The sequence below is a fragment of the Marinilactibacillus sp. GCM10026970 genome (genome assembly GCF_042660675.1).
Classification (GTDB): domain Bacteria; phylum Bacillota; class Bacilli; order Lactobacillales; family Carnobacteriaceae_A; genus Marinilactibacillus.
This window is the reverse complement of sequence record NZ_JBHSUL010000033.1, coordinates 57,672-98,343: the sequence shown is the minus strand read 5'-3', so window position 1 is coordinate 98,343 and position 40,672 is coordinate 57,672. Positions and strand designations below refer to the sequence as shown.

The window sequence follows — 40,672 nt, the reverse complement described above, 5'->3', positions numbered from 1 at the left end:
CACTTCAATTTAAAACCAATCAGAAACAAACTCAAAATGATCGAAAAAGAAAGAGAACACATAGCAGCATAAGCTAACTATCTGTTCTCTTCCAAGTACGATTACTTTCTAGCTTTATTCTTCACCAACGCTAATTGACATAGAACCTTTTTTATGGCTTATTAATGAATATTCTAACTGAACTAAGGTCGAACGAGTGCTATACTGTAATCAGTATTTTTATAAGGGAGAGAATAGTATGAAAACAATCGGATTTATCGGTACTGGCGTAATGGGTGCTTCAATTGTCGGACATTTAATGGATGCGGGCTATCATGTAAATGTGTACAATCGTACAAAAAGCAAAGCAGAAGAGCTGATTAATAAGGGTGCGGAATGGAAAGAAACGCCAAAAGAGATTGCTAAATCTAGTGAGCTGGTTTTTACGATGGTAGGATTCCCTGAAGATGTAGAAGAAGTTTACTATGGAGAAAACGGGATTTTTGAAGGGGTCAACGAAGGGGCTGTTCTAGTAGATCTAACAACCAGTAAACCATCTCTTGCTCAGAAAATATATGATACGGCAAAAGAGAAAAACGTATACTCGTTGGATGCTCCAGTTTCCGGAGGCGATCTAGGGGCTAAAAATGGGACAGTAACGACTATGGTAGGTGGAGATGAATCGGTCTTCAAGCAAGTTGAGCCAATTTTTATGACGTTTTCTGGAACGCTTGAGTTACAAGGATCAGCAGGAAGTGGTCAACACACTAAAATGGCCAATCAAATTATGATAGCCGGAACGATGACTGGACTATCTGAATTACTTGTCTATGCTAAAGCAGCTGGATTGAATCTGGAGAAAGTACTGAAAACAGTTGGTGGAGGAAGTGCTGCTAACTGGTCATTGCAGAATTACGGTCCGCGTATTCTTAAAAAAGACTACTCAGCAGGATTTTTTGTTAAACATTTCATTAAAGATCTTGGTATCGCTTTGGATGAAGCTGACAAAATGGGACTAGATTTACCCTCTACAAAAAATGCTAAAGTACTCTATGATCAACTAAAAGAAGCTGGGCATGCAGACGAAGGCACACAAGCTTTAATTCAGTTATGGTGGAAAGATTAATATATAGAGAAAAAAGCCAATCAGCGATGATTGGCTTTTTTCTAGTTTACTGAGTGTTGTTCCATATATTTTGTCAATCGGTGCATAGCTTCTTCAATTTCAGCCATACTGGAAGCATAACTTAATCGAACAAAACCTTCTCCTGCTTTGCCGAAAGCAACACCAGGAATAAATCCAACTTTAGCTTTTTGAGCTAAATCATAGCAAAAATCAAAGCTATTTTGTATATGACCTTCAGGAATTTTTGCGAATATATAAAAAGCTCCGTTTGGTTTAGCAATTTCAAATCCTAACCTATGCATGATTTCATAAATATAATCTCTTCTTTTCTTGTATTCTTCTCGCATGGGAAGAGCATCATCCATGCCGTTTTCCAGCGCTTCAATTCCAGCGTATTGAGTGATACTGGAAGCACTCGTTACAAGATACTGGTGAACTTTAATAATTTGTTGTGTAATTGCTTTTGGAGCTAAAGTGAATCCGAGTCTCCAGCCGGTCATAGCATGCGATTTTGAAAGGCCATTGATAACAATCGTCTGATCAAAAAGGTATTCTCCAAGAGAAATATGATTACCTTCATAAACCAGTTCGCTATAAATTTCATCACTGATTGCAAAAACATCAGGATATTGTTTCAATGTATTGGCGATTGCGATGACTTCTTCGCGATTCCAAGTTACCCCTGTAGGATTCGTTGGGTAATTCAAGATAATAGCTTTCACTTTATCTCCGTGTATAGACATCGCTTCTTGAATCATTTCTGGCGAAAGAATAAAGTCGTTTCCAGTGGTATCAATATAAATGGGTTCAGCCTTCCCTAAAATAACGAGTGGCTCGTATAGAGAAAAAAACGGAGAAGGAATCAATACTTTATCTCCAGGGTTTAAAATTGCGAGCAAGGATGCTGCCAAAGCTTCAGTTGCCCCGACAGTTGAAAGGATCTCTGATTGAGGATCATAGGAAATGTTGTACTTCACTTTCATAAAATTGGCCACCGCTTCTCTTAAGCGTAATTCTCCAGCCATGCCTGTGTAAAAAGATAGATTATTCTTTATGGCTTCAATACCTGCATCTTTAACGTGCTGCGGAGTCGGGAAATCTGGCTGACCTAAAGTTAATTTAATCAAACCATCTATAGAAGCAATTTTTTCGTCAAATAATCGTATTCCGGATATTTCGATTTCTTGTGTTTGGGCATTGAATAATTGGTGCAAATGGGTCATATCCATGAAAATCCTCCTAGTGATTGTTAGGAATTATTTTATCATACTATGAGAAGAAAAGTAGGAAATTCTTCTGTTTTTATCATTTAAGGTGGGATCTTGAAAAAGAACCAGCTCTCTTACTGTAATTTACAGGGAAATCTGGTAAAATAAGTAAGTGAAAGTTTAGAAGACAAGCAGGAAGGGGAATACCAGATGAAACCATCCCAACTTATACCGATTATAAGAAGATTAGATGCGATGAGAGAAGACGAAAGCGATGAAGTCCAAGTCAGAAGATTTGAAAAAGACGGCAAGGAGCAATGTATCGTTCGTTATGACAAAGCCTCACGTATGTATGAATTGGAAGATCGTACAAGTGCGCAGACGTATGAATTTGATAACATTGACTATGTCGCTGTTGAGATTTTAGAACTTGTACAACCAGCAACTTCGACTGAAGACTAAAGTCATGCACATAGGAAGTGCTTAACGGTGCTTCCTATTTTTTTGAATATTTATAGAACCCATTTATTAGGCCAATGCTCTTCCTGCGAGAGCCTGTAGTATATAAATAGTCGTCAACGAGAACGGTTCATCTCATTGGAAAGGAAGAAGCGAATGCTAAACAGTTTTAAGCCAACTTGGATGGTCAATTCCATTTATCAAATTACGCCTGAACAGTTGAAAAAGAAAAACATAAAAGTTGTATTGACAGATCTTGATAATACGCTCATTGCATGGAATAATCCTGAAGCAACTGAAGAAACATTAGAGTGGATAGAATTGATGAAGAAAAGTGGCATTCATGTTGTCATTATCTCAAATAATAAACGAAAAAGGGTTAGCAAAGTAGCTACTTTGCTAGAGCTTGACTTTATCCCCAACGCAATGAAACCTCTTCAGAAAGGGTTCAAACAAGCTCAAGCGCAATTTGATATGACGAAAGATGAAATCTTAATGGTTGGTGATCAAATTACAACTGATATAAAAGGCGCTAATCATGCCGGTATTCGAAGCGTGCTTGTGAAGCCTATACTAGATTCAGATGCTTGGAATACTAGATTCAATCGATTTGTCGAACTGAAAATTATGAATTACCTTATAAAAAAAGATCCTGATATGAAATGGAGGAATTCAATCCATGAACGAGTCTAACCACAATGATATGATCTGTATCGGTTGTGGCGCAGTACTACAGTCCGAACACGAAAATAAAGCTGGATTTCTACCGCAATCCGTTATTAATAATATTGATGAAGACCAAGAAATTTACTGCAAACGATGTTTTCGGTTAAGACACTATAATGAAGTTCAGGATGTTGAGCTGACAGATGCTGACTTTTTGAATATGCTACACGAAATTAGCGATAAAAAAGCATTGATTATCAATATTGTCGATATTTTCGATTTCAATGGTAGTTTTATTCCTGGAATTCAACGATTTGCTGGAAATAATCCGGTGATTCTAGTAGGAAACAAAACAGACTTGCTTCCTAAATCATTAAAAGAAGGAAAAATGAGACAGTGGCTTACAGAGCGAGCTCATGAAGCTGGTTTGCATCCGAAAGCAGTCTTTTTAACTAGTGCAGTCAAAGCTGATTCAGTGGAAGCATTAATGAAAATGATCGATAAAGAGCGTAATGGACAAGATGTATATGTCGTTGGAACGACAAATGTTGGTAAATCAACCTTGATTAATCAAATTATTAAGCTCGCTACGGATACTGAAGATGTGATTACAACATCTTATTTCCCTGGTACAACACTTGGTAAGATAGAAATACCTCTGGATGATAACCACGTACTAGTCGATACACCAGGAATTATTCAATCTTCTCAAATTGCCCATTATCTAACTCCAAAAGAACTGAAGTACGTAACGCCTAGAAAAGAAATTAAACCAAAAGTGTATCAATTAAACGAAGAGCAAACACTGTTTCTTGGTGGATTGGCAAGATTTGATTATATCAAGGGTAACGGTAAGCAAGCTTTTGTTTGTTATCTATCCAATGAATTAAATATACACAGAACAAAACTAGAAAAAGCAGACGACTTGTATGCAAGACAAAAAGGGGCAGTATTAACACCTCCTTTCGAAGAAAGTCTAGATACACTTCCAGAATTAAAACGATTCGAATTCATGATTAAAGAACCTACAGATCTAGTGTTTTCTGGATTAGGTTGGATCTCAATCGAACATGCTGGAACAAAAGTTGCCGGATGGGCTCCTAAAGGTGTCGATATTATTATCAGAAAATCATTAATTTAACGAAATTAAGCACGTTCAAGGAAGGACAAAACTATGAAACTCACTGGAAAGCAAAAAAGATTTTTAAGAGCACAAGCTAACGAAATGTCTCCAATCTTCCAGATTGGAAAAAACGGTCTAACAGAAGAAATGGTCGCAGAATTTGAAGAATCAATCGAGAACAGAGAATTGATGAAAGTTCAATTACTTCAAAACACAGATGTAGAGCCTAAAGAAGCAAAAGCTTTCATTGAAGAGCATTCTTCTATAGATGTTGTGCAAACGATTGGTAAGGTACTTGTATTGTTCAAACCATCTAAAAAAGAAAAGTACCAAGCTTATTCAACGAGATTACCCCGTTCAAATTAACGAAAAGAAAGAGTAAGGAAGGCGAAGGAAAGTGTCTGAAAAACTATCTAAAGTCATTGAACCTCAAGTGATGTTTGAGAGTACGCTATTAGATGAAAGAAAAAAAGTTGGTATTCTAGGTGGAACATTTAACCCACCACATTTGGGTCATTTGATTATAGCAGATCAGGTGAAGAATCAGCTTGGACTTGAAAAGATTCTTTTTCTTCCATCTGCTGAACCTCCGCATGCACAAGGTAAGAAAACAATCGATGCAAAACACAGAGTCAAAATGGTTGAGCAAGCGATAGCTGAACGACCGGACTTTGAGATTGAATTGTCTGAGATCGAGCGTGGTGGAAAAAGCTACACTTATGATACGATTCGTAGCTTAACTGAGGAAAACCCAGAAATAGACTATTATTTTATTATTGGTGCAGATATGGTCGAAAATCTTCCTACATGGTATAAAGTAGAAGAACTGATTAACCTCGTACAATTAGTTGCCGTTAATCGTCCTTCCTACTCGGTCGAAACAGAGTATCCGTTAATCTTTATTGATGTTCCAAATATTGAAATTAGCTCAAGTCTCGTTCGTCAGAAGATAATGGATCACTGTTCAGTGAATTACCTTGTACCTGACTCGGTCATCCAATATATCGTAAAGGAAGGATTGTATGACATTGAAACTTAAAACAGTAACGTATTCTAATGCATATATCGATCTTTCTAGAGAAGAGCTTCTCGGACAAGTCAGCCAAGTAATGAGTGACAAGCGCTTCACTCATGTTAAAGGGGTGGAGCAAGCCGCTTTAGAGCTAGCTGAAAGGTATGGAGCGAATCTTGAGCAAGTGAGCATTGCGGCATTGCTTCACGATTTTGCAAAAGAACAATCTGATGAAGAGATGCGAGATATTATTATCAGTGAAAATATGGATCTAGAATTGCTTCAGTATGGGAACAATATCTGGCATGGACCAGTAGGCGCTGTAGTTGTTAGAAATCAGTTTTCTATTCAAGATCAGGACATATTGGATGCAATACGTCATCATACTGTAGGTTCTCCTCATATGGGAATCATTGAGCAGATTATCTATCTAGCGGACTATATCGAGCCAAATCGTACCTTTAAAGGTGTTGATAAAGCTAGAAAATTAGCTGAAATAGATATGGCAAAAGGCATAGCCTACGCGACGTTCAAAACATTGAAGCACTTATTAAATAAAAACGTAAAAATCTACCCAAAAGCCATTGAGACATATAATGCATGGGTTGTACAAAAACAGGAGGAATTACATGACTAAAACAGCAGAGCAAATTTTAGAATTCGTAGTAAAAGCAGCAGATGACAAATTATCAGAAGAAATCGTCGCACTGGATATGAGAGGTGTTTCTTTACTGGCTGATTATTTTGTTGTCACACACGGAAATAACGAAAGACAAATTTCTGCGATAACAGAAGCTATTAAAGATGCAGCAGAAGAAAATCAAGTTGAAGTTAGAAATGTCGAAGGTAAAGACGGCGGAAACTGGATATTGATTGATTTAGGAGAAGTGATCGTCCACTTATTCAACCAAGAGGAAAGAGAATTTTATCAATTGGAAAGACTATGGACAGATGCACCTTTCGTAGATGTGTCTAACTGGACTAAATAGTGGAGTACAATTGGTTTGCGAAGGTCTATGACGAGCTAATGGACGACACCTTGTATCCTAAATGGGCTACGTATACAGGGCAGCATTTAACTGGTCAGGACCATATTCTAGAATTAGGATGCGGGACTGGGATTTTAGCAACAGAGTTGACGAAAGCTGGATTTGACATTACAGGACTAGATCTGTCTTCAGACATGCTCAGCCTGGCATATGATCGACAAATCGATACAGGTATTCGGTATCCGCTGGTAGAAATGGATATGAAAGATTTTTCTGAATTAGGGAAATTTGATGGTATCCTTTGTTACAGCGATGCTTTGTGTTATATCCAATCTGAAGAAGAAAAGAAACAAATTTTTCAAGAAGTATATAATCAATTGACTGAAGAGGGAACATTTTTATTCGATGTTCACTCTATCTACCAAATAGAGCAATTCAAACAATTTTCTTACCACGATGAAGTTAATCAAATTGTTTTCCTTTGGGATAGTTTCGAAGGTGAACAAGATTACTCTATAGAACACCAATTGACTTTTTTTGTTGAAAATGAAAATGAAACTTACGAACGATTTGAAGAAGTACACAGAGAATGGACACACCCACTAGAAACTTATATCGATCTGTTGAAGAGTGTCGGATTTAAAAATGTCGAAGTAACAGCAGATTTTGATGAAACAGTATCAGATACAAGTAAAAGATGGTTTTTTGCAGCTAAAAAGTGAGGGATACGATGAAAGCTTGCGGAATAGTAGCTGAATATAATCCATTTCACAATGGACACTTATACCAGATATCTGAAGCGAGAAAAAGAAGTCGTTCCGATGTCATGATTGTGGTAATGAGTGGAAACTTTCTGCAGCGTGGAGAACCAGCACTAATTGATAAGTGGACAAGAGCTGAAATGGCTCTTAAACACGGCGCAGATGTCGTTTTAGAACTTCCTGTTGCATATAGTGTACAACCAGCAGATATCTTTGCGAAAGGTGCTGTTGACATTCTTCATGCGATGAAGTGTAGCACACTGAGTTTTGGATCAGAATCAGGGAATAGCAATCAATTTAATCTTGCTGCTAAGCTTATGGTGGATCAAGCAAGCAGAATTGATCAGCTATTTAAGGAACGAGCTGAAAAAGGCCAAACTTATGCTGCAAGGATGGAACAAGCCATCAGTGAGAGTATACCCAATTTTCCTATTGACTTGTCTTTGCCAAATAATCAGCTGGGTCTTGCTTATGGTAGAGAAAATTATAAATTAGGATCGCCTTTACAATTAGAAGTTATTCAACGAAAACAAGCAGATTACCACGAGAAAACATTACAAAAAGTTGGTACGATTTCCAGTGCTACGGCTATACGTAATCAATTGTTATCATCAGAACTCAATTCAGATGCTGTCGCGAACTTTATGCCAGCGACGAGTATGACTCTATTAAGAAATCAACCATTAAGTTCATGGGCTGATTTCTGGATCTTTTTGAAATATCGAATTCTCTCTTCCACAGTTGAAGAACTGAAACAGATTTATCAAATGGAAGAAGGTTTAGAAAATCTTTTAAAGAAGTCTATTCAACAATCACACTCTTTCGAAGAGTTTATGATGCGTATCAAACATAAAAGAATGACTAGGACAAGATTGCAACGACTTTGCGTCTACATTTTGCTTCAAATCAAAAAGACAGACATTTCTAGATCGAGTACGATTCATGCGACTAGAGTGCTTGGCTTTAGTTCTATAGGACAAGATTACTTGAATAAAGTTAAAAAAGAAGCACCTTTAACTTTGTTAACAAAAATAGACAAACAATCAAAGAAATTCTGGGAACTTGATATTAAGGCCGGGAACCTTTATGAATTAGGCAATGGAGCAAATCTTGGAAGACAAGATTTTGGTCGAATGCCTATAAAAAACATTGACATTGGCCCGTATCACTAGTATACTGATTTTTGTTGCCTTAAAGTCAAGAGGCTTTGTTTTTAGTATCGAAAAACACTATAATCTATATGATTGTAAAGTGCAGTGCGGTTGCTAAAAAATGATTAAACCATTTATAATAAGGCCAAGAGGTGATAACACATGAAAATCAAATGGGCTTTAAATGAATTAAAAAAGTTTAAAGAAGAACCATTAACATTGAATGGCGAAATCGACTTGACAGATTCGTTGATAGAGAGAAATTCTTCAATTATCGATGCTACGCCATTATCAATGGACGGTATTCTAGTTGTGGAGAGAACAGATGAGTTCTTAGTAGATTTGAATCTCACTATTAGCTTGACGCTTCCTTCATCGCGCTCTCTTGAGCCTGTAAAAGTAGATTTACGCATACCATTTTCCGAAACGTATCTTGTTGCTGGAACAACTATGGATCCAGAAAGATACGGAGAAGATGAAATCGTTGTTGAACTCGAATCAGATTCACTTGATCTGAGAAAACCGCTTGAGGATGCTATCCTTACGGCAATTCCTACTCAAGTATTCACTGAAGAAGAACTTGAAAAGGAAGATATGCCGAGTGGGAGCGACTGGAAAGTTGTATCTGAGGGAGCCTATGGCGATGGTGTGCGAGAAAGATTATCTGAAGAAGAAGATCCTAGATTCGCAGCTTTAAAAGGACTTTTTTCGGAAGAGAATGAATAAGTATTGTAAGGTATAAACCGAACGATAAAATGAGATGATTACACGGTTGTTGATCGATTTTAGCAATCTGAATCTTAGAAACCCTTTTAAGGAGGTGTGTTGGAACATGGCAGTACCTAAAAGAAGAACATCTACAGCAAGAAAAGCTAAAAGACGTACTCATATCAAATTGAATCTTCCAAATATGAGCGATTGTCCTAAATGTGGAGAAGTAAAACGTAACCACCACGTATGCTCATCATGTGGATTTTACGCTGGAAAAGACTTTTCAAAATAATAAATAGTCTGTTAAAAAACCTCTATTTTATAAAATAGAGGTTTTTTAGTATGATATTTCAGTAGAATAAAGTAGGATAAGTATGTTGCCTGTTCTGGCTTCGTAGGATACCTGTCTCATTATGATTAAGTAGGTGATATCTTGTTCGATCCACATATAGATATTTATTTTATATTGTTTTACTTATGTCCGATATTGATGCTCAGCCCAAGCAAAAGGATCAATAAATTTTTTAAGAAACAAGGCGTTAAAATTAAATTAGTAGACTTTGTCACGCCAGTCTTTCTGTTATCGGTTCACATTTATAGTATGCTAATCGTTAATAGAAGTTTTATGCCATATGTGTTGATTATAATATCTATTATAGGAATGGTCCTTGCTTCTGTATTTGCATTTAAAATTAAAAAAATCAGAATGGTTCATTTTTTCAGAGTTTGGTGGAGATATGTGTTTATCACTGTATTTTTACTGCATATTCTATTGGGCATATTACTCTTTTTCTGATTACGAAATAGTGTTATTTAGGAATTTAAAAAACTATGTATGAAAACCTTCATTCACTGAATGAGGGTTTTTTATATTGGGAACATATATACGCTTAATAATTTTAAAGATAATCAAAACAGTCAAGTGATTCGCCTGAAATTTTATAAAGGGAACATAAGTTATATTTATTAGTTTAGGACGGATATTATTACATATTTTTTGGTTATTTTTCCAAGATTAGGTGGTGGAAAGTGGGGCATTGTGGTAGACTATGGCTTATAAGTGGGGAGAGGGGGCTTTGAAATGTTACTGGGAGAATTTAAGCACAATGTTGATGCAAAAGGTCGCTTGATTGTACCAGCTAAATTCCGAGAGGATTTAGGTGAATATTTCATTGTCACCAGAGGACTGGACGGCTGTTTGTTTGGTTATCCACAGAAAGAATGGGAAATACTCGAACAGAAATTAAAGTTACTTCCTCTCGCTAAAAAAGAAACACGCGCATTTACAAGATTTTTGTACTCTGCGGCTACGGAATGTACCTTGGATAAACAAGGCAGAATCAATATACCACAGACCCTTAGAGACCATGCAAAATTAGAGAAATCTTGTTTTGTAATCGGTGTTTCGGATAGAATCGAAATCTGGAGTGAAGAGAGATGGGTCGCTTTTTCAGCCGAAGCAGAAACCTCATTTGAAGATATTGCAGAAGAAATGGTTGATTTTGGATTTTAATGAAAATAAATAAAAAGATTATAGATTGTTAGATAGGAGGTTGGGGCGTGGAGTTTAATCATGAAACGGTCTTACTTAATGAAGCAACAGAAGGTTTAAACATAGATCCTGATGGTATATACGTTGATTGCACATTAGGAGGAGCTGGTCATACTTCGCTGATTCTTGAAAAGTTGAGTGATAAAGGTCACCTTTATGCATTCGACCAAGATCAAACGGCAATAGACTATGCGAGGGAACTGCTGAAAGAAGAAGTAGACAAAGGTAAAGTGACTTTCGTTCAATCAAATTTTAGATATATAAAAGAATCCTTGAATGAGTTGAATGTTTTTCACGTTGATGGAGTTTTGTATGACTTAGGCGTCTCCTCACCTCAATTGGATGATGCAGAAAGAGGATTTAGTTATCATCAAGACGCTAGGCTTGATATGAGAATGAATAAATCTCAAAGTTTAAGCGCACACGAAGTTGTAAATAATTGGGAATATTCTGATCTCGTTAGAATATTTTTCAGATATGGAGAAGAGAAATTTTCAAAACAGATTGCAAGAAAAATTGAAGCACATAGAGAAGTGCATGAAATCAATACAACTCAAGAATTAGTGGATATTATTAAAGAAGCGATTCCGGCACCAGCACGACGTAAAGGTGGTCACCCGGCAAAACGTGTCTTTCAAGCAATCCGAATTGCAGTGAACGATGAGTTGGCTGCAATCGAAGAATCACTTGAACAAGCAATCTCTTTGCTTGATATGGAAGGTAGAATAAGTGTCATTACGTTCCACTCTTTGGAAGATCGAATTGTAAAACAACTATTCAGAGATTTTTCAAAACTTCCGGAAGTACCAAGGGGCTTACCCGTAATGCCAGATTTTAAAAAACCGATTTTGAAGTTAATCAATAGAAAACCGATTCTTCCTGGAGAAGAAGAATTAGATCAAAACAATAGAGCACGTAGTGCGAAGTTACGGATTGCAGAAAAACAAGCTTAACTGTTTAATAAAAAGAAGAAAGGAGTATTCGCATGGCAATGAATGACAATCTAGCGAGAAACTTAACAGCGCAAGCTACATCCAGACCTATACAACAGCCTGAATCGCAACCAGGTGGTTTACATACTAAAAAAATCATAAAACGAGGGATTACACGCTTTGAAGTATGGGCGATCAGTTTTTTCGGTATTCTCTTATTCGGACTTTTAGTAGCAAATATTACAATGGCAATGCAATTATCAACAACGAACCGTACGACTCAAGACTTAGAACAGCAATCAGCTGATATGGTAGTGGTAAATGAAAACCTTGAACAAAAAATCCAAGAACTTTCACGCTACGATAGAGTTTACGAAATCGCAAAAAATAATGGCCTGGAAATGAACGAAGAACAGATTAGGAATGTATTCCCATGAGAAAAATAACAAAAAAAATAAAAGCTACGAATCCACTTCGCAACCGTAAAATCATTGCCGTATTTTTGTACATGGCATGTTTTATACTGTTTGGATTTGTAGCTCTTCGTTTTTCTTGGATTATGGTAAAAGGTGAGATCAATGGAGAAAACCTTATACAAAATTTAGATAATCAATATACAAGAAATACAGTGACACAAGCTAATCGTGGGACAATTTATGATAGAAATGGAAATCCCATCGCGATGGATGCTAATACGTACAAGATGGTAGCTGTGCTGACGGATCAATGGTCCAGTCCAACAAGACCGCAACATGTTCAAAAACCTAAAGAAGTGGCGGCTATATTAGCTAAGTATATTTCTATGAGCGAAGAAGAAATATTCAAACGGCTAACAGAAGAACAATCTCAGGTTGAATTCGGTGCGGCTGGCAACAACCTTTCTTATGATATTACGAGTAAAATCAAAGAAGAATTAGACCAACAAGAACTAACCGGAATCACATTTGAAGATAGAAAAACAAGGTTATATCCAAACGGTGTTTTTGCTTCTCATACGGTAGGGTTAGCACAGGTTTCTGATGATGAGGATGAGTCCAAACAATTAAAAGGGATTATGGGTATTGAACAGACTTACGACGATTTACTCAGCGGGGTAAATGGATCAGTAGAATATCAAAAAGATAAATATGGCTACGTTATCCCGGGACAAGAAGAAAAAAGAGTCGAAGCCGTTGATGGTAATGATATTCATATGACGATTGACCGAAGACTCGAAGTAGTTTTAGAAAATGCAATGGATCAAGTAGAAGAAGAACATTCTCCAGAAAGAATGACGGCTACTCTGATGAGTGCTAAAACGGGTGAAATTCTAGCAACATCACAACGTCCTTCATTTAATGCTACAACAAAAGAAGGCATTGAACAGACGTGGCAGAATTTGCTAGTTGAATATGCATATGAACCTGGATCAACCATGAAAGTTATGACACTTGCAGCTGCCATTGAGGAAGGGGTCTTTCAACCTGAAGGTGTTTATAAATCAGGAAAGATTTCTGTCGCTGGTGGCGTCGTTCGGGATTTTAATCCAGATGGGTGGGGACCAATTACTTATCTGGAGGGGTTAGCACGGTCAAGTAACGTCGCTTTTGTCCATCAAGTAGAAAAAATGGGATTTGATACTTGGAAAAAGTATCTTGATGATTTTGGTTTTGGTCAAGCTGTGGGAATGAATCTACCAAACGAATATAGTGGTAGTAACATGTATGCAGGTGCTCTTCAAAAGGTGAATACTTCTTTTGGACAAGGAATCAGTGTCACACCAGTTCAGATGTTACGTGCTTTTTCAGCAATAGCCAATGAAGGTAAGATGGTAAAACCTTATTTAATAGATCACATCACGAATCATGCTACACAAGAAGAAACAACGTTCGAACCTGAATATACTCAGAGTCCAATTTCAAAAGAAACTGCAGAAAAAGCATTACAGTATTTAACTGAACCTGTTACAGATGAAAATGGTTCTGCAAAAGGATATAAAATAGAGGGATATAATATTGCTGCTAAAACAGGAACTGCGCAATTAGTCAATCCTGAGACAAATAGATACTATAATGGAAACGGTGATTATATTTATTCCGTTGTAGGTATGGCTCCCGTAGAGGATCCAGAATTAATTTTATACGTTACTGTACAGCAACCTAAATTTAATGGCGCTAGTCACGGTAGCGAAGTTGTACAAAAAATATTTAATCCAGTTATGAAAAGAGCATTGGAATCTATGGATGTTTCTAATGAGGAACAAGAAAGTGAACCGACTGAAACGATGTCTAATTTGATTGAGCAAGATATCACGGGTGCAATCGAAGACGTCCAAAGTAAAGGATTAGAAAGTGCCGTCATTGGTTCTGGTGACAAAGTCGTTCAACAGTTTCCACGTAAAGATTCTTCACTTTATGAGGATCAACGTGTTATTCTACTAACGAACGGTGCAATGACCTTACCGAATTTGACAGGGTGGTCTAGAAGTGATGTGATGAAAATCGCGGAACTGACAGGTGTTGAATTTGAATTTGAAGGGGAAGGGTATGTAACGGCCCAAGATCTTGAACCGAATACTTTTATAGAAACCGGTACAAAAATCAAGCTGACTTTATCCCCTGCATCTCAATAATAAAAAAGTAGGATAAAGATTTAAAGGAGAACGAATATAGAATGATAGAATTAACAAGAATCATACTTCCAATTGTATTGAGTTTGATCATCACGATTAGTTCAATGCCATTTGTAATACGATATTTTGCAAAAAAACAATTAGGTCAAGTCACTCGAGAAGAAGGACCGAAGTGGCACGAAAGTAAGTCAGGAACACCGACTATGGGAGGTGTTTCAATCATTATGGCGGCTTCGGCAACGGTTCTGATAGCTAGCTTGTTTTTAAGAATCTTTACAACAGGAACACTTCTGTTAGTATTTATTCTTGTATTTTATGGATTGATTGGCTTTTTAGATGATTACGTCAAAGTCGTTATGAAGCGAAATTTAGGATTAACTAGTCTACAGAAACTCGTTGGACAAATTTTAGGCGGAATCGTGTTCTTCGTTGGACTATCCTTATTAAATTATCCTACAGCAATCATGGTTCCTATAGTGGGATCAATTGAATTAGGCTGGTTCTATAGTCTATTTGTTTTATTCTGGTTAGTTGGATTTTCAAATGCAACCAATTTGACAGATGGTATAGATGGTTTAATGGCAAGTACTGGAATGATTGCTTACCTTTCATATGCTATTATAGCGGCAATGCAGTCTCAGTGGGATATTATGACTTTTGCACTTTCTGTCTTTGGAGGACTCCTTGGTTTCTTCTTTTTCAATAAAAAACCCGCAAAGATTTTTATGGGTGACGTTGGATCTTTGGCATTAGGAGCAGGTTTAGCAGGGATTTCAATATTGTTGAACCAAGAATGGACATTACTTTTAATTGGTTTTATCTTCGTTTGTGAAACAGCGAGTGTCATGCTACAAGTTGGTTCATTTAAATTAAGAGGAAAAAGAATCTTTAAAATGAGTCCTATTCACCATCATTTCGAAATGGTTGGTTGGAGTGAATGGAAATTGGTCGGTGTATTTTCACTAATTAGTCTCCTTATGACTTTAGTCGTACTTTTTATTTTGGTATAATGTTTGAGGAAAAGCTGGACGTAGAGTAATCTACATCCAGTTTTTTAGAGTATAATATAGAAATTTAAAGGGTATGCTTTCAATAATAAAAATGAGCCATCAATGAAGAAGAGGGATAATGATGAAACCAATTGATAAATATGCAAACAAAAAAATACTTGTTCTAGGACTAGCCTTGAGTGGTGTTAGTGCTGCCAAATTACTACATAAATTAAAAGCATTAGTGACCGTAAATGATTATAAAAATCTTGATGAGAATCCCGAAGCCAGAGAATTGGTCAATGAAGGTTTAAGAGTGATTACTGGAGGTCATCCCATAGAATTGATGGATGAGGACTTTGAACTTGTTGTAAAAAATCCAGGTATTCCTTACTCAAATCCAATTATAAAAAAAGCTAAGGAAAAAAATATACCCATCATAACAGAGGTAGAGTTAGCTTATGAGGTAGCCGAAAGTCCAATCATTGGAATAACTGGAACAAATGGTAAAACAACCACAACAACAATGATTACAGAAATTTTGAATACTGAACGCATTTCTGGTAAAGCGTATGCTGCTGGAAATATCGGAACACCTGCTAGTCAGGTTGTAATGGCAGCTACTCCTGAAGATGAAATTGTACTTGAATTATCTAGTTTTCAATTATTAGGTGCACCTAGTCTTAAACCTAAAATTTCTGTAATTACTAATCTTTACTCGGCTCATTTAGACTATCACGGTACGAGGGAAGAGTATGTTCAAGCAAAAATGGAAATCACTAAAAACCAAACAGGAACGGACTACTTGATTTACAATGCAGATCAGACGGAATTAACAGATTTGGTTCATCAGCACAGTCATGCTCAGCTGATTCCATTTTCACGTAAAGAAGTTGTTGAAAAAGGTGCCTATGTAAAAGATGATGCGATTTATTACAAAGATCAGTTGGTTCTTGAAGTGAAAGACATTCTTTTACCAGGGAAACACAATCTGGAAAATGCTTTAGCGGCAGTTGCAGTATCGAAGATCATGAATAAATCAAACAAAGAAATCAAAAAAGCATTGAGTTCATTTAAAGGGGTTAGGCACCGGACGCAATTTGTTCGGACATTTGAAGATCGTAAATTTTACAATGATTCTAAAGCGACAAATACGCTTGCAACGATTAATGCACTAGAAGGGTTCGATAAACCTGTTATCTTACTTGCGGGTGGCTTGGATCGTGGGGTTTCGTTTGACGATTTGATACCAGCGATGGAAAAACATGTCAAAGCTGTTTTGGCTTTCGGAGAAACGGCGGAACAAATCCTTGATACGGCTAGTAGAGCAGGGATAACGCAGGGAATAAAAGTTGTTGATGTAGAACAAGCAGTACCTGAAGCCTACAAAATTAGCAAACCAGGAGATATCATCTTACTATCACCAGCTTGTGCGAGTTGGGATCAATATCCAAGTTTTGAAATTAGAGGGAATGCGTATATGAACAGTATCGATCGTCTTATACAGCAGAAACAAGAGGAGGCATAAACACTTAGTGTGTTTAAAGTGATATGAAAGTATTATTAACTGGAGGCGGAACAGGTGGACATATTTATCCTGCGTTAGCCTTGAAGAAAAGAATCCAAGAACAATATCCTGATTCAGAATTTCTTTATATAGGAACTGAACGAGGTCTAGAAAGTAAAATTGTTCCTGACAACGGTGTCCTTTTTAAAGCCATAAAAGTGGAGGGGTTTAAAAGAAAGTTGACTCCTTCAGGAATAGCTTATAACTTGAATACAATTAGACTTTTCCTAGGTAGTATTCGAAAAGCTCGGAAATTAATTAAGGCTTTTAATCCCGACGTTGTAATTGGAACGGGAGGATATGTCTGTGCACCCGTTTGCTATGCGGCTTCAAAACAAAAGATTCCCACTATTATACATGAACAAAATAGTGTAGCAGGCATCACAAATAAATTTTTAGCGCGTTTTGTAGATAAAATTGCAGTCTGTTTTGAAGAAGCAAGAGCTCAGTTCAAAGGACAAGAACATAAAGTTGTATTCACGGGAAATCCAAGAGCTCAGGAAGTAGCGCTCTTAAAACCAAGTTCTATATTGGAAACATTTGGTTTAAGTAGTGAAAAAGAAACAGTATTGATTTTTGGAGGCAGTCGAGGAGCACAAAAAATCAATCAAACCTTTATGGATAGTTTCGAACAATTGGTAGATTCTCCGTATCAAGTGCTTTATGTAACTGGAGAAATTTACCACGACAAAATCACTCAAGAAGTTCATACCAGATACAAAGAATTAAGTTTTGAGGATTCTGTGAAAATCGTACCTTATATCAACGATATGCCACAAGTTTTCGCATCAGTGTCGCTCGTCGTAGGAAGAAGTGGCGCGACCACACTGGCAGAGTTAACTTCTTTAGGTATGCCAAGTATTTTGATCCCTAGTCCAAATGTCACAGAAGACCATCAAACGAAAAATGCTCTCAGCTTGGTTAACAAAAAAGCAGCTTTGATGATACGAGAAACAGAACTGACTGCTGAAAGATTTGTGACAGATATGAATGTATTGATGTCAGATGAGCAAAAGAGAAAAGATATGGCTGAAAATTCCAAGAAAATGGGGAAACAAAGAGCCTCAGATGAGCTAATCGAAGTGATACAATCGATTGTAAATTAAATACCGTAAGGAGGAGAGATTTTATGAGTAAGAAGACGGATCATTCAGTAACAAATATTGAAGATATCTATAACAAGAAATATACAGACTCTCCTCAAACTAAAAAAAATAAATGGAATCGGTTGAAAGCTAAATGGTTCGGACTCGTTCTGTTTTTTTCACTAACTTTGTTTATAGGTATTTACTTTTTAACCCCCTACAGTCAAGTTGGGGCGATTGTTGTTGAAGGAACAGATGAAGTGCTTGACCAAGAGATCATCAATGAAAGCAAAATCCGTTCGGGGGACTCATTATGGCAGACTTACTTTAACAAGTCGGAAATAGAAAAGGAAATCAAAGCAACATTACCCCAAGTTAGATCAATGGAATTAACGATCAAAGATTTCCATGATGTTCACTTTGATATCTCAGAATACGAGACAGTTGCCTATCTATACAAAGAGAACACGTATTTTAAAATACTAGATAATGAAAAAGTGTTAAGAGAACCTTACCCGAACAATGTAGGAAATCTACCAACATTTTTCAATTTTGTAGATGAAAATGTACTTCAACAGATGCTGTCTGAATACAATCAACTAGACCAATCCATCCAGTCTATGATCTCTGAAGTTGAATGGATTGAAAGTGAGCGAAATCCACTGCTTGTCAAAGCATATATGAATAATGGCAATGAAGTATTAGCTTCGATACCCAGCTTTTCGGAACGCCTCAAACGCTATCCGCAGCTTGTCAGAGCTGTTAAAGGTGAGAACGGTCTTTTCGATTTAGAAGCAGGCGCTTACTTTTTACCATTTTCATCAGTCGAAGATCAAGAGTATGATGAGGAAAATAGTGTTGAATTAGATAATGAAATAGAGGAATAAAGTGCATAATCGTTTTTAAAGGAAACTGGCGTTCTTCTGTTACACAAAAGTTATGTTTTGTATTGAGAAATCAATAAACTAACTTCAATAACCGTTGGTATTTGTGGTAAAATAAGCCATATTCACATGCATAATAATCAGACTGACATGTTTGTATAAAAAATCAAAGTTTAAAAGAAAAAAGAGTAAATTCTACGGCTAGAACCATATATAAATAATGCCTAGTGTAGACTGGAGGTTTCAATCGATTATGGAAAATGGTGTATACGCGAGTTTAGATATAGGAACAACTTCAATAAAAGTTATCGTAGCTGAAGTTCTAAATAGTCAGATGAATGTTATTGGTGTCGGTAGTGAACGATCTAAAGGCTTGAATAAAGGTATGATTGTAGATATTGATGAAACGAGTCAAGCTATAACAGCGGCCGTTCAACAAGCAGAAGAAAAATCTGGATTAAAAATTGAAGAGTTGATTGTTGGTATACCTGCAAATGGAGTAGATATCATTCCTTGTAATGGTTATATACAGATTGACTCTAATAGCCAAGAGATCACAGATATGGACGTTGAAAAAGTGATCAATGAAACATGTCTTAATGCTATTCCTTCAGACAAGGAAATGATTTCGGTCATGGTCGAAGAATTTTTAGTGGATGGTTTTGATGAAATTAAAGATCCAAGAGGTATGGTTGGTGAAAGACTTGAGATTTACGGCACAGTACTAGCGGTGCCTAAGTCAATCGTACACAACATCAAGAAATGCGTTAGAGAAGCTGGATATGTGATTCAAGACCTGATCATACAACCACAAGCTATGTCATACCTTGTATTATCTGAAGATGAGCGACAATTTGGAGCTGTTCAAATAGATATGGGTGGAGGACAGACAACGGCATCAGCTTTACACGATCATCAGTTGAAGTATATGCATGTTGAACAGCAAGGTGGAGAATTTGTAACTAAAGATATTTCTATGGTACTAAACACCTCTACAGCAAATGCTGAAAGCTTGAAAAGAGAAGTTGGTTATGCTTTGTCCAGCAATTTAGATAGTGATCAAACCATTCATGTGGACACTGTAGGTCAGAAAGAACCCATAAAGGTTAAAGAAACCTATATTGCGGAAATCATAGAAGCAAGAATTGAGCAGATCTTTGAATTATTGAAGGAAGATTTAGATAAGATCGGTGCATTGTCTTTACCGGGGGGAGTGAAACTCACTGGTGGAGCTGCGGCCATACCAGGTGTTAGAGAACTTGCAGAAGAGATATTTGATGTACAAGTGGATGTTTACATACCTGATTTCATGGGAGTGAGATACCCTTCTTTTACAAATGCGATATCGCTTGTGTATTATGAGGGCAAATTGGATGGTATACAGAAACTGATCAATAAAATATGTCTATCCGGACATCAGTTTAATCAACATGAAACAATTCAAAGTACTCATGGAAATACAGCTAGTTCAACTAGCTCACATCAAGATGAGACGTATGTACAAACAAGCGAACCATCAAATGGACCATCATTTACGGAAAAAGTAAAAAACTTTTTCTCAACATTTTTTGATTAAATATCGTATACAGGAGGAAAAAGAATGGAATTAGAATTCGATTCAATTGCATCTCAAGGAGCAGTATTAAAAGTTATAGGTGTTGGTGGAGCTGGAGGTAACGCTGTAAACAGAATGATCCAAGATGGCGTTCAAGGCGTAGAATTTATCGTAGCCAATACAGATGTTCAAGCATTAGATATGATGAGTGCTGAAACTAAAATACAATTAGGACCCAAATTGACTAGAGGATTGGGTGCTGGAGCTAACCCAGAAGTTGGAAGAAAATCAGCTGAAGAAAGTGAAGAAGCGATTGCAGAATCCCTACGTGGAGCTGACATGGTATTCGTTACTGCTGGTATGGGCGGAGGAACTGGTACTGGAGCTGCTGGAATTGTAGCGCGTATTGCAAAAGAGCAAGGAGCTTTAACTGTTGGTGTCATTACACGACCGTTCACTTTTGAAGGACCTAAAAAAGGTCGTTTTGCTGCAGAAGGTATCGCGTTAATGAGAGAACACGTTGACACCTTAGTGACAATTTCCAACAACCGTTTACTTGAAATTGTAGACAAGAAGACACCGATGATGGAAGCTTTCAGAGAAGCTGACAATGTATTACGTCAAGGTGTGCAAGGAATTTCTGATCTAATTACTAACCCAGGGTATGTCAACTTGGACTTTGCTGACGTTAAAACCGTTATGGAAAACCAAGGTTCTGCCTTGATGGGTATCGGGACAGCTACTGGAGAAAACAGAACTGCAGAAGCAACTAAAAAAGCCATTTCTTCTCCACTACTTGAAGTTTCTGTTGATGGCGCTGAAAATGTCTTGTTAAACATTACTGGCGGATCTGACTTAACGTTATTTGAAGCTCAAGATGCATCAGATATTGTTTCAGCAGCAGCAACAAGTGAAGTTAATATCATCTTTGGTACTTCTATCAATGAAGAGCTTGGAGATGAAGTAGTTGTTACAGTTATTGCTACTGGAATCAACGGTGAAAAAAAAGAAACTAAAAAACCTGTATCAGCAAATAAAATCAATGCTCAACAAACGCAACAAACTCAACAAAAAAAATCTGAAAATGATCCTTTCGGGAACTGGGATATTCGTAAAGAACCTAACCAGAGAGACCGTCAAAATTCTGATTTAGATGAATCTAGAGAAGCTTCTAAAGATCATAGTGAAAAAGATTTATTTTCTAGAGATGAGACTGAATCACAATCAAGCTCAAATGACGAAGTTGATACACCACCATTTTTTAGAAGAAGACGAAAAAGATAGAGAATAGTTCTCTGCGAAAGGAGACGGGATTATGGGGATCAAAGATCGGTTAAATAATTTTTTCTTTTTAGAAGAAGATTCTGAAGAGATAGAAGAAATGACTGAGCAGAAGAGCGCACCAAAACAGGTCAGAGAAAAGCCAACGCCTAAAGTAGAAAAAACAGTCATAGCTAAAACTCAACCAATCCGTAAATCTACAGCACCTGCACAGAGTCAAAACATTGTAGCGATCAATCATCAACAGGCGATTAAAAAGCCACGTATCAATGTGATGGAGCCTCGCACATACTCTGAAGTTCAAAGTGTGGCGGATATTCTATTAAATAATCAATCTGTGATTTTGAATTTCAGAAGAATGGAAAAAGATCAGGCTAAAAAAGTGATTGATTTCTTAATGGGTACGACCTATGCAATTAAAGGTGATATTGAAAGAATCGGCGATGAAATTTTTGTTTGTACTCCGAATTCCGTTGAATTGGATGGAGCTGAGTTGCAAGCTTTAAAAAATCAGGATTTCTAACGGAAACGGAGAACGTATTTTATGGTATATCAAGTTATACAATTTCTACATGACATTTCACTAAGAGCGGTCGATATTTACAGAATGTTGATCCTCGTCTACTTTTTAATGTCTTGGATTCCAGGAGCGTATCAGTCTAGTATTGGAAGAATTTTAATCAGAATTTGTGAACCTTATGTAGGATTCTTTAGACGATTTGTACCGCCAATTGGAATGATCAGTCTTGCAGGGATCGTTGCACTTTTTGCTCTTTCGTTTATCAGAATGGGGATTACACCCGTTTTTCAAATCATTTTGAATCTTTTCAATCAAATCGGACTAGTGTGAGGTTAAAGACTAATGGATAATGTATACCAGCATTTTAGAAAAGACGAACAGATTTTCATTGATACAGTCATGGACTGGACTCGTCAAGTCGAAGAACAGTATACGCCATATCTGACACCATTTCTGGATCCGAGACAGCAGTATATTGTTGAATCGGTCGTAGGGCAGAGTACTGAGATATCTTTGTATTACTTTGGAGGATATGAAGATGCAGAAAGAAAAAGACTCTTTCTGTCTCCTCCTTATTTTGAACCCGAGCAACAAGACTACAACATCACAATCTGTGAAATCAATTATCCAACCAAGTTTGCAACTTTATCACACGGGAGTATACTCGGAACGCTAACTGGTGCTGGGATTAACCGGGAAACTCTGGGAGATATTATAACCGATGGAGAAACGTGGCAGTTCTTTATGGATCAACCGATGCTGCCATACTTACTTTCACAAATTGAAAGTATTGGTAAAATTAAGGTTCATCTGGAAGAAAAATCATACACTGAAATTATCCTGCCGAAAGATAAGTGGGATAGTCACAGTGTCATTGCGTCTTCATTAAGAATAGATGTTGTCCTTGCAGCGGCATTCAATCTATCTAGACAAAAATCAAAAGAATTGATCAGTTCAAACAAAGTGAAAGTCAATTGGAATGAAATTTCTAGACCGGATATTTCTTTAGGAATATCAGATGTTATTTCTATCAGAGGGTTCGGAAGAATTAAATTGAAATCCATTGAAGGTAAAACACGTAAAGAAAAAATCAGATTGGAACTTGATATTCTAGATAGAAATCAATAAGCTCTTGTCTAAAGACAGATTATTATTTATACTGGAAAAAAACAGGAATCAAACTGATCAAAAAAAGGTAACGGAGGAATTCGATCATGGCATTAACACCTATGGACATACATAACAAAGAATTTTCTGTTAAGATGAGAGGGTACGATCAGGATCAAGTAAACGATTATCTGGATCAAATCATCAAAGATTATGAATTGTTATTGAAACAAAAAAAAGAAACTGAAAAGAAATTGGAATTTGCTGAAGAAAAATTAGCAAGTTACGATCAAATGCAAGATTCACTTAATAAGTCGATTATTGTTGCACAAGATGCTGCTGATCGTTTGAAAGTGAATTCTGAAAAAGAAGCAGATATGATTTCTAAAGAAGCTGAAAACAAAGCTTCTAAAGTTCGTCAAGATGCTGAAAATCATGCAGACCAACTACTGAAAGATGCTGTTGGTAAAGCACGTAAAATTGAAGAAGAAACAGAAGCTTTGCGCAAGCAAAGTCGTATTTTTCGCCAAAGACTTCAACTAATGATTGAATCGCAACTTGAGCTAGTAAAGAAAGACGAATGGGATGATATTTTACAAGCGCCTATTTCAGAGAAACCAGAAACACATACATTAAACGAAGTGAAAACAGAACTTGATCAAAAAGATGAATCAGAAGAAATCGAACTCACAACGGATGTAGTAGAAGAATCTGATGAATCTGAAAATCAAAATTACGAAGAAGGCATGACACCGGCTGTAGAATTGCCAAGCGTATAAATAAATAGTAGCAATTACTGAAATTATATAAGTTGAAACACTTTTCAGAGAGCCAACGATGGTGCGATGTTGGCAAGTCAATTTCATTTTATGATCATTCAGTAGCTTTTTTAATGAAATGTAGTAGTTAAAAACGTAGCTCTGCGTTAAAGAGAAGAGAGAGACAGACAGATGTCCCCTAATGGGAGGAGTCTATGTCTCTAAAGTAAGGTGGTACCACGAAGACTTCGTCCTTTTTCAAGGATGAAGTCTTTTTATTATCAAAAAAATATAAAGTAAAAGAGGATGCAAAAATGGAAGTAAAAGAAACATTAAATTTATTGAAGACAGCATTCCCAATGCGTGCTGGACTTCCAAACAAAGAACCGGATCGCCAAGCAGAATGGGAAGAAAACAATATTTATGCAAATAGACAAGAATTAAACCAGAATAAACCAACATTCATACTACATGATGGCCCTCCTTATGCAAATGGGAATATTCATATGGGCCATGCATTGAATAAAGTTTCAAAAGATATTATCGTTCGCTACAAATCTATGTCTGGTTTCCGTGCACCATATGTTCCAGGATGGGATACACATGGTTTACCTATTGAGCAAGCTTTAACAAACGCAGGTGTTGATCGTAAATCAATGTCTGTTGCTGAATTCAGAAAGCTTTGTGAAGAGTATGCCTGGGAACAAGTCGATAAACAGCGCGAAGACTTTAAACGATTAGGTGTGGCTGGAGAATGGGACAATCCATACGTGACCCTTACAAAAGATTACGAATCAGAACAAATCAAAGTATTTGGTAAAATGGCAGAAAAAGGCTACATTTATAGAGGGTTAAAACCGATTTATTGGTCTCCATCAAGTGAATCTGCTTTAGCTGAGGCTGAAATTGAGTATCACGATGTTCGTTCAGCTAATATTTATGTGGCGTTTGAAGTCAATGACGGAAAAGGTATTCTGGAACAAGATACTTCTTTAATTATCTGGACAACGACCCCTTGGACATTGCCTGCAAACCTAGCCATTGCTGTAAATCCTGAGTTTGACTATGCTGTACTAGAAGCCGATGGACGTAAATACGTAGTCGCTTCTAAAATGGCTGAAGAAGTAGCAGAAACACTTGGTTGGGAAAAAATCGAGCTAATCAAAGAAGTAAAAGGATCGGATCTGGACCGATTAACAACAAAACATCCATTCTATGACCGTGATTCGCTAGTAATCATGGGAGACCATGTAACCTTAGATAGTGGTACTGGTTTAGTGCACACAGCTCCTGGACACGGAGAAGATGACTTTATTGCCGCTCAACAGTATGGACTTAAAGTGCTTTCACCAGTAGACGCAAGAGGTTGCTTTACTGATGAAGCTCCAGGTCTAGAAGGAACATTTTATGATGATGCAAATAAAATTATCACTGAGTGGTTAAAAGAAAAAGACGCTTTACTGAAGATGGATTTCTTCACACACAGCTATCCACATGACTGGAGAACGAAAAAACCGGTTATCTTCCGAGCAACACCACAATGGTTTGCTTCTATAAAAGATTTCCGTGAAGATATTTTACAAGCTGTTCAAGAAGTAGACTGGCTTCAGCCTTGGGGAATGCAAAGACTCTACAATATGGTAAGAGATAGAGGAGACTGGGTGATTTCGCGTCAGCGTGCCTGGGGTGTTCCTTTACCGATTTTCTATGCTGAAAATGGAGATGCAATCATTACACCTGAAACCATTGCCCATGTATCTGACTTATTTGCTGAACATGGATCTAATATCTGGTTCGAACGTGAAGCAAAAGACTTGCTTCCAGAAGGATTCGAGTCTCCTTCAAGTCCAAATGGTTTATTCACGAAAGAAACAGATATTATGGATGTTTGGTTCGATTCGGGATCTTCTCATCAAGCTGTTTTAAAAACAAGAGATAATCTAACGTTCCCAGCTGATATGTATCTTGAAGGTTCAGATCAGTACCGTGGATGGTTCAATTCGAGTTTAACAACAAGTGTAGCCATCAATGGCGAAGCACCATATAAATCTGTTTTATCTCAAGGCTTTGTTTTAGATGGAGACGGACGTAAAATGAGTAAATCACTCGGAAACACGATCCTTCCAAACAAAGTCATCAAACAAATGGGTGCAGATATTATTCGATTGTGGGTTTCTAGTGTAGATTCTCAAGCTGATGTGCGAGTAAGTATGGATATCTTGAAACAAGTATCAGAAGTTTATCGTAAAATCAGAAATACCATTCGTTTCTTGATCCAAAATACAGAAGACTTCTCGTATGCTGAAAACAATGTACCTTATGAAGAATTAAGAACTGTTGACCAGTACATGATGAATCGTTTAAATCGTACTGTTGAAAATGTTTTGAATGCTTATGAAGCGTATAACTTCTCTGAAATTTACAAAGAAATCAATCAATTCTGTACGGTGGATATGTCAAACTTCTACGTAAACTTTGCAAAAGATGTGCTTTATATTGATGCTCCAGATGCGCATTCTAGAAGAGCCATGCAATCTGTCTTTTATCAAGTAATTGTGAAATTGACTAAGATGTTGACACCAATTCTTCCGCATACTGCAGAAGAGATTTGGACATATTTAGAAGAAGATGAAGCATATGCTCAATTAACTGAAATGCCTCAAGTAGAAGCATACGAGCAATCAGAAGTACTTGTAGAAAAATGGGATCAGTTTATGCGATTAAGAGATCATATCCTTAAAGCAAATGAAGTCGCGCGTGAAAATAAAGTGATTGGTAAGGATTTTGAAGCTGATACGACACTTTACGTATCAGATGATGTTCAAGCACTATTGGAATCATTAGACACTAATCTGCGCCAGATCCTAATTGCTTCAAATGTTACGGTTAAACCTCTATCTGAAAAACCAGAAGATTCATCTATACTAGACTTCGAAGGGCTGTCTGTTCGAGTTCAGCATATGGAAGGCGAAGTCTGTGAAAGATGTCGAATCACTTCTAATGAACTTGTTGAAATTGATGGAGTCGGAAAACTTTGTCCTAGATGTCACCATATCTGTGAAGAACATTTTCCAGAATTATTTGAACATAAAGAAGAACAAGAATAACCATAAAGCTGGCCAAACGGCCAGCTTTTATTTTTGTTTAAAATCGGAGCTGATAAGGGATACAATCGTTAAATATTTTATACTTTAATAAAGAAAGCCCTTGCAAAAAGAAATTAAGTTTTGTATACTGAAGCTGTAATAGATGTATGCAGCATTTATTAAACAATAAATGAACTTATAGGCAGTCTGTTGCAAGTATTTACTTAGGAGGAAAAGTAGGATGGCTAGAGGAACAGTGAAATGGTTTAACGCAGAAAAAGGATTTGGTTTTATTGAAGTAGAAGGTAGTGAAGATGTATTTGTACACTTCAGTGCAATCAATAGTGAAGGATACAAATCACTAGACGATGGACAAGAAGTAGAATTCGACATTACTGATGGCGACAGAGGACCACAAGCGTCTAACGTTGATAAAGTATAAAAGTATAAATTAAAAAAGCTCCATGTAACCGCCTAGGCGGTTACATGGAGCTTTTGATATGATTGCAGTTTTAAACGCAATAATTATTTTTTAGCAAGTAAGCTGAATAGGAATACTACGATTACAGCACCAACGATTGCTGGGAAAATAGCGATACCTTCAATTGTTGGACCAATGTCTGCTAGCAAATATCCACCTAGAGCAGAACCTAATAAACCAACAACGATATTACCAATAATTCCACCTGGTACATTTTTACCGATGATTGCTTGTCCGATTGCTCCAACAATACCACCGATGATTAACATTAAGATAAAACCTAACATAATAACTCTCTCCTTTTTCTTTGCTTCTTTATGTTATTAACTATACGGGATTGTTATAAAATGTTCAAAGAATATGACTCGTAAAAAAAACTTCCCTAAAAAGGGAAGTTTTTGGCTTAGTTTTCTGTGATTTTGAGCAGTTGATCTCTTAGACGATCTTCCATTCTAACGAGCTGTTGTTCAGCTTCTTTTCGCTTAGAACGGCCTTCTTGTTGAATAGAAAGCGTTTCTTCAAGTGTCTCGACCAAATCGGATTGTGTTTTCTCCAGTGTTTCGATATCGATGATACCACGTTCATTTTCACGAGCTGTTTCGATAGAAGACTGTTTCAACATTTCAGAATTCTTAGTTAATAAGTCGTTAGTTGTTTCAGAAACTTGTCTTTGAGCAGTGACGGCTTCTTTTTGACGTAATAAAGTTAATGCAATAACAATTTGGTTTTTCCATAAAGGAATCGCTGTGTTAACAGAAGTTTGAATTTTTTCTGATAATGCTTGATTTGTATTTTGAATCAAACGGATCTGAGGCGCTTGTTGAATCGTCATTTGTCTTGCTACTTTTAAGTCATAAACACGTTTTTCAAGACGATTTTGGAATTGATTCAAATCATTTACACGTTGAACGTCCATCTGATTGGTGCTGCTTTCTGCAACTTTCATCGCGTTCGGTATAGATTCTTTTTGCAATTGTTCCAACTTCAACTCTCCGGCAGCAATATAAATGTTTAAAGCTTCAAAGTATTCAAAGTTTTTTTCATACAGTGCTTCAAGCATTTCGTTATCTTTTAGTAGCATATCTTTTTCTTTATCTAATTTAACGGCAATTTTATCTATTTGAGCGCCAATCTTTTGGTATTTCGCAGTTGTTTCATAAATCGAGCGGTTAATTTTCTTGAACATCTTTTTGAAAATATTTGAATTATCTGCACGTAAATCGTCGGGATTACTTTCTTTTAATCGGAACATTAAGTCGTTCAAAGTTTCTCCGATATGCCCAGTTTCTTGATTCTGCACATGATTCAGAACGGAATGGGAAAAATCTCCTAGGCGCTGCTGAGCAGCCGATCCGTAATTCAAGACAGCGTCTATATCGTTCTCTGCGATTTGATTAGAGAGTTGTTGAGCCTGCTTTTGACGTTCTTCAGGCAAGGTATCGAACAATCTTCTCGTTTCTTCAGCTTGCTCGCCTGTTAAAGAAGTACTCGTGTTAGCACTAGGAGCAGGAGGGTTTTTCATGGTTTCTCCAAAGGGGTTCGCCAGCAAATCATCCAGCTCACTTGTTGACTGATCTTTTACTTTTGTAAAATCTTGCTGTGTATTCTTATCATCCATATAACGTGACATCCTTTCAGGTACAAAATGGGTTAAACTTCTTCATTGTTGATTGTATCTTCTTGGAAACCATTATCCTTGTCCAAAGATCTTTTTGCAAGTTCTACCTCTACTTCCATATCTACAATATCGTCAGACTTGAATTGAACATAGTCTTCAGCAATCTGCTGACACATTTTATCTAAAGTTTGAGAAGCTTTGTCTAACATATCATAAGTTGCTTTACTTTTAGCTTGGTGGTTATTAATTTCATTATACTTACCAGACAAGTCTGCTAAAGAAGGTAAGTGTACATAAAGAAACTGATCGACTTCATGAAGTCGATTTGGCTCCTTGATGATTTCTCTGAACATAGACTTCGTTAGGTGGACTGTATTGTTACGATTTTCGATCGCTTTTAATTTTCCAGTAGCAAGCATGTTCCTTTCAATATCTCTAATCTGTTGTTTTGCTTTTTGCATAGTCTGACGGAAGTACTGGATGTCTTCTTTCTCAAGACCTTTAGAGACGTAAAAAGCCTCTTTCTCAGAAGAAAGTTTTGGTAATTTCTTTTCATCAGCAGGGCGCTGTTTTTTTCCACGTGCATAAAGTAATAGCACACCCAAAGAAATACTTAGTAATCCTGAGGGAATAACGTGAAATCCAAAAGCGACTAAAAAAGTAAATAAAAAGATAATAGTTATGCAAGTCAGTAGATAGATTAATGTATCTGTTAAATGATTTTTATTCATATTGGCTCCTCCATATTTTCCTGTGTGATTTGTACCCTTATTTTATCACACATTTTAAAAAGAATGACATAGGACCTAAGTAGGATATATGAAACTTTATAAGAATCTTAAACTTCATGAAAGTGAGACTTGTGTTCTATACAACTAATGAAATATGATAATAGATACTGTATGATATCAATAGTTGGAAAGGAAAGTGATTTCTATGGATTTTGAAGAAAAAACGCTTAAAAGTGAAGTTATTTATGATGGTAAAGTAACAAAATATGTAGTAGAAGATGTGCTATTGCCAAATGGGAAGCAATCAAAAAGAGAAATTGTTAGACATGCCGGAGCATCTGCAGTTATTGCTTTCACTGATGATGATCGTTTACTCCTAGTCAAACAATACCGTAAAGCCATTGAACAAATTAGTATCGAAATACCAGCAGGACTAAAAGATACTGAAGATGTTGATGGAATGACAACGGCTAAGAGAGAACTAGAAGAAGAAACAGGTTATCAGGCGAAAGATTGGTCATTTGTCACCTCTTTTTACAGCACACCCGGCTTTACAGATGAATTTCTAGAGATTTATGAAGCCAAGCAGTTAATAACTGTAGAGAACCCCTTACCTAAAGATGAAGATGAAACAATCGAATTGCTCGCATTGACATTTGATGAAGCCTGGGCTGAATATGAAAAAGGACACTTACGTGATTCGAAAAGTGTGTTTGCATTATTTTACTGGAAAATGAACAGAATACAAAACAAGTAAAGGGTATGATATCATGGTATCCAGAAAAGAAATTAGAGATCAGAAGTTAAAAGAAACAAAAGAAAAAGCAAGAGAAAATAAGAAACTAAAAAAAGAAAACCGTAAAAAGGAACGGCAATTATCTAAGCAGGGAAGAACAACAAAAAAACGATTGGATGAAATGGAACGTTATAGAAGAACTGAAAAAGTTCTTACAAGAGCCATTATTATCGTGTCACTTTTATTGATTATCGTTCTAGTTTTTGCGTTTTATGGTTAATATGAAGAGGTAGGTAAAAAAATGAAAATTGGCGTTATTGCAGCAATGGAACAAGAAGTAAAAGAGCTTCTAAAACAACTCGAACACAAAGAAGAGATAACAATTGCAAATCAGACATTCTACAATGGGCGTATTCAAGGGCAGGAAATAACTCTAGTACAATCGGGTATTGGCAAAGTAAATGCCTCGATTGCAACGACTTTGTTAATTCAGACCTTCAATGTGGATGCTGTCATCAACACAGGTTCTGCTGGTGGGATTGGGAAAGGACTTCGAGTAGGTGACTTGGTCGTCTCTACTGAACTATCCTATAATGATGCAGATGCACGCGTATTTGGATACACTTTTGGTCAGATCCCTCAAATGCCTGCTGTTTTTTCAGCTGACCCGTCTTTAAATGATCAAGTGATTGCGGCAGCATCAGAAACAAGTTGGAATGTTTCATCAGGAATAATTGTTACAGGAGACTCATTTATTGCGAGAAAAGATCAAACAGATAAAATAAGAGAGTTTTTCCCAGAGGCACTAGTAACAGAAATGGAAGGGGCAGCTGTAGCTCAAACTTGCTATCAGTTCAACACCCCTTTCACCGTGATTAGAGCGCTCTCTGACACCTCAGATGAAGAAGCTTCTGTATCGTTTGATGAATTTATTGAACTGGCTGGAAAACAGTCAGCGGATTTAGTATTGAGATTTATAAAGAATATTCAACAATAAAAATATAGAACAGACCTTTCGCAATTCAGAAGGTTTGTTCTTTTTTGTTTATAAGTTGATTCTTAAAAGGGAGTTCGATATACTGATCTTGATAGTGATAATCATTCTCAATTAAAAGGAGTGGGTAATCCAAGAGGAGGTTGAAAATGAAAAGAATCAGTTTATTTGTTTTAATACTAGTAAGCGCTACGATTTCTTTGATGGTTGGTGTTGAGAACGTAACGTTCATGCAACTATTATCGCCAGATAAGTTAACAAGTATTATTTTATCTACGTTAAGAATTCCGAGAACCATTAGCTTGTTGGCAGCGGGGGCTATTCTTTCAGTTTCTGGGCTATTGATGCAACAGATGACTCAGAATAAATTCGTTTCCCCTACAACTTCTGGAACCATTTCCAGTGCACGATTAGGAATGATTTTATCCATGGCTTTTTTCGGTCAGCATACAATGCTTCACCGAACGCTCTTCGCCTTTGTATTCTCCATCATAGGTACCATAGTATTTTTACAATTTCTCAAAACCGTCAAGTTGAAAAATTCAATTATGATTCCGATGGTTGGTTTAATGTTTGGTAATGTCGTTGGTGCTATCGGGACATTCATAGCATACCAATATGATCTGATTCAAAATACGACCGCCTGGCTCCAAGGGAATGTATCATTAGTTAGTTCGCAGAATTATAAATTGATTTTACTTACGGTCCCCCTTTTTATTGTAATCTACTTATTTTCTCAGTACTTTTCCGTTATGAATCTGGGAAGAGAACAAGCATCAGGGTTAGGAGTTGCCTATCAGCAAATTGAACTGATTGGGATCATCATCGTATCCATAGCGACAGCTGCTGTACTTTTAACAGTTGGTAACATACCGTTTATAGGATTGGTTGTACCAAATCTCTTGTCACTCAGATATGGAGATCACTTCAGGAAATTACTATTTCCAACCGCATATTTCGGAGCGTTATTTCTACTATGGAGCGATATCTTTTCTAGAATCGTGATACATCCATATGAAGTACCGGTGAGTCTAGTTGTAGGCGTGATAGGGACTGTACTGTTTTTATTTTTATTACTTAAAGGGGAAAAAGCATGACAGATAACAAACACGTTTACAGAAATATTTTCATTGCAGCTTTAATGGCCATGGTTTTGGCTGGTATATATATGACGATTGGTTCAAGGGGGAACTGGTCTTATATTCTATTGCTCAGGGGAAAGAAATTAGTCGCTTTGACTATTGTGAGTATCTGTTCAACAACCGCAACGATCTTATTTCATACGATAGCTCAAAATAGAATATTGACCCCCAGCATTATTGGGATGGATACAATTTACATATTTTTTCAGACAATCAGCTTGTTTTTATTCGGACACAATCATTGGCTTTTACAAAATGAGTATACAAATTTTTTTCTTTCTACACTATCCATGACTTTTTTCAGCCTGCTCTTATATTGGTTTTTCTTTAAAAAGTTCCCAGGGAGAATCTATTTATTACTCATGACAGGGTTAATATTAGGAACATTTTTTAGAAGCGCAACTTCATTTTTACAAGTGTTAATCGATCCGAATGAATTTTTGATTCTTCAGAATCGTTTGTTTGCTAGCTTCAATAATGTAGACAGTTCACTAATTAGTGTCAGTATGTTCATAGTACTACCAGTACTGATTTATATTTTCTGCAAAAATAAGGTGGTTGATGTTTTACACCTTGGTCGAATAAATGCTATGGGATTGGGGATTGATGTAGACCGTTTTAATCTTAAATTATTTATCTCAATCAGTATGCTTGTTTCAGTTTCAACGGCTTTAGTAGGCCCAGTAATGTTTCTTGGCTTTTTAGGTGCGAATGTATCCTACAAATTATTTAAGACTTATCAACATCGGCTATTGATTGTCGGGGGGTGGTTCTTCACAATCTCTTTTGTTTTATTTGGTCAAATTCTGATTGAACATCTCTTCAAATTTCAAACGACTCTAAGTATCATATTGGAGTTTGTAGGAGGTAGTTATTTCTTATATATCTTATTAAAAGAAAAGGAGGCAGCTTGATGATTGATTTAAATCAAGTTTCAAAGAGGTATAAAGAAAAAATCGTTGTGGATAGTGTAACGATTCCAATTGAAAAAGGAAAGTTGACGGCTTGCATTGGCCCAAACGGTGCTGGTAAGACGACTTTACTAGAAATGGTTAGCCGTTTAGTCCCTAAAGATACTGGAGAGATTTATATTGACGGCGGTGAAATCAAGAGTTGGAAGCCCGGTGAACTAGCGAAGAAATTATCGGTATTGAAACAATCCAACAAATTCTCCATGCGCTTGACTATAAAAGAATTAGTATCCTTTGGTAGATTTCCTTATACAAAAGGTAGGTTGAATGCCCACTGTCATGAACTAATCGAACAATCTTTAAATCAAGTTGGCCTATTTGAGATAGCGGATCAGTATATCGATACACTTTCTGGTGGGCAATTACAAAGGGCAATGATTGCGATGGTTCTTGCTCAAGATACGGATTATATCTTACTAGATGAGCCACTGAATAATCTGGATATGAAATATAGTGTACAGTTAATGGATATTATTAGAAAATTAGTGGATGGATTTGGGAAAACGGTCATTACAGTGATTCACGATATCAATTTTGCTGCTGCTTATGCTGATAATTTAATTGCTATGAAAGAAGGTGAAATTTTTGCAGCAGGGCCAGTGGAAAAGATCATTACCCAGCAGAATATTAAGAATATTTTCGATATAGATGTAGAAGTCATTGACCGTAAAGGTAAAAAATTTGTAATGTACTACTAAAAAACTAAAAAAGGATGATAAGAGATGATCAAAAAAATCGTTGCGTTCAGTCTAGGTACAATCATGTTAGCCGGAGGTTGTGCAAGTGAATCTGCGGAAGTAATCGATACAGAAAACCAGAGTGGAAATGGGTTAGAAGCAATTGAGGTAAAAGATTCTAATGGACTAGCAGTCGAAGTGCCTGTAAATCCTGAAAAAGTTGTCATATTTGACATGGGCTTACTGGACACTTTTGAAGTGCTGGACTCAAAGGATAAAGTGGTCGGTACAGTAACGCAGAGCCTCCCAGATTATCTTAGTAACTTCAATGATTCAGAGGTTGTTTCTGTAGGGAGTTTGAAAGAACCAGATCTTGAAGCCGTTTATGAATTGGATCCAGATTTAATTTTGATTTCTGGAAGACAATTAGATTTTTTAGACGAACTAAATGAAATCGCACCGACACTTTACTTAAGCGTAGACCTAGAAAATTACTGGGATTCATTTGTAGGAAATATGCAAACAATTGGTCAAATTCTATCTGAGGAAGAACAAGTTGAGGCTGAGTTAGACTCTATTCAAAAAGAGATGAATGCACTCCAAGAATCAGCACAGGCTTCTGAAAAGTCTACACTAGTAACAATTTTAAATGAAGGTAGCTTATCGGCTTTTGGAGAACACTCTAGATATGGTATGCTGTACGAGGAGTTTGGTTTTATTCCTGTAGATAATAGCATAGAATCTTCTGTACACGGCCAGTCAGTTTCTTATGAATATATACTACAAGAAAATCCTGATTTATTATTTGTTGTTGACCGCTCACAGGCTATCGGAGGAGACACATCCGTTAGTGATTTATCTCTAAATCCAGTTATACAAGAAACAAAAGCTTATCAGCAAGATGCGATTATATATCTTGATGCTGATTTATGGTATCTATCTGGTGGCGGTTTACAATCAATCCGGTTAATGATGCAAGAAGTTCAAGATCAAGTAGACTTTTAAATATTTTTTGAAATCTCTCGATTAATTTGAACTGTATATTTAAAATAATTGTTATTTTTGTTACAATTATTAAGTGAGTTTTGGAGGAACGCAATGCATAAAGGATTCAATAAGCAAGACTTTGAGTTGTTTTTAATAGAGGGTCTTGAAGACAGAATGAACAAAATAAGAAATACTATACAACCTATTTTCCAGGATTTAGGAGACACATATGCGCCTCTGATCCAGGATGAAACTGGTTATCCTATGCAGTTTCATATTGCACAACATAGGAGAAGAACATCTAATCCTCCTGAATCAACTTGGTGTGCAATCGGCGGAGATGTTAGAGGATATAAAAAATATCCTCATTTACAAATTGGTATAAATGAAGATCACATTTTTATCTTTATTTCTATTATAGATAATCCTCTTTATGAAATCGAAATGGGCAAAGCACTCTTATCTAGCCCTGAGAACTTAAAATCATTGACTGAACAGTTTGTACTCTCTGGAGATCATACTAAATCAAAAGTTGAACCTGTGAGTGAACAGAAAGTGATTGAAAAGCTCAATAGACTTCTTAAGGTGAAAAAAGGAGAATTCTTGGTTGGAAGAGTGATAGAAAGAGATAGTGATCTTTTAGAGAATATAGAAGCACAAAATGACTATATTAAACAAACAATAAGCCAACTTATCCCATTATTTAGACAGTTGTTAGACATTCATTACGAACAGAGTGAAGCGGTGTAGTCAGTAAGCTATGACGTTGCCGGTTCAGATCAGGGAGGCAAAGTTGATTATTAAAACGAAAAGATTAATATTAAGACCCTTTCAGCAAAAAGATTTCGAGGAGACTTTCGCAATATATAAAGACGAACAGACTTGTAGGTTCTTACTGCATGAGCCATGGAAATCAGATAATGCACATGAAGAATTTGACAAAAAAGTTTTGAAAAATATTTTGGATAAAGACCATACTTTAAATCTTGCAATTGTCTACGAAGGACAAGTAATTGGAGATCTATCGTTATGGTACACCGAAGTGAAAGAGACCGTAGAAATCGGTTATAGTCTTAATCGTTCGTTTGCCGGCAACGGTTTTGCTTCTGAGGCAGTTCACGAAATGATTCATCAGCTTTTTTATGAACTGGGTGTCCACAGAGTACAGGTTAATATGGATGCTAGAAATACGAGTTCCCAGAAAGTTTGTATTAAAATCGGTATGAGAAAAGAAGCTCATCATATTCAAGATTATTGGTATAAAGGAGAATGGTCAGATAGTTTCGTTTACGGAATGCTTGAATCAGAGTACTTTGAATACAATTAGTCTATTAATAAAACCCAGTCTCGAAATCGTGACTGGGTTTTATTGCATATCTTTAGACAATTTATGATGGATTAGATATGATGAAGTCATAGTTATCTTCAGGATGATGCTTTGTACTAACGAGTGAAACTCTTGAAGAAATAGATAATGGAAGGTGAAAACATGAAAGAATTATTTGCATTTCCAACAGATGAGATTTTACAGACGGACGAGGTCTATCTTTCTATTTCGATGAACGCGCAAGATAACGCGTTTGAAACAGAGGCAAACCAGATTCAGTTTCAGAATTTATTGAAGGACGCAAAAGAAAAAATTTGTGACGTATATGATGAAAAAACATGTGACACTTTCTTAAATGAATTAGAAGGCTTAAGAGATGATACAAATTTCTGGAGAAGAGCGACTAAAAGTCTTGTTTTCTACGTAACACAGACAGATACATTCTTTTACCGATTAGGTGTTGAAGTAGATAATAATGTGGTCGTATCTAATCAGGCATATGTCTTGCCGCTAATCGATAATTTTCAATATGTCAGTTATTTCCACTTACTTTGTTTAAACCATGATAAGTTTACATTGTATAACGGTCGAGGTAGTGAGCTACAAGAAATTCCACTTCCAGAAGATGCACCAACAGATTTAGAAAAAGCACTAGGAGAAGAACTGACAGGTGGGAACTTAAACTCTGGCGAGTATAATGGTGCAGGTGGATCAGCAATGTTCCATGGGCACAACGAAAAAAGTAATGAAGTTCAAATCGATCAAGACAATTATTTTAGAGTCGTAGATAAATACGTCTTTGAGCATTATAGTAAACCTACAGGCTTACCGTTAGTGTTGTTTGCACTTCCAGAAAACATTGCAGACTTCGAAAAAATTTCTAAAAATCCTCATTTGGATGAAACAAAAGTCGAAGGATCAACTGCGCAGCTTTCAAGTGCTGAAATTGAAAACAAGGCTAAAGAAGTAGTCAATGAGATCATTGATCGTCGATACAAAGAGCTAGTTGAAAAATTCAACGAAACTACACCTGAATTTAAACTAGAAGCCCAATACAATGATTTGGCTATGGCAAGCATCCAAGGTAAAATTGGCACATTACTCATTGAAGATCATTATCAAGTTCATGGTACAATTGATGAAAATGGTCAGTACCAAGAAGGTTCAGAAATCAATGCCTACGTGAACCAACTTGTTCAAAACGTTCTGAAGACTAATGGGAAAGTTTATGTACTAGATACTCCAAGTATGCCATCTGATACTGGAATTGCAGCACTACTGAGATTCTAGAATTGGCTTATAAAATTCGAAGAGAAGTAGCCTTTAATACTTACTGGATTAGAAGTAAGTTAAGGGCTGCTTCTTTTTTATGTTGACAGTAGCGATTTAAAACGGTATACTAGCATTTGTGTAAAATAATGCAGCAAGAAATGGTAACCGCGTCAACAGTTTCTTAATCAAGTAAACTAGTAACCTGCGGCTGCAATGGCGAACGTTCGTAGGAACTGCACGTATTACTGAATTTCTATCACGTTATTTTACTCCAAAAAAATTATTGGAGGAATACAATTATGGCTCGTTTCACAGGATCTTCTTGGAAGAAATCTCGTCGTTTAGGCATTTCACTTTCAGGAACTGGAAAAGAATTAGCACGTCGTCCTTACGTTCCAGGACAACACGGACCTACAAGCCGTATCAAACTTTCTGAGTATGGTATGCAACTAAAAGAAAAACAAAAACTACGTTTTATGTATGGAGTTAACGAACGTCAATTCTTTAACTTATTCAATAAAGCTGGTAAAATTCGTGAAGGTAAACACGGTGTTAACTTCATGATCTTACTTGAACAACGTTTAGATAATGTTGTTTACCGTCTTGGTCTTGCGACTACACGTCGTCAAGCTCGTCAATTAGTAAACCACGGTCACATCACTGTTGACGGAAAACGCGTTGACATCCCTTCATACAGCGTAAAAGTTGGAGAAGTTATTGGTGTTCGTGAAAAATCTAAAGACATCAAAATTATTAAAGAATCTGTAGAATCTTTATATGGTCGTCCAGACTTCGTTACTTTTGACGAAGAAAAATTAGAAGGCTCACTTACTCGTTTACCATTACGTGAAGAAATGTCTGCTGATGTTGACGATTCATACATCGTTGAATACTACAACCGTTAATCTTAACTGGTTAAAAAAGCTTGCACATGGTGCAGGCTTTTTTTTTTACGAATGTAATGAAACCGTTCTATAAGCTTTTAACGTATGATAGAATGAAAAAGATTAGGAGAATACCAACTTAGGAGGGATACTGTGAAATATTACAAAGTAGTTTTACTTGTCTTAATGATTTTCTCAATCGCTGGATGTGATTTAGAGAGTGTTCAAAAAGAACCGGAGAATCAGACAGAAACTGTAGAGCAAGAATCTGAATTTGAAATACAAGAATCAAAAGAAATTCCGGATGATTTAAACGGAGTAGGCTTAGTGGATGCCGCTGGTCGAGAGAATGAATATTCCTTTTATTTCTTGGATGGGGACCTTGGAATTTATGACGGTAATATACAAGGTTATAGTATAGAAGATATCCAAGCGAAATTTATTGAAACAATTGAGTCCGTTCAAATAGAAGAAACAGAAGACGCTTATGCGGTCACTGCGGAAGACTTTGAATTGACCCTGATTAAAATGGGTGGCTCATTGGTGAGAAATGCTGATAATGGAGATGAGTACGAAATGGTATTACAATAGAAAAAACCTGATTCCAGTCATTTGTACACAACTAAAATCAAGTTTTTCCGTTTAATTTAATTATATATGAGCTATTAATACTGCTGCAAATTCTTCAAGCACTTCTTTGTCTGTTTCAGTGAATCTATTTTTGATAGGCGCATCAATATCCAGCACGCCGATTTGAACAGAATCTTTGGTCAGTGGTATCACAATTTCAGATTCGCTTGCAGCATCACACGCGATATGACCTGGAAAAGCGTGAACATCAGGTACCAAGTAAGTTTTCTGTTCTTTGAAAGCTGTTCCGCAAACACCAGAACCATTTGAGATTCTAACGCAGGCTACTTTACCTTGGAATGGTCCAAGTACAAGTTCTTGATCAGTTTCTTCCCATAAATAAAATCCAGCCCAGTTAATATCTTTTAGTTGATCAGACAAGAGAGCAGAAGCGTTGCTTAAGTTTGCGATTAAATTACTTTCTCCAGTCAGTAAAGCATCTAGCTGCTTATTCATCATGTGTTTGATTGCTTTTGTTTCCAAATAATCACCTTTTCATTTTTTATAATAGTTGACTAATACAAGCAGTTAAGTTGTAATAACAATTAATTTTGGACCTAATTTATAGAATTTGCTTGTAAGTATAACATAATCCTCTAATATTTGATATACTGTTAAGAAGAGAAAAGTAGGCATCGTTCTTTGCTTGTAAGGCCTAGTCGGAGGGAAATCAAATGACGTTAGAAATCGTCGTGATCATTTTAATCGTTTTAATCGTTGCCCTGTACATAACTACTTATTTAGTCAGAAAGAAACATTACAAAAAAATTGACGAACTGGATATCAAGAAAAAAGCGTTGATGGAACAATTTCCAACAACTAAAATACAGTCGATAGATAAAAAAAGTATGACTGGACAATCTCAGGATACAGCAGATGAACTGAAAAAAACATGGGATCTTATTGAAACAAAGCAGTTCCCAACTATTGAAAGCTTATTATTCGAAGCGGAGCAGGCAACAGACCGTTATCGCTTTAAAAGAGCTCGCACAGATCAAGAAGCTGCTGAAGAGAAACTGGTAGAAGTACGACTGGCACTTAAAAATTTAAATGATCAATTAGATGAATTGATGCAACGGGAAGAAGACAATTTAAAAAGAATTGAAACCA

General features: G+C 36.5%; 47 protein-coding genes and 1 other annotated feature (1 of these 48 running past the window's edge). Of the genes, 42 read left to right on the top strand and 5 right to left on the bottom strand.

What is annotated here, in order from left to right:
* The first annotated feature begins 196 nt into the window (after positions 1 to 196).
* The gene (locus ACFP65_RS10780) at positions 197 to 1,105 is read left to right on the top strand and encodes an NAD(P)-dependent oxidoreductase (protein ID WP_379918495.1); all 909 of its coding nucleotides are present in this window, start codon (positions 197 to 199) and stop codon (positions 1,103 to 1,105) included.
* Between the two features lie 41 nt (positions 1,106 to 1,146).
* Here ACFP65_RS10780 and ACFP65_RS10775 read toward each other — a convergent pair whose 3' ends face one another.
* A complete protein-coding gene (locus tag ACFP65_RS10775) occupies positions 1,147 to 2,334 on the bottom strand; it encodes a pyridoxal phosphate-dependent aminotransferase (RefSeq protein WP_379918493.1) in 1,188 nt (395 codons plus the stop codon).
* 189 nt (positions 2,335 to 2,523) lie between these two features.
* Here ACFP65_RS10775 and ACFP65_RS10770 point away from each other — a divergent pair, with 189 nt between their 5' ends.
* The 28 genes from ACFP65_RS10770 to ACFP65_RS10635 all read left to right on the top strand — a co-directional run bounded on the left by ACFP65_RS10770 (position 2,524) and on the right by ACFP65_RS10635 (position 27,554).
* The gene (locus ACFP65_RS10770; protein WP_225744349.1) at positions 2,524 to 2,775 is read left to right on the top strand and encodes a YkuJ family protein; all 252 of its coding nucleotides are present in this window, start codon (positions 2,524 to 2,526) and stop codon (positions 2,773 to 2,775) included.
* Positions 2,776 to 2,928: 153 nt separating this feature from the next.
* Positions 2,929 to 3,465: a YqeG family HAD IIIA-type phosphatase gene (locus ACFP65_RS10765; RefSeq protein ID WP_379918491.1), complete on the top strand. Its 537-nt coding sequence runs from the start codon at positions 2,929 to 2,931 to the stop codon at positions 3,463 to 3,465.
* Entirely contained in the window at positions 3,452 to 4,579 is a 1,128-nt protein-coding gene (gene yqeH, locus ACFP65_RS10760) for a ribosome biogenesis GTPase YqeH (RefSeq protein WP_379918489.1), read from the top strand. Before ACFP65_RS10765 ends, yqeH begins: the two co-directional genes overlap by 14 nt.
* A gap of 33 nt (positions 4,580 to 4,612) precedes the next feature.
* The gene (gene yhbY / locus ACFP65_RS10755) at positions 4,613 to 4,927 is read left to right on the top strand and encodes a ribosome assembly RNA-binding protein YhbY (protein WP_327756602.1); all 315 of its coding nucleotides are present in this window, start codon (positions 4,613 to 4,615) and stop codon (positions 4,925 to 4,927) included.
* A 31-nt stretch (positions 4,928 to 4,958) separates the two neighbouring features.
* Complete coding sequence (locus ACFP65_RS10750; protein ID WP_379918487.1) at positions 4,959 to 5,600, top strand: nicotinate-nucleotide adenylyltransferase; 642 nt, start codon at positions 4,959 to 4,961, stop codon at positions 5,598 to 5,600.
* Entirely contained in the window at positions 5,584 to 6,210 is a 627-nt protein-coding gene (gene yqeK / locus ACFP65_RS10745; RefSeq protein ID WP_379918485.1) for a bis(5'-nucleosyl)-tetraphosphatase (symmetrical) YqeK, read from the top strand. The genes ACFP65_RS10750 and yqeK overlap by 17 nt, the downstream gene beginning before the upstream one ends.
* Entirely contained in the window at positions 6,203 to 6,562 is a 360-nt protein-coding gene (rsfS, locus tag ACFP65_RS10740) for a ribosome silencing factor (RefSeq protein ID WP_379918483.1), read from the top strand. The genes yqeK and rsfS overlap by 8 nt, the downstream gene beginning before the upstream one ends.
* Positions 6,562 to 7,284, top strand: coding sequence for a class I SAM-dependent DNA methyltransferase (locus tag ACFP65_RS10735; RefSeq protein WP_379918481.1), 723 nt, complete (start codon positions 6,562 to 6,564; stop codon positions 7,282 to 7,284). The genes rsfS and ACFP65_RS10735 overlap by 1 nt, the downstream gene beginning before the upstream one ends.
* Positions 7,285 to 7,292: 8 nt before the next feature.
* A complete protein-coding gene (locus tag ACFP65_RS10730; protein WP_379918479.1) occupies positions 7,293 to 8,495 on the top strand; it encodes a nucleotidyltransferase in 1,203 nt (400 codons plus the stop codon).
* A 141-nt stretch (positions 8,496 to 8,636) separates the two neighbouring features.
* The gene (locus tag ACFP65_RS10725; protein ID WP_379918477.1) at positions 8,637 to 9,200 is read left to right on the top strand and encodes a YceD family protein; all 564 of its coding nucleotides are present in this window, start codon (positions 8,637 to 8,639) and stop codon (positions 9,198 to 9,200) included.
* A 106-nt stretch (positions 9,201 to 9,306) separates the two neighbouring features.
* Positions 9,307 to 9,477 carry a 50S ribosomal protein L32 gene (gene rpmF, locus ACFP65_RS10720; protein ID WP_225744339.1) on the top strand — a complete coding sequence of 57 codons (171 nt, stop codon included), beginning with the start codon at positions 9,307 to 9,309 and terminating at the stop codon, positions 9,475 to 9,477.
* A gap of 141 nt (positions 9,478 to 9,618) precedes the next feature.
* Positions 9,619 to 9,981 carry a DUF3397 family protein gene (locus ACFP65_RS10715; RefSeq protein WP_379918475.1) on the top strand — a complete coding sequence of 121 codons (363 nt, stop codon included), beginning with the start codon at positions 9,619 to 9,621 and terminating at the stop codon, positions 9,979 to 9,981.
* 285 nt (positions 9,982 to 10,266) lie between these two features.
* Positions 10,267 to 10,698, top strand: coding sequence for a division/cell wall cluster transcriptional repressor MraZ (gene mraZ / locus ACFP65_RS10710; RefSeq protein WP_379918473.1), 432 nt, complete (start codon positions 10,267 to 10,269; stop codon positions 10,696 to 10,698).
* A 47-nt stretch (positions 10,699 to 10,745) separates the two neighbouring features.
* Entirely contained in the window at positions 10,746 to 11,690 is a 945-nt protein-coding gene (gene rsmH, locus ACFP65_RS10705) for a 16S rRNA (cytosine(1402)-N(4))-methyltransferase RsmH (RefSeq protein ID WP_379918471.1), read from the top strand.
* A 32-nt stretch (positions 11,691 to 11,722) separates the two neighbouring features.
* Positions 11,723 to 12,106, top strand: coding sequence for a cell division protein FtsL (gene ftsL, locus ACFP65_RS10700; RefSeq protein WP_379918469.1), 384 nt, complete (start codon positions 11,723 to 11,725; stop codon positions 12,104 to 12,106).
* Positions 12,103 to 14,280 carry a penicillin-binding transpeptidase domain-containing protein gene (locus tag ACFP65_RS10695; protein WP_379918467.1) on the top strand — a complete coding sequence of 726 codons (2,178 nt, stop codon included), beginning with the start codon at positions 12,103 to 12,105 and terminating at the stop codon, positions 14,278 to 14,280. The genes ftsL and ACFP65_RS10695 overlap by 4 nt, the downstream gene beginning before the upstream one ends.
* Positions 14,281 to 14,324: 44 nt before the next feature.
* Positions 14,325 to 15,290, top strand: coding sequence for a phospho-N-acetylmuramoyl-pentapeptide-transferase (mraY, locus tag ACFP65_RS10690; protein ID WP_379918501.1), 966 nt, complete (start codon positions 14,325 to 14,327; stop codon positions 15,288 to 15,290).
* A 121-nt stretch (positions 15,291 to 15,411) separates the two neighbouring features.
* Entirely contained in the window at positions 15,412 to 16,797 is a 1,386-nt protein-coding gene (gene murD, locus ACFP65_RS10685; protein WP_379918465.1) for a UDP-N-acetylmuramoyl-L-alanine--D-glutamate ligase, read from the top strand.
* 23 nt (positions 16,798 to 16,820) lie between these two features.
* A complete protein-coding gene (murG, locus tag ACFP65_RS10680; protein WP_379918463.1) occupies positions 16,821 to 17,942 on the top strand; it encodes an undecaprenyldiphospho-muramoylpentapeptide beta-N-acetylglucosaminyltransferase in 1,122 nt (373 codons plus the stop codon).
* Positions 17,943 to 17,965: 23 nt separating this feature from the next.
* Entirely contained in the window at positions 17,966 to 18,808 is an 843-nt protein-coding gene (locus ACFP65_RS10675) for a cell division protein FtsQ/DivIB (protein WP_379918461.1), read from the top strand.
* Between the two features lie 250 nt (positions 18,809 to 19,058).
* Complete coding sequence (ftsA, locus tag ACFP65_RS10670) at positions 19,059 to 20,381, top strand: cell division protein FtsA (protein WP_379918460.1); 1,323 nt, start codon at positions 19,059 to 19,061, stop codon at positions 20,379 to 20,381.
* Between the two features lie 24 nt (positions 20,382 to 20,405).
* A complete protein-coding gene (ftsZ, locus tag ACFP65_RS10665; RefSeq protein WP_379918458.1) occupies positions 20,406 to 21,644 on the top strand; it encodes a cell division protein FtsZ in 1,239 nt (412 codons plus the stop codon).
* Between the two features lie 31 nt (positions 21,645 to 21,675).
* A complete protein-coding gene (locus ACFP65_RS10660; protein ID WP_379918456.1) occupies positions 21,676 to 22,164 on the top strand; it encodes a cell division protein SepF in 489 nt (162 codons plus the stop codon).
* Between the two features lie 21 nt (positions 22,165 to 22,185).
* Positions 22,186 to 22,491: a YggT family protein gene (locus tag ACFP65_RS10655; protein WP_225744327.1), complete on the top strand. Its 306-nt coding sequence runs from the start codon at positions 22,186 to 22,188 to the stop codon at positions 22,489 to 22,491.
* A gap of 12 nt (positions 22,492 to 22,503) precedes the next feature.
* Complete coding sequence (locus ACFP65_RS10650) at positions 22,504 to 23,289, top strand: RNA-binding protein (protein ID WP_379918454.1); 786 nt, start codon at positions 22,504 to 22,506, stop codon at positions 23,287 to 23,289.
* Positions 23,290 to 23,375: 86 nt separating this feature from the next.
* The gene (locus ACFP65_RS10645; RefSeq protein ID WP_379918452.1) at positions 23,376 to 24,047 is read left to right on the top strand and encodes a DivIVA domain-containing protein; all 672 of its coding nucleotides are present in this window, start codon (positions 23,376 to 23,378) and stop codon (positions 24,045 to 24,047) included.
* A gap of 4 nt (positions 24,048 to 24,051) precedes the next feature.
* Positions 24,052 to 24,285, top strand: a binding site (T-box leader).
* Between the two features lie 55 nt (positions 24,286 to 24,340).
* Positions 24,341 to 27,133: an isoleucine--tRNA ligase gene (ileS, locus tag ACFP65_RS10640; RefSeq protein WP_379918450.1), complete on the top strand. Its 2,793-nt coding sequence runs from the start codon at positions 24,341 to 24,343 to the stop codon at positions 27,131 to 27,133.
* 220 nt (positions 27,134 to 27,353) lie between these two features.
* Entirely contained in the window at positions 27,354 to 27,554 is a 201-nt protein-coding gene (locus ACFP65_RS10635; protein ID WP_379918448.1) for a cold-shock protein, read from the top strand.
* A gap of 83 nt (positions 27,555 to 27,637) precedes the next feature.
* Here the strand turns inward: ACFP65_RS10635 and ACFP65_RS10630 are convergent, their stop codons facing one another.
* The 3 genes from ACFP65_RS10630 to ACFP65_RS10620 form a co-directional block, all read right to left on the bottom strand.
* Positions 27,638 to 27,880, bottom strand: a complete 243-nt coding sequence (locus ACFP65_RS10630; protein WP_379918446.1) for a GlsB/YeaQ/YmgE family stress response membrane protein — start codon at positions 27,878 to 27,880, stop codon at positions 27,638 to 27,640.
* Between the two features lie 116 nt (positions 27,881 to 27,996).
* A complete protein-coding gene (locus ACFP65_RS10625) occupies positions 27,997 to 29,211 on the bottom strand; it encodes a toxic anion resistance protein (RefSeq protein WP_379918444.1) in 1,215 nt (404 codons plus the stop codon).
* A 32-nt stretch (positions 29,212 to 29,243) separates the two neighbouring features.
* The gene (locus ACFP65_RS10620; protein WP_379918441.1) at positions 29,244 to 29,942 is read right to left on the bottom strand and encodes a 5-bromo-4-chloroindolyl phosphate hydrolysis family protein; all 699 of its coding nucleotides are present in this window, start codon (positions 29,940 to 29,942) and stop codon (positions 29,244 to 29,246) included.
* A 205-nt stretch (positions 29,943 to 30,147) separates the two neighbouring features.
* Between ACFP65_RS10620 and ACFP65_RS10615 the strand changes: the two genes are divergently transcribed.
* From ACFP65_RS10615 to ACFP65_RS10560, 12 genes are all read left to right on the top strand, one after another.
* Positions 30,148 to 30,699, top strand: a complete 552-nt coding sequence (locus ACFP65_RS10615; RefSeq protein WP_379918439.1) for an NUDIX hydrolase — start codon at positions 30,148 to 30,150, stop codon at positions 30,697 to 30,699.
* Between the two features lie 13 nt (positions 30,700 to 30,712).
* Positions 30,713 to 30,958 carry a hypothetical protein gene (locus ACFP65_RS10610; RefSeq protein ID WP_379918437.1) on the top strand — a complete coding sequence of 82 codons (246 nt, stop codon included), beginning with the start codon at positions 30,713 to 30,715 and terminating at the stop codon, positions 30,956 to 30,958.
* A 21-nt stretch (positions 30,959 to 30,979) separates the two neighbouring features.
* Positions 30,980 to 31,675 (top strand): 5'-methylthioadenosine/adenosylhomocysteine nucleosidase, encoded by a 696-nt coding sequence (locus tag ACFP65_RS10605; RefSeq protein ID WP_379918435.1) that lies wholly within the window; start codon positions 30,980 to 30,982, stop codon positions 31,673 to 31,675.
* A gap of 146 nt (positions 31,676 to 31,821) precedes the next feature.
* Positions 31,822 to 32,769 (top strand): ABC transporter permease, encoded by a 948-nt coding sequence (locus tag ACFP65_RS10600; protein WP_379918433.1) that lies wholly within the window; start codon positions 31,822 to 31,824, stop codon positions 32,767 to 32,769.
* Positions 32,766 to 33,728: an iron chelate uptake ABC transporter family permease subunit gene (locus ACFP65_RS10595; protein ID WP_379918431.1), complete on the top strand. Its 963-nt coding sequence runs from the start codon at positions 32,766 to 32,768 to the stop codon at positions 33,726 to 33,728. Before ACFP65_RS10600 ends, ACFP65_RS10595 begins: the two co-directional genes overlap by 4 nt.
* Positions 33,728 to 34,483, top strand: coding sequence for an ABC transporter ATP-binding protein (locus tag ACFP65_RS10590; protein WP_379918430.1), 756 nt, complete (start codon positions 33,728 to 33,730; stop codon positions 34,481 to 34,483). The genes ACFP65_RS10595 and ACFP65_RS10590 overlap by 1 nt, the downstream gene beginning before the upstream one ends.
* Before the next feature lie 24 nt (positions 34,484 to 34,507).
* Positions 34,508 to 35,467 carry a siderophore ABC transporter substrate-binding protein gene (locus ACFP65_RS10585; protein WP_379918428.1) on the top strand — a complete coding sequence of 320 codons (960 nt, stop codon included), beginning with the start codon at positions 34,508 to 34,510 and terminating at the stop codon, positions 35,465 to 35,467.
* A 93-nt stretch (positions 35,468 to 35,560) separates the two neighbouring features.
* Positions 35,561 to 36,199 carry a DUF1054 family protein gene (locus ACFP65_RS10580; RefSeq protein WP_379918426.1) on the top strand — a complete coding sequence of 213 codons (639 nt, stop codon included), beginning with the start codon at positions 35,561 to 35,563 and terminating at the stop codon, positions 36,197 to 36,199.
* 43 nt (positions 36,200 to 36,242) lie between these two features.
* Positions 36,243 to 36,776, top strand: coding sequence for a GNAT family N-acetyltransferase (locus ACFP65_RS10575; RefSeq protein ID WP_379918424.1), 534 nt, complete (start codon positions 36,243 to 36,245; stop codon positions 36,774 to 36,776).
* Positions 36,777 to 36,938: 162 nt separating this feature from the next.
* Entirely contained in the window at positions 36,939 to 38,066 is a 1,128-nt protein-coding gene (locus ACFP65_RS10570; RefSeq protein ID WP_379918422.1) for a hypothetical protein, read from the top strand.
* Positions 38,067 to 38,347: 281 nt separating this feature from the next.
* On the top strand, positions 38,348 to 38,953 hold the full coding sequence (gene rpsD, locus ACFP65_RS10565; RefSeq protein WP_379918420.1) for a 30S ribosomal protein S4: 606 nt from the start codon (positions 38,348 to 38,350) through the stop codon (positions 38,951 to 38,953).
* Positions 38,954 to 39,085: 132 nt separating this feature from the next.
* Entirely contained in the window at positions 39,086 to 39,523 is a 438-nt protein-coding gene (locus ACFP65_RS10560) for a hypothetical protein (RefSeq protein WP_379918418.1), read from the top strand.
* Between the two features lie 60 nt (positions 39,524 to 39,583).
* Here the strand turns inward: ACFP65_RS10560 and ACFP65_RS10555 are convergent, their stop codons facing one another.
* The gene (locus ACFP65_RS10555; protein WP_379918499.1) at positions 39,584 to 40,021 is read right to left on the bottom strand and encodes a GAF domain-containing protein; all 438 of its coding nucleotides are present in this window, start codon (positions 40,019 to 40,021) and stop codon (positions 39,584 to 39,586) included.
* Positions 40,022 to 40,236: 215 nt separating this feature from the next.
* Between ACFP65_RS10555 and ACFP65_RS10550 the strand changes: the two genes are divergently transcribed.
* On the top strand, positions 40,237 to 40,672 hold the beginning of the coding sequence (locus tag ACFP65_RS10550; protein WP_379918416.1) for a septation ring formation regulator EzrA. The gene runs 1,280 nt beyond the window's last position; the window shows 436 of its 1,716 coding nt (coding positions 1-436); its start codon is at positions 40,237 to 40,239; the stop codon falls past the right edge of the window.

Excerpts from the sequence above, each read along its gene's own strand:
- ACFP65_RS10775 (WP_379918493.1), bottom strand. The coding sequence starts at position 2,334 with ATGGATATGACCCATTTGCACCAATTATTCAATGCCCAAACACAAGAA.
- ACFP65_RS10770 (WP_225744349.1), top strand. The coding sequence starts at position 2,524 with ATGAAACCATCCCAACTTATACCGATTATAAGAAGATTAGATGCGATG.
- ACFP65_RS10765 (WP_379918491.1), top strand. The coding sequence starts at position 2,929 with ATGCTAAACAGTTTTAAGCCAACTTGGATGGTCAATTCCATTTATCAA.
- yqeH (WP_379918489.1), top strand. The coding sequence starts at position 3,452 with ATGAACGAGTCTAACCACAATGATATGATCTGTATCGGTTGTGGCGCA.
- yhbY (WP_327756602.1), top strand. The coding sequence starts at position 4,613 with ATGAAACTCACTGGAAAGCAAAAAAGATTTTTAAGAGCACAAGCTAAC.
- yqeK (WP_379918485.1), top strand. The coding sequence starts at position 5,584 with ATGACATTGAAACTTAAAACAGTAACGTATTCTAATGCATATATCGAT.
- rsfS (WP_379918483.1), top strand. The coding sequence starts at position 6,203 with ATGACTAAAACAGCAGAGCAAATTTTAGAATTCGTAGTAAAAGCAGCA.
- ACFP65_RS10730 (WP_379918479.1), top strand. The coding sequence starts at position 7,293 with ATGAAAGCTTGCGGAATAGTAGCTGAATATAATCCATTTCACAATGGA.
- ACFP65_RS10725 (WP_379918477.1), top strand. The coding sequence starts at position 8,637 with ATGAAAATCAAATGGGCTTTAAATGAATTAAAAAAGTTTAAAGAAGAA.
- rpmF (WP_225744339.1), top strand. The coding sequence starts at position 9,307 with ATGGCAGTACCTAAAAGAAGAACATCTACAGCAAGAAAAGCTAAAAGA.
- mraZ (WP_379918473.1), top strand. The coding sequence starts at position 10,267 with ATGTTACTGGGAGAATTTAAGCACAATGTTGATGCAAAAGGTCGCTTG.
- ftsL (WP_379918469.1), top strand. The coding sequence starts at position 11,723 with ATGGCAATGAATGACAATCTAGCGAGAAACTTAACAGCGCAAGCTACA.
- ACFP65_RS10695 (WP_379918467.1), top strand. The coding sequence starts at position 12,103 with ATGAGAAAAATAACAAAAAAAATAAAAGCTACGAATCCACTTCGCAAC.
- murD (WP_379918465.1), top strand. The coding sequence starts at position 15,412 with ATGAAACCAATTGATAAATATGCAAACAAAAAAATACTTGTTCTAGGA.
- murG (WP_379918463.1), top strand. The coding sequence starts at position 16,821 with ATGAAAGTATTATTAACTGGAGGCGGAACAGGTGGACATATTTATCCT.
- ACFP65_RS10675 (WP_379918461.1), top strand. The coding sequence starts at position 17,966 with ATGAGTAAGAAGACGGATCATTCAGTAACAAATATTGAAGATATCTAT.
- ftsA (WP_379918460.1), top strand. The coding sequence starts at position 19,059 with ATGGAAAATGGTGTATACGCGAGTTTAGATATAGGAACAACTTCAATA.
- ftsZ (WP_379918458.1), top strand. The coding sequence starts at position 20,406 with ATGGAATTAGAATTCGATTCAATTGCATCTCAAGGAGCAGTATTAAAA.
- ACFP65_RS10660 (WP_379918456.1), top strand. The coding sequence starts at position 21,676 with ATGGGGATCAAAGATCGGTTAAATAATTTTTTCTTTTTAGAAGAAGAT.
- ACFP65_RS10655 (WP_225744327.1), top strand. The coding sequence starts at position 22,186 with ATGGTATATCAAGTTATACAATTTCTACATGACATTTCACTAAGAGCG.
- ACFP65_RS10650 (WP_379918454.1), top strand. The coding sequence starts at position 22,504 with ATGGATAATGTATACCAGCATTTTAGAAAAGACGAACAGATTTTCATT.
- ACFP65_RS10645 (WP_379918452.1), top strand. The coding sequence starts at position 23,376 with ATGGCATTAACACCTATGGACATACATAACAAAGAATTTTCTGTTAAG.
- ileS (WP_379918450.1), top strand. The coding sequence starts at position 24,341 with ATGGAAGTAAAAGAAACATTAAATTTATTGAAGACAGCATTCCCAATG.
- ACFP65_RS10635 (WP_379918448.1), top strand. The coding sequence starts at position 27,354 with ATGGCTAGAGGAACAGTGAAATGGTTTAACGCAGAAAAAGGATTTGGT.
- ACFP65_RS10630 (WP_379918446.1), bottom strand. The coding sequence starts at position 27,880 with ATGTTAGGTTTTATCTTAATGTTAATCATCGGTGGTATTGTTGGAGCA.
- ACFP65_RS10625 (WP_379918444.1), bottom strand. The coding sequence starts at position 29,211 with ATGGATGATAAGAATACACAGCAAGATTTTACAAAAGTAAAAGATCAG.
- ACFP65_RS10620 (WP_379918441.1), bottom strand. The coding sequence starts at position 29,942 with ATGAATAAAAATCATTTAACAGATACATTAATCTATCTACTGACTTGC.
- ACFP65_RS10615 (WP_379918439.1), top strand. The coding sequence starts at position 30,148 with ATGGATTTTGAAGAAAAAACGCTTAAAAGTGAAGTTATTTATGATGGT.
- ACFP65_RS10610 (WP_379918437.1), top strand. The coding sequence starts at position 30,713 with ATGGTATCCAGAAAAGAAATTAGAGATCAGAAGTTAAAAGAAACAAAA.
- ACFP65_RS10605 (WP_379918435.1), top strand. The coding sequence starts at position 30,980 with ATGAAAATTGGCGTTATTGCAGCAATGGAACAAGAAGTAAAAGAGCTT.
- ACFP65_RS10600 (WP_379918433.1), top strand. The coding sequence starts at position 31,822 with ATGAAAAGAATCAGTTTATTTGTTTTAATACTAGTAAGCGCTACGATT.
- ACFP65_RS10595 (WP_379918431.1), top strand. The coding sequence starts at position 32,766 with ATGACAGATAACAAACACGTTTACAGAAATATTTTCATTGCAGCTTTA.
- ACFP65_RS10590 (WP_379918430.1), top strand. The coding sequence starts at position 33,728 with ATGATTGATTTAAATCAAGTTTCAAAGAGGTATAAAGAAAAAATCGTT.
- ACFP65_RS10585 (WP_379918428.1), top strand. The coding sequence starts at position 34,508 with ATGATCAAAAAAATCGTTGCGTTCAGTCTAGGTACAATCATGTTAGCC.
- ACFP65_RS10580 (WP_379918426.1), top strand. The coding sequence starts at position 35,561 with ATGCATAAAGGATTCAATAAGCAAGACTTTGAGTTGTTTTTAATAGAG.
- ACFP65_RS10570 (WP_379918422.1), top strand. The coding sequence starts at position 36,939 with ATGAAAGAATTATTTGCATTTCCAACAGATGAGATTTTACAGACGGAC.
- rpsD (WP_379918420.1), top strand. The coding sequence starts at position 38,348 with ATGGCTCGTTTCACAGGATCTTCTTGGAAGAAATCTCGTCGTTTAGGC.
- ACFP65_RS10555 (WP_379918499.1), bottom strand. The coding sequence starts at position 40,021 with ATGATGAATAAGCAGCTAGATGCTTTACTGACTGGAGAAAGTAATTTA.